Here is a 55951-nt window from a genome sequence, read left to right on the forward strand (position 1 = left end):
CTACAACGCCCGGACGGACGCGGTGCTGACCACTTTGGCGGCGCTGGAGGCGGGGGGCGCGGTCGTGGGGTCGGTGGTCGTGCCGGTCATGCGCGTGCCGCCCCGTAGACCTCGTACGCGCCCGCGACTCCGCCGCCCACCGGCACGGAGGCGCCCGCGCGGCGCAGCACCGCCTCCAGCGCCGCCAAAGTGGTCAGCACCGCGTCCGTCCGGGCGTTGTAGCCCATCGTGCCGATGCGCCAGACCTTCCCGTGCAGCGGCCCGAAGGACGTGCCGATCTCGATGCCGAAGTCGGCGAGCATCTCCCCGCGCACCGCATCACCGTTCACGCCCTGCGGGATGCGCACCGCGACGACGTTCGTCATCTTGTGCCCGACGTCGCCGAACACCTCGAGATCGAGGCCGCGGACTCCGGCGAGCATCGCCGACCCGTGCAGCGCGTGGCGGGCGACCGTCTCGTCCAGGCCCTCCTCGACGACGATGCGGGCGCACTCGCGCGCGCCGTAGAGCATCGTGGTCGCCTCGGTGTGGTGGTTGAGGCGGCGCGGCCCCCAGTAGTCGAAGATCATCCCGAGGTCGAAGTAGTTGGAGCGGACGCGGCGGGCGCTGACAGTGTCGCCCTCGTCGCGGATCCCCGCCTCGATGCTCCTGCGCGACTCGATCACCGCGACGGCCTTCTCCGAGAAGGTGACGGGAGCCGATCCGGACGGGCCGCCCAGGCACTTCTGGAGCCCCGCGGTGACCGCGTCGAGCCCGAGCTCGTCGGTCGCGAAGGCGTTGCCCGCGAGGGAGGCGGTGACGTCGGTGTAGAAGAGGGCGCCGTGCTTCTCGCAGAGGGCGCCGAGCTCCTCCAGCGGCTGCGCCATGGTGGTCGACGTGTCGCCGTGGACCACGGCCAGCATCTTCGGCTTCACCCGGGCCAGAGCCTCGGCGATCGCCGAGACGGCGAAGACCTGCCCCCACTCGGCCTCGATCACGTGCACCTCCGCGCCGCAGCGCTCCGCGATCTCCCGGAGGAGGTGCCCGAACCGCCCGAAGACCGGCACGAGCACGCGGTCGCCCGGCTCCAGCATCGAGACCAGCGCCGCCTCGATGCCCGCACGGCTCGTGCCGTCGACGAGCATCGTCTTCTCGTTGCGGGTGCGGAACACCTGCCGGTACAGCTCCTGCGTCTCCGTCATCGTCGCCGTCATGAACGGGTCGTACTGCCCGACCAGCTGCGCCGACATCGCACGCAGGACGCGCGGATCCGCGTTGATCGGGCCCGGCCCCATCAGCAGGCGCGGCGGCGGATCGACGGGGAGGAACGGTGCGGGCGCGGTCATGGGCCACCTCTTCACGAGCGGGAGAGAAACAGTCGTTTCACCCGGAGAGCCTATGCGACGGACGTTTCGCCGGTGTTTCGCGGTGTGGCGGGGGTCGAGATTCTCGACAGAAGCTCCTCCACAGGCGTCTTCCGGAAGCGGGTCCTCCCGATCGGGCGCACCTGCGGCCCGCGTGTCGGTGGTCGCTGGTTCAATACGGGTATGGCGGATGGGATGCGGCAGGGACTCGAGGAGGTCCGCGCCCTCGGCGACCGCGCGGCGCTGCTCGCCCGCTCGGCGGCTCCGCTCCACCTCGCCTCCGCCGAGGCGCTGCACGAGGCGTACACGGCTGCTCTGCGTCGCCCGAAGGCGTTCGCGCGCGGCGCGTCTCCCGCCGAGTCGCGCGACCTCGTGGAGCGCTCGGTCCGGGCCGAGCTCGCCGTCGCACTCGCCGTGTCCGAGCGTGTGGCCGCGCGCGAGCTCGAGCACGCCCGCCTGCTGGTCGACCACCTGCCCTGCACGCGCGCCGCGCTGGCCGAGGCGCGGTTGCGCTGGGAGGCGGGGCAGATCATCTGCGGAGTCGCGGCCACCCTGCCGCCGGCCACCCTCCCGGAGTTCGACGAGCGCGCCGCGGGACTGGCCGCCTCGATGACGCCGACCCAGCTGCGGCGACGCCTCGCCCGGCTGCGGGACGAACTCCACGAGAGTCCTCTGGCCGACCGGCACGCCCGCGCTCGGGAGGACCGGTCGGTCCGGGTCTCGCCCGAGCAGGACGGCATGGCCACGCTCTGCGCGACCCTCCCCGCTCCGGCAGCGTTCGGTGCGCTCGCGCGGCTCGACCGGATCGCCCGCGCCCTCCGCGACGGGAGCGGTGCAGCGGAGAAGCGCACGCTCGCGCAGCTGCGGGCCGACGCCCTGGTCGACCTGCTCTGCGACGGCGATGTGTCCGGCACGGCGCCAGGCGACGAGCGTCCGCGCACGTCCGCTCGCGGCATCCGGGCCGAGGTGCGTCTGACCCTCGCCGCGAGCACCGCGGCCGGGCAGGACGAGACCCCCGCGGAACTGGACGGCTACGGCCTCATCCCGGCCGGCGTCGCGCGCGAGCTCCTCGGAGCCGACTCGGCCGTCACCCCGGTGCTCACCCATCCGAGCACGGGCGCCGTGGTCTCCGTCGGACGCACGCACCGCCTCCCTCCCCCGCGGATGCGCCTCGCCCTCCAGCTGCGCGACCGGACATGCCGCTTCCCCGGCTGCACCCGGCCCGCGGCGACCGCCGAGGCCGACCACACGCTCGAGTGGCGTCACGGAGGCGCCACCGCCCTCGACAACCTGGCGTCGCTCTGCGTCGCCCACCACCACGTCCGCCACGGCGACCGCTGGACCTACACGCTCCACCCCGACGGATCGGCCGACTGGACCACCCCCACGGGCCGCCGCGTGGTCACCCGTCCACCCGATCCGCCCGCGCCGCCAGCCCCGCCGCGGCGCAGGCCGAGCTTCAGCGATGCGCCGCCCCCGTTCTGACGGCGGAAGGAGCCGCGCTCCTGCGGGCGTGCTCCAGCGCGTGCTCCAGCGGGCGTGCTCGTGCACGCCCGCTCGCGCCGCGCGGGTCCGATCCACCGGCCTGTCTCAGCCGAGGGCCGAGCCGTGGAAGACGGTCGTCCGACGCGCCCGCCGACGAACCGGTCCACCGAGCCCGCACTCGCTGCACCCGGGCTCGTTCCACCCTCCGGGCTCGGCGCCCCTGCTCACCGCTGAGATCGCACTCGAGGACAGCGGTCAGCGCAGCGACTCGGCCACGACGGCGCAGCTTCCGCCTCGGATCCACGACGAGGGACGGAGGGACGGAGCGACGGAGCGACGGAGCGACGGAGCGACGGAGGGACGGAGGGACGGAGCGAGAGAGAAAGAGAGAGGGAGAGGGAGAGGGAGAGGCGGCAAGCGGGAGAGCGGGTCACGGCTTCCGCCTCGATTCACGATGAGGGAGAGAACGAGCTCCGGGCGTGGCCCCTCTCAGAGCGTGCCGGCCAGCTCCAGCAGCGCGAGATCCGACCCCCGCGGTCCCACCAGGCAGAGCCCCACCGGAGCGCCGCCGACACTCAATCGCGGCACCGACAGCGCCGGATACCCGCCTATCCCGGCGACGCAGGTCAGGCCGAGCGTCGCCGTCCGCGCCGCGTCGATCGCCTCGGCCGACGCATCGAGGGCCGGCGCCACCGACGACGTCGACGGCAGGAGGAGCACCCGCCCCTCGAGCGCACGGTCGAGCGCCTCCCGGAACCCCGCGACCCGCGCCCGCGCGGCCGTCTCCTCCTGCTCGTCGACGAGCGAGGCCGCGTCGAAGCGCGCCTGCACGTCCGCCGCCAGCACTCCCGGATGCGCCGCGACCCACGAGCCGCTCGACCGCCACGCCTCCGCCGCCTGCACGAGCCGGAACGCCTCGAGCATCTCCGCCACGGGCGGCAGCTCGACCTCGTCGGCGCTCATCCTCCCGACCGCCGATCGGAACGCCGCCCGGACGGCCGCGTCCACTCCGCCCAGCAGTGCCGGCGCCACCGCGAGACTCCGGACCGGCGGGCCGGACGGCAGGCAGACCTCGGCCACCCGCCTCAGCGTGCCGAGGTCCCGCGTCAGCCACCCGACGGTGTCGAAGCTCGGCGCCAGCGGCAGCAGCCCCTCGACGGGCACTGCACCGTGGGTCGTCCTCAGCCCCCACAGGCCCTGGTAGGAGGCGGGTACCCGGATCGATCCCGCGGTGTCGGTCGCCAGCCCGACGGCGGCCTGCCCGAGCGACACGGCGGTCGCCGGTCCGCTCGACGATCCGCCCGGGATCGCTCCGGGCACGGCTGGATTGGGCGGCGTCCCGTAGCCGGAGTTCCGGCCGGCGATGCTGTACGCGAACTCGTCGGTCTGAGCGATCCCGCGCACCGACGCTCCCGCTGCGAGCAGCTGCGCGACGGCCGGAGCGGTCGCCGCCTCGATCGGCGCGGAGGCGAGGCGGGCCGGCACTCCCGCGCCGATCCGCTGGCCCTCGATCGCGAAGAGGTCCTTGACTGCGACGTCCAGTCCGTCGAGGGTCCCGGAGCCGGCGGCCGGCACGAGCGGCGCGCCGACGGCCCGCCAGACGCGGGGGTCCAGCGCGGGCGAGGGCGCCTGCACCTGCGCGGCGCGCACCCGCCAGGTCCCGCCCTCCCGCGACCACAGCTGCGTGACGAGCCCGCGCCCGCCACGGGCCGGAGCGTTCACGCTGACCACGAGCGCCGTGCCCGCATCGACCGCCCGCACGTGCAGCTCGACCAGCTCCCGCACCGGCGCCCCGCCGCGACGACCCCGGAAGCCGGTGATGACCGCGTGGCCGACGAGCAGTCCGGAGGCGTCGCCCCGGAGCGTCGTCGGCGCGTCCACGAACGCGTCGGCGAGCGCCGCGACGTCGTCAGCCCCGAGCGCCGCCTCGTACGCCAGGACCGCGTCCACCAGCCCGTCCGGCAGGTCACCCTCGAGCGTCGTCACCCGCGGGTCAGTCATCGAAGTCGGCCGTCCGAACGCGGGCGTGCACGCCCTTCACCAGGTCGACCACCTGCGAGATGTCGAAGTCGGTCGCCGCGCTGAGGTAGGCGTAGGCGTGAGCCGGGTCCATCCCGTAGCGGGCCGCCAGCAGCGCGATGGCCGCGCGGACGCACTTCTGCACGGCGACGTCCAGGTCCTCGTCCATCCCGGTGGGCACGAGGAACTCGCCGGTCTCCCCCATCGGCCCGAGCAGCTCCCCGAACGCCGCGAGCGCCTCGGCACGCGGGACGACCTCCAGGCGCACCCGGACGCGCAGGCTCGCCTCCATCGCCGTCAGCGCCACCTCGCCGTCGCCCTGCGCGAAGTGGGGATCGCCGACGTACGCGAGCGCGCCCGGGACCTGCACGGGAAGGTAGAGGCTGGTTCCGGCGGTCAGCAGTGCGATGTCGATGTTGCCCCCGTGCGCACCGGGCGGCACGGAGTGCGGGCGCTCCTCCCCTGCGACGGCGACGCCCATGATCCCGAGGAACGGCCGGAGCGGGAACCGGGCGGCCCGCTCCCCTCCCGGCACCAGCGGGATCACGCCGCGGAGACCGCCCTGCGCGTCCTCATCGACGCGCGCGAAGACGCTGAACGGCCCCTCCTGCAGCGGGTACTCGCCCGGCAGCGCCCCGCGGCCGTGCCGGTTCGAGACGACTCCGTACGGCACGCGCGGCTCGGCCTCGAGGAGGGTCATCCGGAGCAGGTCCCCCGGCAGCGCTCCCCGGACGGCGATCGGCCCCGTGACCACGTGCGGCCCGTCCGTCTCGCCGTCGCGGAACGGCCCGTCCGCGGCGAGCGCGACCGCGTCGCGCAGCACCCCCTCCGGAGCGACTCCGTGGCGGCCGAAGAAGGCGACCGGATCGCGGCCCTGATCCTCCAGCACGCCCTCGTGGCTGAGCGTGTCGATGACGACCTCGGCCCCCGAGTCGACGGTGAGCACGGACGCGTCCGCCGCGCACGGCAGGCGCCCCCACAGCACCGAACCCGGCTCGGCCGGCAGGTAGTCCACCCCCGGCGGCACTCCCTCACCGGGCTGCACCGCCCACTCCGTCCACCGCATGCGCGTCCGCCTCCCGCGCGGCCCGTCCGCGCCGTCCGACCCTAACCGCGCCGTGTTTCGAGCATGTGCACGCGTGTGCCACGATTCTCCAGACCCGCCCCCGACGACAGGACTCCTGTGCTCCGACGCCTGCGCACCCGCTCCGAGGGCGCGACCCTCGGCCTGATGCTCGCCCTCACCTTCTCGACCGGCATCATCGACGCCGTCGGGTACCTCGGGCTCGACCGCGTCTTCGCCGGCAACATGACCGGCAACGTCGTCATCCTCGGCATGGCCCTCTCCGGCGCGGCCGACCTGCCCGTGGTCGGGCCCCTGATCGCGCTGGGCGCCTTCATGATCGGCGCCGTGATCGGCGGCCGGGTGCTCCGCCCGGTGAAGAAGGGCTGGACCTCGCGCTCGACCTGGCTCTTCGCGGTGGTCGGCATCCTGCTCGGCGTCCTGGCGATCGTGCTCGCGGTCGTGCCCGAGCACCCCGAGCCGCTCGCCTTCACCGTCACCGGCGTGCTGGGCGGGGCGATGGGCCTCCAGGCCGCGACCGCCCGCCACCTCGCCGTCAAGGACGTCACGACGGTCGTCGTCACCTCGACGATCACGGGCCTCGCTGCGGACTCCCGCCTGGCGGGTGGTTCCGGTCAGCCGTGGTTCCGCCGCGCGGCGGCGATCGTCCTGATCGCCGCGGGTGCCGGAGTCGGCGCGCTCGCCCTGCTGGTCGGGCTCTGGCTCGGCCTCGCGATCGCCGCCGTCATCACGCTCGTCGCGACGCTGCTGGGCGAGCTCGTCGTCCACTCCCGGTACGCTCCGGCGCCCGCCGACGCCGCCGCCTGAGGCGGCGCCTCCCGGCGCGTCAGCGCGGCAGCTGCTGGCAGTGCGGGCAGAGGTGCGAGGAGCGGTTCATGAACGGCACCCGCACGATCGCCGCGCCGCACCGGGCGCAGGGCTTCCCCGTCTGCCCGTAGGCGTGCAGGCTGTGCGAGAAGTAGCCGGAGGCACCGTTCACGTTCACGTACTGCGCATCGAAGCTGGTGCCGCCCTCGGCCAGCGCCCGTTCGAGCACCGAGCGCACCTCGGCGAAGAGGCGGCGGATGCGCGCCTCGCCGAGCGACGAGCTCGGCCGCTCCGGGTGCAGCTCCGCCGCCCACAGCGACTCGTCCGCGTAGATGTTCCCGATGCCGCTCACGAGCGTCTGGTCGAGCAGCGCCCGCTTGATCCCGCTGCTCCTCCTCGCCAGCGATGCGACGACCGAGCCCAGGTCGAAGGAGGGGTCGAGCGGATCGCGGGCGATGTGCGCGACCTGCGAGGGCACGGCGCGCAGCCAGCCGCCTCCGCGGACCTCCTCGCCCGCGTAGCCGCCGAGCGCTCCGTCCGGGGTCGGCACCAGAGCGTCGACCGCCATCGAGCCGAAGATCCGCTGGTCGACGAAGTGCAGGGCGAGCTCGCCGTGCTCGGGGTGCTCGATCCCGATCCGGATGCGCGCCAGCCGCGGCAGCGCCGCATCCGCCGTGCGCAGCAGCACCTGACCGCTCATGCCGAGGTGCACCAGCAGCGCCTCGTCGCGGCCGGCGGGCAGCCAGAGGAACTTCCCGCGCCGCACCGCCGCTTCGAGCCGACGCCCGACGAGCAGGCGCTCGAAGGTCCCGTGCGGATGCACGTGCCGCTTCAGCGAGCGCTCGTCGACGATCTCGACGCCGGTCACCAGCGAGCCGGTGACCGCGGGAGCGAGACCCGCCCGCACCACCTCGACCTCGGGCAGCTCGGGCACGGTCAGTCCGAGACCGCGGGAGCGGCGGGTGCGCCGGGGGCCGCCAGACGCGTCCACGCGTCGAGCGCGGCGGCCATCTCGGCCGCCTTCTTGCTCGTCCCCTCGCCGCGGGCCGTGACGAGTCCGCCGACGATCACGGTGGCGACGAACACCTTGTTGTGGTCGGGGCCGGTGGCGGCGATCTCGTAGCGCGGGGCCGGCGCACCGCGCTCGGCGGCCGCCTCCTGGAGGCTCGTCTTCGGATCCATCGAGACGCCGAAGCGGAGCGGATCGGCCCGCAGAGGTGCGATCAGGCGCAGCACCAGGTCGCGGGCCGCGTCGGGACCGGTGCCCAGGTAGACGGCGCCGATGATGGCCTCGACGGTGTCGGCGAGGATCGACGCCTTGTCGCGGCCGCCGGTCAGCTCCTCGCCGCGTCCGAGGCGGAGGAACTCGCCCAGGCCGATGCCGCGAGCGATCTCGGCGAGCGCGACGGTCGAGACGAGGCTCGCCCGTCGCTTGGCCAGGTCGCCCTCGCTCAGGGCGGGGTACTCGGTGTAGAGCATGACGGTCACGGCCTGCCCGAGGATCGAGTCGCCGAGGAACTCGAGGCGCTCGTTGTGCGGGATGCCGCCGTGCTCGAAAGCGAACGACCGGTGCGTCAGGGCGAGCTCGAAGAGCTCACCGTCGAGGCTCACGCCGAGCGTGGCCTCCAGACGCGACCGGTCGTCGCTGGAGGGTCGTGCGGAGGTCTGGTTCACCATGGACCGCGGTCCGTTCGTCGAGGGGCGGTGCGCCCCGCGCCGTGCGGACCAGGAGCGGGATCAGACGTCGGCGACCTTGCGGCCCTTGTACTCGAGGAACAGCGCGGTGCCCGCGGAGTCCTCGACGACCTTGGCGCGGTGGGGAAGGCTGTAGACGACCTTGCCGTTCTCGATGGTCTTGACGAGGGTGGGGACCTCGGCCTTCCACTGCGAACGACGGGCGTGGGTGTTCGCGCGGGACTTCTTCCTCTTGGGAACAGCCATGATTCTCTCTTCTCTACCTCTAGTCGGATTCGGTGCGGGCGGTCGCGCCCTCACCGCTGTCTGCGGAAGCTCTGTCGGTGGAAGCTCCGGGCGCTGCGGCCCCGCCGTCCCCCTCGCTCAACCCTGCGAGCGCGGCCCACCGGGAGTCGCGCGGCGCCTCGGGTTCGGGCGTGGAGGAATCGGCCAGCCGCTCCCCCGTGACGGGGTCGAGGCCCGGACAGTCCGGCCGGCAGACCGGCTGGAACGGCAGCGACAGAACCACCGCATCCCTGACCAGAGGTTCAAGATCCACGTGGTCGTCGTGAACCTCATAGTCGAAAGCTTCGTCAGAAGAGTACGCGAAAAGTTCCTGGAACTCGACATCGACAGGCAGGGAGATGTCGGTCAGGCACCGGCTGCACTCGCCGTCGGCCCTCGCCGACACCTCGACACTGGCCAGGATCCCCTCGTGCACGGACTCGAGCCGGACGTCGAGATCGACGGCCGATCCCTTGCGGACCGCGACGATCCCCTCGCCGAACTGCTCCGGCGCCTCGAGCTCGAGGCGGTGCTCGCGCATCTCGCCCGGTCGCCTCACGAGGTCGCGCACGTTCACGGTGAACGGCGTCTTCTTGAAAGTAGTCACGAGGGTCCAGCCTACCCCTCCCGGGCCCCTCCGGGGCGGGAGGGGCCGGGAGGAGCCGGGAGGGGCGGAGTCCGGGCTCAGGCGCCGCCGGCCTCCAGCGTCACGTCGATCGGCGCGTAGTCGGCACCGCTCGTGTCCACTCCCTCGTCGGCGAGCTCCGCGAGCGCCTCCTCGACGTACTCGTTCGAGTAGGCGGTGGCGGGCGGGTCCGCGCTGATGATCGTCACCCCCGTCTCGTTCTCCGTCTCCTTCGCGATGTCGACCGTCTGCTGCCACGCGGCCTCGTCGATCATCCCGACGCCGCTCGTCGAGGGCCAGATCAGCTTGTTGACCTCGTTGGTCATCCAGAGCTGGTGGCTGGTGCCGAGGGTGGATCCGGCCGCGGTGACGATGTCGGCCGCCGCCTGCGGATCGTCCTTCGCGAAGATCCAGCCCTTGATCGAGGCCTTGATGAAGGCGACCGTCTGCTCGGCGTACGCGTCGTCGTCGGCGAGCCTGCCCGCGTCCGCCCAGATCGCGTCCTGGAGCATCGCGGTGCCCACGTCGTTCCAGCTGATGACGTTCAGATCGTCCGGCCGGTACAGCTCGCCTGTGGCGGGATTCACGGTCTCCAGGACCTGGGCGTACTCGTTGTAGGTCATCGCCTGGGCCGCGTCGATGTCGCCCGCGAGGAAGCCGTTCATGTCGAACTGCTGCTGCACCAGCGAGATGTCGTCGAGGGAGACGCCGTCCTTCTGCATGCCGGCGAACAGTTCCCACTCGTTGCCGTAGCCCCAGCTGCCCACGCTCTTCCCGGCGAGGTCGGCGGGCGAGGTGATCCCCTTGTCCTTGAAGGAGATCTGCGTGGTGGCGCTGCGCTCGAAGATCTGCGCGACGTCGGTGATCCCGGCCCCCTGCTCGATCGAGCCGAGGACCTTGGGCACCCAGGAGATCGCGTAGTCCGCGTCGCCCGAGGCGAGCACGTCCTGAGGGACGATGTCGCCGCCTCCCTCGGCGATCGTCACGTCGAGGCCTTCGTCCTCGTAGTAGCCCTGGTCGAGCGCGGCGTAGTACCCGGCGAACTGCGCCTGGGCCACCCACTGCAGCTGAAGGGTGACCGGCGTGAGGCCGCCGGAACCGGAGTCCGACCCCGGGTCGGAGCCGCCGGAGGCGCTGCAGCCGGTGAGCGCGAGGCCCACGGCCGCGAAGGCGGCGGTCGTCGTCAGGGTGATGCGGGTGCGTCTGGTCACGGGTCCTCCTGGTGCGGTCTGCGGGGTCGCCGGTGCGGCGCGCCCCGTGGTGCGGCGGTGCAGGTGGTGCTGTGGTGCAGGTGGCGCTGATGATGCGGGCGGTGCGGATGGTGCGTCGGGTGGAGTCGGGAATCGGGAGTCGGGAATCGGGAGGACCGAGGAGGGTGCGGGGACGCGCGGCGCCGCGCTCAGCGCAGCCGGCTGCGGCGCAGCGCGAACGCCTCGAGCGCGGCCGTCACGCAGTAGAACGCGAGGCCGACGAGCACGGCGCCCAGGACGTAGGCGTAGGCGAGCGCGTAGTCGCTGCCCGAGGCCGCCGTCGTGATCGACTTGCCGAGCCCGCCCACGGGTCCGCCGAAGTACTCGGCGACCAGCGCCGAGATCACCGCGAGCGAGGAGGCGATGCGGAGCCCCGTGAAGACGTAGGGCACCGCTCCCGGCAGCGTGATCGTGCGGGCGGTCTGCCAGGGGGTCGCCGCGTAGGCCTTCAGCAGGTCGCGGTGCACCGGAGCGGCCTGCCGCAGCCCGCGCAGCGTCGTCACGTACACCGGCACGAACACGGCGAGCGCCGCGACGAGCTGCCTCGCGGTCTCGGCGTTCGCTCCGAACATCGTGTAGAGCACCGGAGCGAGGGCGACGATCGGCACGACGGCGGCCGCGGCCACGATCGGCGCGACCAGTCCGTCGAAGACCCGCGCGAGCGCCGAGAGCCCGGCGACCACGACCGCCAGCACCGCGCCGACCAGCAGGCCGACCAGCGCGTTGCGGCCGGTCACCGCGCTGCCCTCGGCGACGGAGCCGAGGTTCGCGGCGAACTCCTGTCCGATCGCCAGCGGCGACGGGAGCACGAACGGCTGGATCGCCAGAGCGGTGACCCCGGCCTGCCAGAGCAGGACCGCGGCGATCCCGAGCACGAGCGGCGCGAGCACGCTGCGCGCCAGCGCCGTCGTGCTCACCGGTTCTCCACTCCGCGCGGCACGGCGGCGGGATCCCCGTGCAGCAGCTCGCGCACGGCGCTCACGTCGCGGAAGAACGCCGTGTCCTCCCTGACCGCCGCGTCGCGCTCGGATGCTCCGGGGAGTCCGACCGGGAGGACGTCGCGGATCCTGCCCGGCCGCGGCGACATCACCACGACGCGGTCCGAGAGGAACACCGCCTCCGGGATCGAATGGGTGACGAAGACGACGGCGGCGCCGGTCTCGCGCCGGATCCGCAGCAGCTCCGTCTGCATCCGCTCGCGGGTCATCTCGTCGAGCGCCCCGAACGGCTCGTCCATGAGGAGCAGACGCGGGCTCTCGGCGAGCGCCCGCGCGATGGCGACGCGCTGCTGCATCCCGCCGGAGAGCTGGTCCGGGTAGGAGTCGGCGAAGTCGCCGAGCCCGACCAGCGCCAGCAGCTCGTCGACGCGCGAGCGCCGGGCGGTCGCGCCGACGCCGTGCAGCTCCAGCGGCAGGGCGATGTTCGCCCGGATCGTGCGCCACGGCAGGAGGCCCGCCTGCTGGAACGCGATCCCGTAGTCCTGGTCGAGCCTCGCCTGCCGGGCCGTCTTGCCGAACACGGCGATCGAGCCGGAGTCCGGCTCGTCGAGGTCGGCGATCAGCCGCAGCAGCGTCGACTTGCCGCAGCCGGACGGGCCGATCAGCGAGACGAACTCCCCCGCGGCCACCTCGAGCGAGACGTTATGGAGCGCCGTGACGCTCGCGGCGCGGGCGGTGGTGAAGGTCCTCGTGACGGAGTCGACGACGACCGCGGATCCTGCAGTGCTCATGCGGGCTGCTCCCCTCGGCGGTACGGACGGAGGAGGGTGCCGAGCAGAGCGACGGCGCCGGCGGCCGCGAGGCCCACCAGCACCGCCCCGAGGATCGGCGCCCAGGGCTTGGCGGGGTCGCCTCCGGCAGCGGAGGCGAACTCGATGATCATGCGGCCGATCCCGCCGCGCAGGCCGATCGAGACCTCGGCGACGATCGTGCCGACGACGGCGCTGACCGCTCCGAGCCGGAGGGCCGGCAGCAGGTAGGGCACGCTCGCCGGGAGCCTCAGGCGCACCAGCGTCTTCCACCAGCCGACGCCGTACACGTGCATCAGCTCGACCTGGTGCGCCGTCGGCGAGCCGAGCCCGCGGAGCGCCCCGATCGACACGGGGAAGAACGCGAGGTAGGAGGCGATCAGGGCCACCGACATCCAGTTCTCCCAGGTCACCGGTCCGAGCTCGAGCTGCGACCCCCAGCGCCGCACCAGTGGCGCGATCGCGATCAGGGGCACCGTCTGGCTCAGCACGATCCAGGGCAGCACCGCCGACTCCGCCGTGCGGAACCGCTGCATCAGGAGAGCCAGGAGCAGCCCCACGACCGTGCCGACGACCCAGCCGACCGCGGCGATCCCGAGCGAGAAGGCGCTCGCCCCCAGGACGGCCGACCAGAGCGCCGGGGCGTTCCGCGCTCCGGTGACCGGCTCGCCGAGCCGGGCCGCGATCTCCCAGAGGTGGGGCATCGCGATGGCGCTCGTGCGCGGGAGCACCGCGACTCCTCCGACGACCACCCCGGCCTCGGGCCCGAGCGCCTTCCAGCCCTCCCACACCAGCGCGAGCAGGAGGAGCCCGCCGGCGCCGAGCACGAGCCCGCGCGCGAGGGCCGGTCTCATGCGCGGGCCACGATGTGCTCGCGCAGCTCCGGGATGACCCGCTCGCCGTACACGCGCAGCGTCTCCTCCTTGTTGTCGTGCTGGAGGTAGCCCGCGAACTGCGTCACGCCGATGTCGGCGAGCGCCCGGAGCTTCTCGATGTGCTCGTCCGCCGTGCCCAGCACGCAGAAGCGCTCCACGATCTCGTCCGGCACGAAGGCGGCGTGGCTGTTGCCCGCGCGGCCGTGCTCGTTGTAGTCGTAGCCCTCGCGCCCGGCGATGTAGTCCGTCAGCGCCTGCGGCACCGCTCCGGAGGCGCCGTAGCGGCCCACGATGTCGGCCACGTGGTTGCCGACCATCCCGCCGAACCAGCGGCACTGATCGCGCATGTGCTCCCGGTCGGTGCCGATGTACATCGGCGCCGCGACGCAGAACTGCAGCGACTCGGGATCCCGGCCGGCGTTCGCCGCCGCCTCCTTGACGGCGCCGATCATCCAGCGCGCGATGTCCACGTCGGCCAGCTGCAGGATGAAGCCGTCGCCGACCTCGCCCGCGAGCTTCAGGGCGAGCGGGCCGTAGGCGGCCACCCACATCTCCAGGGACGAGCCCCGGCTCCACGGGAACTGCAGCGTCTGGCCGTGGTACTCGACCGGACGGCTGTTGGCGAGCTCGCGGATGACGTGGATCGACTCCCGCAGCGTCTTGAGCGTCGTCGGAGCTCCTCCGGTCACCCTCACCGCGGAGTCGCCGCGGCCGATCCCGCACACCGTGCGGTTCCCGTACATCTCGTTGAGCGTCGCGTGCAGCGAGGCGATGACCGTCCAGTCGCGCGTGGCGGGGTTGGTGACCATCGGGCCGACCGTGATCCGGTGCGTCCTCTCGAGGATCTGCGAGTAGATCACGTAGGGCTCCTGCCAGAGCAGGTGCGAGTCGAAGGTCCACGCGTAGTCGAAGCCGTGCGTCTCCGCGAGGACGGCGAGCGCGACGGTGCGCGAGGCGGGCGGGTTGGTCTGGAGGACGACTCCGAAGTCCATGGGGTTCCTTCTGCTCGATCAGGTGCTGGCTCGGATCGGGTGCCGGCTCAGATCAGGTACTGGCTCAGACCGCGCGGGATGTACGCCCCGTCGCCCTTCGTGCCGACGTAGGAGCCGTCGTCGACGACCAACCTGCCGCGGGAGATCACGGTGTCGACGTGGCCGTCGATCTCGAAGCCCTCCCAGGCGGAGTAGTCCATGTTCATGTGGTGGCTGCGGCCCTCGCCGATCCCGATCGAGGTGTGCCCGCTCGGGTCGTAGACGACGACGTCGCCGTCGGCCCCGGGCTGGATGACGCCCTTCCTCCCGTACATCCCGAACATCCGCGCCGGGGTGGTCGAGGTGAGCTCGACCCAGCGCGGCAGGGAGATCTGCCCCGACACCACGCCCTGGTACATCAGGTCGATCCGGTGCTCCACCGAGCCGATGCCGTTGGGGATCTTCGAGAAGTCGCCGATCCCCATGTCCTTCTGGCCCTTCATGCAGAAGGGGCAGTGGTCGGTCGAGACCATCTGGATGTCGTTGGTGCGCAGCGACTGCCACATGTGGTGCTGATGCCCCTCCGCCTTCGAGCGCAGCGGCGTGGAGCACACCCACTTCGCACCCTCGAAGCCCGGAGCGCCGAGCTGCTCCTCGAGCGAGAGGTAGAGGTACTGCGGGCAGGTCTCCCCGAAGACGTTCATGCCGCGGTCGCGGGCCTGGGCGATCTGCTCCACCGCCTGCTTCGCGGAGACGTGCACCACGTACAGCGGCGCGCCGGTGAGGTCGGCGATCATGATCGCCCGGTGCGTCGCCTCCTCCTCCGCCTGCCAGGGGCGAGAGGTGCCGTGGAAGTACGGCGCGGTGTTCCCGGCGGCGAGGGTCTGCTTCACCAGTTCGTCGATGAGGGCGCCGTTCTCGGCGTGCATCATCATCATCGCGCCGTTCTCCGCGCCCTTCTGGAAAGCCCGGAGGATCTGCCCGTCGTCCGAGAGGAACACGCCCTTGTAGGCCATGAACAGCTTGAAGCTGGTCACCCCCTCGCGCATCAGCTCGTCCATCGCGACGAGCGAGGAGTCCTGCACGTCCGAGAGGATCTGGTGGAAGCCGTAGTCGATCGCGCAGTTGCCGGCCGCCTTCTCCTGCCACGCCTGGAACCGGTCGACGACGCTCTCGCCCGGGTACTGCACCACGAAGTCGACGATCGACGTCGTGCCGCCCCAGGCCGCGGCGCGCGTGCCGGTCGCGAAGGTGTCCGAGGCGGAGGTGCCGCCGAACGGCATCTCCATGTGCGTGTGCGCGTCGATCCCGCCCGGGATGACGTACTTGCCGCGCGCGTCGATCACCCGGTCGACGTGGGCCGCCAGGTCGAAGCCCAGCAGCGTGGAGCCGGGGGCGAGGACGGCGGCGATGGTCTCGCCGTCGATCAGGACGTCTGCGGCTCCGGTGCCGGTCGCGTTGACGACCGTCCCGCCGGTGATGAGGGTCTTCATCGGTCTTCCCCGTCTCGGTCTGCGGTCACGGCTTCGGGATGCTGGTGTACGACTCCGGCCGGCGGTCCCGGTAGAACTGCCAGTCGTCGCGCATCTCCTGCACCATGTCCATCTCGAGGTCGCGGATCAGGATCTCCTCGGCCTCGCCCGAGCCCCGCTCGCCGACGAACTCCCCGCGCGGATCGATGATCTGGCTGGTGCCGTAGAAGTCGACCGCGAGGTCGCCGTACTCGTTGTCCTCCCGGCCGACGCGGTTGGGCTGCAGCACGAAGTAGCCGTTCGCCACCGCGGCCGCCGGGCCCTCGACCTCCCAGAGGCGGTTCGACAGGCCGGGCTTGGTGGCGTTGGGGTTGAAGACGAGGTGGGCGCCGTTCAGGCCCAGCTCCCGCCAGCCCTCCGGGAAGTGGCGGTCGTAGCAGATGTGGACGCCGACCTTGCCGACCGCGGTGTCGAAGACCGGGAAGCCGAGGTTCCCGGGCCGGAAGTAGAACTTCTCCCAGAAGCGGTCCAGGTGCGGGATGTGGTGCTTGCGGTACTTGCCGAGGATCGTCCCGTCGGCGTCGACCACGACCGCGGTGTTGTAGTAGACGCCGGTCTGCTCCTCCTCGTAGATCGGGAGGATCATCACCACGCCCAGCTCCTTCGCGAGGGCCGCGAAGCGCTGCACGATCGGCCCGTCGGCGGGCTCGGCGTAGCGGTAGTACTTCTTGTCCTGGGTGATGCCGAAGTACGGGCCGTAGAACAGCTCCTGGAAGCAGACGATCTGCGCGCCGTCGGCTGCGGCGTCCCGGGCCATCCGCTCGTGCTTGTCGAGCATCGACTCCTTGTCGCCGGTCCAGGTCGTCTGGGTGATCGCTGCGCGGACGATGGTCATCGGTACCTCCATGCTCGGGCGTCCCTGTCCGGCTCCGGTGTGCTCCGCCGGGCGGTGCGGAGCCGGGGACGTGGACCCACTGTGGTCCCCGCCGGGCCCGAAGGCAATGACGGACCGTCCGGCTCCGGGGACAGGGCTTCATCGTCGGGGTTCGACGTTTCCCCGGTGTTTCCGGCGCGGATCCGCAGCATTAAGGCTCGCCGGGGGAGGAATCCGTCGGTGCCGCTAGCGTGGTCGGATGCGCATCACGATCCTGGCCGGAGGCGTCGGCGGCGCCCGCTTCACCTCGGCGGTCCGCGAGCACCTCAGCGATCTCGAGGCCGCCGGCGGCGAGGTGAGCGAGATCACCGTCGTCGTCAACACCGGCGACGACATGTGGCTCACCGGCCTCAAGGTCTGCCCCGACCTCGACTCGATCACCTACGCGCTCGGCGGAGTGAACGACACGGAGCGCGGCTGGGGGCGGGCCGGCGAGAGCGAGCGGGTCTCGGCCGAGCTCACCGCCTTCGGCGTCGGCTGGCCGTGGTTCACCCTGGGCGACCTCGACCTCGGCACCCACATCGCCCGCAGCTCGATGCTGCGCGACGGCCTCACCCTCTCGGAGGCGACCGCCCGGATCACCGCCCGCTGGCCACTGGGGGTCCGCCTGCTGCCGATGTCGGACCAGGACGTCGAGACCCACGTCGAGGTCGACCTTCCCGGCGAGGGCGTGCGGCTCCTCCACTTCGAGGAGTGGTGGGTGCGGCTTCGGGCGTCAGCGCCCGCGCGCCGGTTCGTCCAGCAGGGGGTGGAGAGCGCCCGCCCCGCCCCGGGCGTGCTGGAGGCGATCGCCGACACCGACGCGGTGCTCGTCGCCCCCTCCAATCCCGTCGTCTCGATCGGCACGATCCTCGGAGTGCCCGGGATCGCGGACGCCCTCCGCCGGACCTCCGCACCCGTCGTGGGCGTCTCCCCCGTCATCGGAGGCGCGGTGGTGCGCGGCATGGCCGACGCCTGCCTCGCCGCGATCGGCGTCGAGACCTCCGCCGAGGCCGTCGGCCGGCACTACGGAGCCCGGAGCGGGGGCGGCCTCCTCGACGCCTGGCTCGTCGGCGAGGAGGACGCGGACGCGGTCCCGGCGCTCGAGTCGGCGGGGCTCCGCGCCCGCTCCGTGCCGCTCTGGCTGACCGGCCGGGACGCCTCCGTGCGGCTCGCCGCCGACGCTCTCGCAGCCGCGAGGGGCTGAGCGGAGCCTCCTCCCCCGGGTCGCGCACCGCGTGTCGCAGCGCGGATGCGGTCACGCCTCCCACGGGGCGCCCCGTTCCCTTGTACGGTCGGAGGCGGACGAACTCCCCGATTCACCCCCGCATCGGATCCGGAGCCCCTCGGTCGCGCGCCCGACCGCGTCCTCACCACGTCTCCGAGCCCTGCGGAACCGCGTGCCGTCCCGTCAGGAGGACACCATGGAGCCCAGCTCGAGGATCAGCACCGAGCGGATCGAGCCCGACATCGTGGTGATCCGCCCCGTCGGCCGGCTCGACCTGTCCACGGCGTGGGAGCTCGAAGCGGTCCTCCAGCGCGCGCTCGAGGCGGGAGAGGTCCGCGTGGTCGTCGACCTGGCGGCCGTCGAGTTCCTCGACTCGTCCGGGCTCGGCGTCCTCGTCGCCGGACTCAAGGAGGCGCGGAAGGCGGGCGGCGAGCTGCGCGTGGCCGCCGCCGGCGAGCAGCCCGCCATGGTGCTCGGCCTGTCCAACCTCGACCGCCTGCTCGGGAGCGCCGAGACCGTCGAGGAGGCCTACCGTGCCTGAGCGCTCCTTCGTCGTGCGCACGCCGCCCGAGGACGGCGTCACCGCCGTCCACGAGGCGCTCGAGGAGCTGTGGCTCGAGGAGCCGGGCGTCGCGCCGGTCGACCGGATGTCGTTCGAGACCGCGCTGGTCGAGCTGACCTCGAACATCGTCCAGCACGCCCGGTCGTACCGGCACATCATCTGCCTGGTCGAGATCCGCGTCGACGCGACCGAGCTGCGCGCCTCGCTCAACGACTCCGCCGAGGAGGCGCCCGCCGAGGTCGCCGATCCCCGCGACATGCCGGACGAGTGGGACGAGGCAGGCCGCGGGATCCCGTTCATCCACGCCCTCGTCACCGAGTTCTCCTACCGCCGTGTCGACGGGCAGAACCTCTGGGCACTCGCCCGGACCCGCACGTGAGCGAGCCGACCGAGCGCGCCCGCCTCGCCGCGATCGCCGAGCTCGGGATCGGCCTGAGCACCCCCCAGGAGCGCTTCGACAGGATCACCCGCATCGCCCGCCGGCTCCTGCGCGTCCCCCTCGCCGAGATCAACATCCTCGAGGAGTCGACGCAGTTCACGAAGTCGCCCCAGCGCTCGGCGCGGGCGAGCAGGATGCTGCGCGCCGACTCGATGTGCGACGTCACGGTCCAGCAGGGCGACATCCTCGTCGTCGAGGACGCCACCGCCGATCCGCGGTTCGCCGACCGCGGAGTCGTCACCGGATCCCCTCACGTGCGCTTCTACGCGGGCCGCCCGCTCGTCGTGGGGGACGGCCTCCGCGTCGGCACGATCTGCATCATCGACAGCGAGGTGCGCGGCTTCTCGGAGGAGGAGCGCGAGATCCTCGAGGACCTCGGCCGGTGGGCCGAGCGGGAGCTGCGCGAGATCGCCTTCTCCGGACGCGCGAGCGAGACGCAGGAGCGGCTCCGGCCCCAGCGCCTCGACCTCGGCGAGTGGAGCCTCGACTCGCTGACCACGCCGCTGCACGACGTCGCCGGCGACTACACGGCGTGGCGTCGCAGCGGGGACGACCTCTCCCTCGAGCTGGTCGACGTGATGGGCAAGGGGGTGTCGGCGGCGATCGTCGCCTCCGCGATCCGCTCCGCGTTCCAGGCGCGGCCGGAGCTCCCTCCCGCGGCAGCCGTCGAGGCCGTCAACCGCCAGCTCCTGCCCGACCTGACCGCGACCGGGATGTTCGCGACCGCACTGATCGCCCGGGCCGACCTCGCGAGCGGCGCCGTCGCGTTCGTGGACAGCGGCCACGGCCTCACCCTCCTGCTGCGCGCCGACGGCACCTCGGAGCGGCTCGCCTCCACCGGCGTCCCGCTCGGCATCGCCGCCGACGTCTCCTGGGAGGAGGAGCAGCGCGTGCTCGCCCCCGGCGACGCGCTCTTCTCCTGCAGCGACGGCCTGCTCGACGTCTTCGGCGGGCGCCTCGACGCGCTCGACCGTCTCGCCGAGCTGGTGCGGAGCAACGACGACCCCGCTCTCTTCGAGCGTCTGCATGCTCTCGCAGACGACGCGCACGACGATGTGACAGCGTTGGTGCTGCGGCGCTCCGCAGCGCCCGCCCCCTCCTGATCCTGATCGAAAGGACCTCCCCCATGCCTGGTGCACTCGTCCTCGCCGGCGGCGGCCTCGCCGGAATCGCCTGGGAGCTCGGCGTCCTCCGCGGCCTCGCAGACGCCTCCCCCGAGGCGGTCCGCCTCCTGCTCGATCCGTCGACGACCTTCATCGGCACCTCCGCGGGCTCCGCGGTCGCCGCGCAGCTGAGCACCGGCACCGGCCTCGACGAGTCGTACGAGGCCCAGCTCCAGGAGGAGTCCGCCGAGATCGGAGCGGACGTCGACGGTGAGCGCCTCCAGGCCCTCTTCGCCGCGGCCGTCGAGGGCGCGACCTCGCCCCAGGACGCGCGGCGCCGCATCGGCACCCTCGCGCTCGAGGCCGAGACGCTCCCCGAGGACACGCGCCGGGCCGTCATCTCGGCCCGCGTGGGCGACGCCGACTGGCCCGAGCAGCGTCTGCTCATCACCGCGGTCGACACGGCCACCGGTGAGCTGCGCGTCTTCGACCGCGAGAGCGGTGTCGGCCTCGTCGACGCGATCTCCGCCAGCTGCGCCGTCCCCGGGGTCTGGCCTCCCGTCAGCATCGACGGCGTCCGCTACATGGACGGCGGCGTGCGCTCCGGCAGCAACGCCGACCTCGCCGCGGGAGCCGACTGGGTCCTGATCGTCACTCCGCTGCCGGGAGTCGGCACGCCCGGCGCGGGCCTGATCCCGACCGGCGAGCTCGACGCTCTCGCGGACTCGCGGGTCGAGGTGCTCTACGCCGACGAGGAGTCGGTGCGCGCCTTCGGCCCGAACTCGCTCGACCCGGCCGTCCGCGCCGCCTCCGCCCGCTCCGGACGTGCTCAGGGCGCCCGGCTCGCCTCGCGGATCGCCGCGCTGGTCGGCGCCGAGTAGCCGGTCTCAGCGCCGCACGCTGTAGCGCGTGAAGACCGTGCCGTCGGCGAAGCGGTGCTCCTCGCGCAGGTCGAGGCGCGCGTGGAACCCGCACGGGAGGAAGTGGGTCCCGCCGCCCACCGCCACCGGCACCGTGTAGACCTGCACCTCGTCGACGATCCCGGCGAGCAGCGCGTGCCGGGCGAGGGTCGGCCCGCCGATCGAGACGTCGTGGTCGGCGGCGCTGACCTGCGCGGCGACGACGACCGGGTCGAACCCGCCCTCGACGCGGGTGCGGCGGGTCTCGGCCGACTCCAGCGTCGTCGAGTACACGACCTTGTCGGCCGCCCGCCACATCTCCTGGAAGTCGCGGATGAACGCGAACTCCTCCGCCAGTGCCCAGGTCTGCTCCCACGCGCGCATGACCTCGTACATGCGCCGCCCGTACAGGTACGTGCGCACCCGCCCCTCGCGCTCCGTGATGAAGCGGTGCACGGCGGGTCGCGGCTCCGCCCAGGCGAATCCTCCGTCCGCGTCGTTCACGTAGCCGTCGAGCGACGCGATCGAGCTGTAGATGAGCGCGCCCACGTCGGCCTCTCTCCGTGGCCGGCTTCGGGACCGCCCACGGGCGCGACCGTAGGCCTCCCGCCTCCGTCCGGCAATGTCCGCCGGGTCCTCTGGCGCGGATCGACGGACCGATGCCGCTCCCGACGGCGCTCCCGGCGGTCGGCGCCCCCTCCCGGACCGCGTACCGTGGTCGTGCCGCAGGGAGCGGCCGTGAAGGGTTCGGGATGAAGATCAGCCAGCTGCGCCACTTCGTGGCGGTCGCCGAGGAGCTGCACTTCGTGCGCGCCGCCGAGCGCCTCGGCATCTCGCGGCAGAAGCTCGACTCCTCCGTCGCCGCCGTCGAGCTCGACCTCGGCAAGCCGCTCTTCGAGCCCGGTGCCGCCGCCACGACCCTCACCGCGGCCGGGCGGCAGCGCCTCGCCTCGGCCCGCGAGGAGCTCGCCGCGCTCGGCGACGAGCCGGAGGCGGCCCCGAAGTCGGGAGGCAAGGCCAAGGCCTCCAAGGGAACCGGGCGCGCCCCGATCGTCAAGGGCCAGCCGAAGCCCTACAAGCGCCGCCAGTCCCGCTGACGCGCAGTGTCCGATCGTCGGATGTGGTGGGCCCTACCGGGCTCGAACCGATGACATCCACGGTGTAAACGTGGCGCTCTACCAACTGAGCTAAAGGCCCCCGCCGCGGGAGCACCCGCGGACGATCGACTCGATCCTACGGCAGGCGGAGCGGCCCCCTGCGGGCACTAGCCTCGGCACATGACCGCCGACAGCGACTCCCGGGCGAGGCGGCGCGCCGAGAGCCGCTGGCCCGCCTCCGCCGCGATCCTGGTGGCCGTCGCCCTGAACGTGGCCGGCCACAGCGCCGACACCTCGGTGGTCCGCCTCGTCGCCGCCGGCATCACGCTCGCGCTGCTCGTGCCGCTGTTCGTCGTCAACCCGCACCGGCTCGACAGCGAGACGCGCTGGTCGCGCGGGGTCTCCATCGCCCTGGCGGTCGTGCTCGCCGTGGCGAACCAGGTGAACGTGGTCGCCGTGGTGATCGACCTCGTCGACGGTACGGCCGACGGCCCGCCGCTGCTGCTCACCGCACTCCAGGTCTGGGTCACCAACGTCGTCGCGTACGCGCTGCTGTTCTGGGAGCTCGACCGCGGCGGTCCGGTCGCCCGCGGAACGCTTCCCCGCACCGAGCTGCCGGCGGCCGACTTCGCCTTCCCGCAGGACACCTACCGCGACACCGCGCCCGAGGTCGCCGCGACCTCCTCCGAGCGCGCCGACTGGCGGCCCGGCTTCGTGGACTACCTCTCGGTGTCGACGACGAACACCATGGCGTTCAGCCCGACCGACACGATGCCGCTGTCGAGCCGGATGAAGCTCCTGATGATCGCCGAGGCGTTCACCGGATTCGTCCTGCTGGCCCTCGTGATCTCGCGGGCCGTCAACATCCTCAGCTGACGACCGGGGCGGTCCGCCTCCGGAGGGTCAGACGTGCGCGGGGGCGAGCGCGTCGATCGCGGCGCGGTAGGCGTCGATCGAGCGCGGCTCGCCCGGGGCGGTCATGAACGTGTCCCGGATGACGCCGGCCTTGTCGATGAGGAAGGTCGCGCGGGTCGCGTAGCCCTTCGCCTCGGTGAACACGCCGTACTGCTTGGCGACGTCGCCGTGCGGCCAGAAGTCGGAGAGGAGCGTGAAGTCGTAGCCCTGCTTCTCGCCCCAGGCGCGCAGCGTGTGCTTGGAGTCGACCGAGATGCCGATCAGCTCCACGTCGGCGTGCTCGAAGAGGGAGAGGTTCTCGCGCAGCGCGCAGAACTCGCCCGTGCAGGTGCCGGAGAAGGCGAGGGGGAAGAACACCAGGGCGACGTTGCGCCGCCCGTGGAAGTCACCCAGCTGGATGCGCTCGCCGTACTGGTTCGCGAGTTCGAAGTCGGGAGCCAGGGTCAGCTTCTCGAGAGCCATCGGTCCGATGTCCTTCCGTGCGCACGAGAGTCGCGCGAGCACGAGGGGCAATGCTAGACCCGCTCCGCGCAGACTCCAAGGAACGGCCCGTCTCCCCCGACCACAAGCCGGTCGGCGCGTCCCGTCTGGCGCTCTCCTACAGTCGTCGGCGCCCATTCGTCGTGGATCACCACAGTGCGATTCCAGGTTCGGGGCACGGGAATCGCTAGGCTGACGGAGGTGCCCGCGCGCGGCTCGTCATCCGAGCCCCGGATCCGCGGATCCGCACCGCTTCATGAGAGTGATGTCTCGGGCACGATCTGCCCCCAGAGAGAGGTCGAGGGTGACTGTTAACGATCAGGACCCGTATTCCGTCGGTCACGTGGACTCGGACCCCGAGGAAACGTCGGAGTGGAACGAGTCGCTTGATGCGCTCGTCGAGGAGCGGGGCCGGGGTCGCGGGCGCGACGTCATGCTCAGCCTCCTCAAGCGCTCCAAGGAGCTCCACCTCGGCGTGCCGATGGTGCCCACCACGGACTACATCAACACCATCGCGCCCGAGAACGAGCCCGACTTCCCGGGCGACGAGGACGTCGAGCGCCGCTACCGCGCGTGGATCCGCTGGAACGCGGCCATCCTCGTGCACCGCGCGCAGCGTCCCGGCATCGGGGTCGGCGGCCACATCTCGACGTACGCGTCGAGCGCCTCGCTGTACGAGGTCGGCTTCAACCACTTCTTCCGCGGCCAGGACCACCCGGGCGGCGGCGACCAGATCTTCATCCAGGGCCACGCCTCCCCCGGCCCGTACGCGCGCGCCTTCCTCGAGGGACGCCTGAGCGAGCACCAGCTCGACGGATTCCGCCAGGAGAAGTCGCACCGGGGCGGCGGGCTCTCCAGCTACCCGCACCCGCGGCTCATGCCGGAGTTCTGGCAGTTCCCGACCGTGTCGATGGGCCTCGGCCCGATCAACGCCATCTACCAGGCGCAGGCGAACAAGTACCTCACCAACCGCGGCATCAAGGACGCCTCCGACCAGCAGGTCTGGGCGTTCCTCGGCGACGGCGAGATGGACGAGGTCGAGTCGCGCGGTCAGCTCCAGGTCGCCGCGAACGACGGCCTCGACAACCTGAACTTCATCGTCAACTGCAACCTCCAGCGCCTCGACGGACCCGTCCGCGGCAACGGCAAGATCGTGCAGGAGCTCGAGTCGTACTTCCGCGGCGCGGGCTGGAACGTCATCAAGCTCATCTGGGGCCGCGAGTGGGACGACCTGCTCGCCCGCGACACCGAGGGCGCGCTGCTCGATCTGATGAACAAGACGCCCGACGGCGACTTCCAGACCTACAAGACGGAGGACGGCGCCTACGTCCGCGAGAACTTCTTCGGCCGCGACCCGCGCGCCAAGAAGCTCGTCGAGGGCTACTCCGACGAGCAGATCTGGGGCCTGCGCCGCGGCGGCCACGACTACCGCAAGATCTACGCGGCCATGAAGGCCGCGACGGAGCACAAGGGCCAGCCCACCGTCATCCTCGCCCACACCATCAAGGGCTACGGTCTCGGCCGCAGCTTCGAGGGCCGCAACGCGACCCACCAGATGAAGAAGATGACGCTGGACAACCTCAAGTCGTTCCGCGACACCATGCGCATCCCGATCACGGACGCGCAGCTCGAGGAGAACCCCTACCTCCCGCCGTACTACCACCCCGGTCAGAACGACGAGGCGATCGAGTACCTGCAGGAGCGCCGCCGCGCGCTCGGCGGCTACCTCCCCGAGCGCCGCTCGAAGTACACGCAGCTGAACCTCCCCGAGGACTCGGCGTACGCGGTCGGCAAGAAGGGCTCCGGGACGCAGGAGATCGCCACCACCATGGCGTTCGTCCGCATCCTGAAGGACATCCTCCGCTCGAAGGACTTCGGCAACCGCGTCGTCCCGATCATCCCGGACGAGGCGCGCACCTTCGGCATGGACGCGTTCTTCCCGAACGCGAAGATCTACAACCCGCGCGGCCAGCACTACACGTCGGTCGACCGCGAGCTCCTCCTGGCCTACAAGGAGAGCCCGCAGGGCCAGATCCTCCACGTCGGCATCAACGAGGCGGGCGCCCTCGCGGCATTCACCGCGATCGGCACCTCGTACTCGACGCAGGGCGAGCCGCTCATCCCGGTCTACGTCTTCTACTCGATGTTCGGGTTCCAGCGCACGGGCGACGCGATCTGGGCGGCCGGCGACATGATGTCGCGCGGCTTCATGATCGGCGCCACCGCGGGACGCACCACGCTGACCGGCGAGGGCCTCCAGCACGCGGACGGCCACTCCCCGATCCTCGCGGCGACCAACCCCGCCGTCGTGAGCTACGACCCGGCCTACGGGTACGAGATCGCGCACATCGTGCAGTCCGGACTCGAGCGCATGTACGGCGGGAAGCACACCGACCCGAACGTCATGTACTACATCACGGTCTACAACGAGCCGATCGTGCAGCCGAAGGAGCCGGAGGACGTCGACGTCGAGGGCATCGTCCGCGGCATCCACCGCATCTCCTGGGGCCAGTGGGACGGGCCGAAGGCCCAGCTCCTCGCCTCGGGCGTCGCGGTGCCGTGGGCGATCGAGGCGCAGAAGCTCCTCGCCGAGGACTGGGGCGTCTCGGCGGACGTCTGGTCGGTCACCTCGTGGAACGAGCTGCGCCGCGACGGCATCAAGGCCGAGCAGCACAACTTCCTCCACCCCGAGGACGCCGAGCAGGTGCCGTACGTGACGCAGAAGCTGGCCGACGCGAAGGGCCCCTTCGTCGCCGTCTCGGACTTCTCGCACCAGGTCCCCGACCAGCTGCGCCAGTTCATCCCGGGCGACTTCGCGACGCTCGGCGCGGACGACTTCGGCTTCTCGGACACCCGTGCGGCGGCGCGGCGCTACTTCCAGATCGACGGCCCCTCGGTCGTCGTGCGGACGCTGCAGCTGCTCGCCAAGCGCGGCGAGGTCGACCCCTCGCTCGCCGTCCAGGCGATCGAGAAGTACCGCCTCCTCGACGTCAACGCCGGCACCACCGGCAACGCGGGCGGCGAGAGCTGACGGACGAGTCCGTGCTCTCGCAGGAACCCGCACCGTCGAGTGCGCGGGGTCCTGCTCCTGCGGCGGAGCGTCCGGCCACCCGGCCGGGCGCTCCCCGCACGAAGGAGCAGACCCTCGCCTGGCTGCGCACCCTCGCCGGTGAGCTCTCGACGCAGACGATCAAGCGACTCGAGGACACGCTGCCCTGGTACGGCAGCATGCCCCCCGGTCGGCGCTCGGCGGTCGGCCTCGTCGCCCAGGCCGGCATCACCTCGTTCATCTCGTGGTTCGACGACCCGTCGGCCACGCCGTGGATCGCGGCGGACGTGTTCGGAGCCGCTCCCCGCGAGCTGCTGCGCTCCGTCTCGCTGACGCAGACGCTGCAGCTGATCAAGGTGACGGTCGAGGTCGTCGAGGACCGGATCAAGAACGGCGGGGAGGACCTCCGCGAGGCGATCCTCCTCTACTCGCGCGAGATCGCCTTCGCCGCGGCCGACGTCTACGCGCGCGCCGCCGAGGCCCGAGGTCTCTGGGACGCGCGCCTGGAGGCGCTGGTCGTCGACTCGATCCTCACGGGCGAGGCCGACGACGAGCTGCCCAGCCGGATCGCCGCCCTCGGCTGGCACGGCCACGGCGAGGTCGCCGTCCTGGTGGGCACCGCCCCCAAGATGCTCGACGTCGACCAGCTGCGCCGCACGGCCCGGCACATGGACGCCGACGTGCTGATCGGCGTGCAGGGCAGCCGGCTCGTCCTGGTCATCGGCCGCGCCGAGCCGAGCGAGAACGCCACGGAGGAGACCGGCCCGCCGGTCGCGTTCCTCGAGATCGCGGAGGCGCTCGAGCCCGGCTTCGGGACGGGCCACCTCGTCCTCGGCCACGAGGTGCCGACCCTGGTCGAGGCGTCCCGCAGCGCCCGCGCGGCCCTCGCCGGCTTCGCGGTCGCCCGCTCCTGGCGGAACGCGCCGCGACCGGTCAACGCCGACGACCTCCTTCCCGAGCGCGCCCTCGCCGGCGACCCGCTCGCCCGCCAGAGCCTCATCACGCAGATCTACCGGCCCCTGCAGAAGCACTCGACCGAGCTTCTGACCACGCTGTGGGCCTACCTCGACAACGGCCGCTCGCTCGAGGCGACCGCCCGCGAGCTGTTCGTGCACCCGAACACGGTGCGCTACCGCCTCAAGCGGGTCGCCGAGGTGATCGGCTGGGACGCGACGGGCGCCCGCGAGGCGCTCATCCTCCAGTCCGCCCTCATCCTCGGCTCCATGAGCGACCCGGACGGCGCCGTCCGCCGGAAGCCGTCCCGACGCTGAGGCCCTCCGCTCGCCGAACCCCTCCCGCCCCTGAACACTTGTAGACCCGCGACAAGCTCTTTGTGCTTTGTCAGTGGCTCCACGCGCCGCACGTGCGAGCGCAGATCGGAAGACTGGATACCGTGATCGTCGTCGTCGCCCCGGGTCAGGGCTCCCAGACCCCCGGATTCCTCGCCCCCTGGCTCGAGATCCCCTCCGTGGCCGAGCAGGTCGCCGCGCACTCGGAGGCGGTCGGCATCGACCTCGCCGCGCACGGCACCGTCTCGGACGCGGACACCATCCGCGACACCGCGGTCGCTCAGCCCCTGATCGTCTCCGCGGGACTCGTGAGCCTCGCCGCCCTCCTCGAGGGTGGACGGCGCGATCGCATCGCGGGCATCGCCGGCCACTCCGTCGGCGAGATCACCGCGGCCGCCGGAGCCGGAGTCCTCACCGAGGCCGACGCGCTGGTGTTCGTCCGCGAGCGCGCCCGTGCCATGGCCGCTGCGGCCGCCGCCGAGCCGACCGCGATGAGCGCGGTCCTCGGCGGCGACGAGCAGGCCCTGATCGCCCGTCTCGACGAGCTCGGCCTCGAGCCGGCCAACTACAACGGCGGCGGGCAGATCGTCGTCGCCGGCGCGGTCGACGCGCTCGAGGCGCTCAAGGCGGAGCCGCTCCGCGGGACCCGCGTGATCCCCCTGCAGGTGGCCGGCGCCTTCCACACCCGCTACATGGCGCCCGCCCGCGACTCCCTCGCCGGCGTCGCAGCCGGGCTGACCCCCTCCGACCCGACGCTCCGGCTCTGGACGAACCGCGACGGGTCGGTCGTCGACTCCGGTGCCGCGTTCCTCGAGCTGCTCGTCGGCCAGGTCGCCTCCCCCGTCCGCTGGGACCTCTGCATGGCGGCCTTCGCCGACGCGGGCGTCACCGGGATCATCGAGCTGGCACCCGCCGGCGCGCTGGTCGGCCTCGCCAAGCGCGGCCTCAAGGGCGTGCCGAGCATCGCCATCACGACCCCCGACGACGTGGACGCCGCCCGCGCCTTCCTCGACGAGCACGCCGCCTAGCAGGAGAGACCCCATGACGACCCCTTCCCTCACCCAGTCCAGCGGCAGCGCGTACACCCGGATCCTCGGCATCGGCGTGGCACGCGGCGACCTCGTCGTCCCGAACGACGACCTGATCGAGCCGATCAACTCCTCCGACGAGTGGATCCGCCAGCGCACCGGCATCATCGAGCGCCGCCGCGCCTCCGCCGACATCCACGCGGTCGACCTCGCGACCACCGCCTCCCTCGAGGCGATCGAGAAGGCGGGCATCCGCCCGGACCAGATCGGCGTCGTGCTCGTCTCCACGATCAGCAACACCGTGCAGACCCCGTCGCTGGCCGCGCTCCTCGCGGACCGCATCGGCGCGAACCCCGCCCCGGCGTACGACATCTCGGCCGCCTGCGCCGGCTACACCTACGGCATCGCCCAGGCCGACTCCTTCATCCGCTCCGGCCTGGCCGAGTACGTGCTCGTCGTCGGAGCCGAGAAGCTGTCCGAGCTGGTCAAGTCGACCGACCGCAGCATCTCCTTCCTCCTGGGCGACGGCGCGGGCGCCGCGGTCGTCGGCCCCAGCGACACCGCCGGCATCTCGAAGACCGTGTGGGGATCCGACGGCTCCAAGTGGGACACCGTCGGCATGGACAACCCGCTCGCGGCCTACCGCGACGGCACCGCCGAGTGGCCCACCCTCCGCCAGGACGGCCCGTCGGTCTTCCGCTGGGCGGTCTGGGAGATGGCCAAGGTCGCCAAGCAGGCGCTCGCGGAGGCGGGCGTCCAGCCCGAGGACCTCGCCGCGTTCATCCCCCACCAGGCGAACATGCGCATCATCGACGAGCTCGCGAAGCAGCTGAAGCTCCCCGAGACCGTCGCTATCGGCCGCGACATCGAGACCACCGGCAACACCTCCGCCGCGTCGATCCCGCTCGCCACCCACCGCCTGCTCGAGGAGCACCCGGAGCTGCACGGCGGACTCGCGCTGCAGATCGGCTTCGGCGCCGGACTGGTGTTCGGCGCGCAGGTCGTGGTGCTCCCGTGACCGGCGCGACCCCACCCCTAAACTGACCTACGGTCACTGACGAACACCCGAAGAACCCCCAAGGAGAGAACCATGGCACTGTCCAACGAAGAAGTCCTCGCCGGCCTGGCCGAGCTTGTCAACGACGAGACGGGCATCGCCACCGACTCCGTCGAGATGGACAAGTCGTTCACCGACGACCTCGACATCGACTCCATCTCGATGATGACCATCGTCGTCAACGCCGAGGAGAAGTTCGACGTGAAGATCCCCGACGACGAGGTCAAGAACCTCAAGACGGTCGGCGACGCGGTCCGCTTCATCGTCAAGGCGTCCGAGTAGTCGTCGCCCGCGCACCCCGTCCTCGTGGCGGACACCCCGGCCGGCGATCGTCGGCCGGGGTGAGCCCGGCACCCACCCACACGGAACAGAGAAGCTCGTCATGACCAAGAAGATCGTCGTCACCGGAATCGGTGCCAGCACTCCCCTCGGCGGGACCGCCCGGGAGTCCTGGAACGCACTCCTCGCCGGCGAATCAGGCGTCCGCTCCCTCGAGCAGGACTGGGTCGCCCAGTACGACATCCCGGTCACCTTCGCCGCCCAGGCCAAGGTCCGCCCGGAGGAGGTGCTCTCCCGCCCGGAGGCGAAGCGCCTCGACCCCTCCAGCCAGTTCGCGCTCATCTCGGCCCGCGAGGCCTGGGCCGACTCCGGCATCACCGACGTCGACCCGCTCCGCGTGGGCGTCGACTACTCGACCGGCATCGGCGGCCTCTGGACCCTCGTCGACGCGTGGGACACCCTCCGCGAGCGCGGTCCCCGCCGGGTCCTCCCGATGACCATCCCGATGCTCATGCCCAACGCGGCCGCCGCCGCGATCAGCATGGCCATCCCCTCCCGCGCCTACGCCCGCACCGACGTGTCGGCCTGCGCCTCCAGCACCGAGGCCCTCGCGAACGCCTACGAGCACATGCAGCTCGGCCTCGCCGACGTGGTCGTCGCCGGCGGCACGGAGTCGGTCGTCCACCCGCTCCCGATCGCCGCCTTCGCGTCGATGCAGGCCCTCTCGCGCCGCAACGACGACCCGGCGACCGCCTCGCGCCCCTACGACGTCTCCCGCGACGGCTTCGTCCTCGGAGAGGGCGCCGCGACGCTCATCCTCGAGACCGAGGAGCACGCCCTCGCCCGCGGAGCCCGCATCTACGCGGAGCTCGCCGGCGGCGCCGTCACCAGCGACTCGTACCACATCACGGCGCCGGACCCCGAGGGCTCCGCCGCCGCCCGCGCCATGATCGGCGCCCTCGAGCAGGCCGGAGCCGCGCTCACCGACGTCACCCACGTCAACGCTCACGCGACGAGCACCCCGGTCGGCGACATCGCCGAGTACCGCGCCCTGCTGCGCGTCTTCGGCGACCACCTCCCGAACATCGCCGTCTCCGCGACCAAGGCGTCCACCGGCCACCTCCTCGGCGGCACCGGCGCGCTCGAGGCCATCTTCACCGTGCTCGCCCTCCACGAGCGCACCGCACCCCCCACCATCAACCTCTTCGAGCAGGACCCCCAGATCCCCCTCGACGTCGTCACCAGCCCCCGCGCCCTCGGCGACGGACCGCTGGTCGCCATCTCGAACTCGTTCGGGTTCGGGGGGCACAATGCTGTTGCCGCTTTCCGGACGGTGTAGCGGGGCGTAGCCCCGCTCCACCGTGCGGAAAGCGGGCTGCGCCGCTCCTTGCGCGGCGCAGGCGCGTCCGCTGGGGAGGGGGGCGGGGTTTCCGAGGGCCGGTGCGGTGCGGCGACGGTGATCCGCTGGAACGCGGATCCCCGGATACGCCTCGTGCCGCGAGGGATCTGCGCCGCCGTCTGGTGCGGGCTGGTGAGCACGCCGTGCTGGTGGGGAGCGCGGGCTTCGCCGCGGCTCGGGTCGGATGCTCGGATCAACGAAGCTGTCCGGGTGGGAGCGCGGGCTTCGCCGCGACTCGCGTCGGATACTCCGATCGCGGAAGCTGTCCGGGTGGGAGCGCGGGCTTCGCCGCGACTCGGGTCGAAAGCTTCGGTTCAAGCAGCTGTGCTCGAGGGGAGCGCGGGCTTCGCCGCGACTCGGGTCGGATGCTCGGATCAGGGCGGCTGCGCTCGTGGGGAGCGTGCGACTCGCCATTACTCGGGCCGTCGGCGTCGTGCGCGACAGAGGTGCGGGCGGGTCCACGAGTCTTCCGACGCCCTCCGCCGGAACGCGGTGCTCCGCCGACCGTCTGGTCGACGTGCCAGCGAGCGGCAACCGTGAGGCGACGACGCGCCTTCGAGGCGGACCTCTGCCGGAACGGGGGGTCCGCTGGCCGCCTGGTTCAGGGAGGCGGGAGCGAACGATTGCCGCGAGGCGTATCCGCCGATCCGCGTGCCAGCGGATCGGCGTCGCCGGACGCAAGCCGCTCCACGGAACCCGACCACCCGACCGAGCCGACTGCGCGACGCCGCGCGAGGAGCGGCGTCGAATGAACTCAGCCGACCCCGTGCATCCAGACGACGGGGGCGAAGTCGCCGCCGTAGCGGAAGGGCTCGAGCTCGTCCTCCCATGCCTGGCCGAGGGCGAGGCGCAGCTCGCGGTGCAGCTCGATGGGGTCGGCGCCGGCGAGCTCCATGGCGGAGCGGATGCGGTCCTCGGGCACGACGGTGTTGCCCGCGCTGTCGGTCTGGGCGTAGAAGATGCCGAGCTCGGGCGTGTGCATCCAGCGGCCGCCGTCGACGCCGGGCGAGGGCTCCTCGGTGACCTCGTAGCGGACGTCGGCCCAGCCGCGGAGAGCGGAGGCGATGACGGCACCGGTTCCGACCGGGCCCTCCCAGGCGAACTCGGCGCGCAGTGTGCTGCGGAGCACGGGCTGCTCGATCCAGGCGAAGTTCACGGCACGACCAAGGGCGCGACCTGTCCCCCACTCGAGGTGGGGGCAGAGCGCGCGGGGGGCGGAGTGCACGAAGAGCACACCCCGAGTCTGCTGCGCCACCATGGTGTCCTCCGTTCGTCCCGGTGCGTCTTCCCCAACGACCCGGACCACGGAACACTCTGCGGTGCGCCTTCTTCGATTATGACGGTGGACGTGCCACCACGCCCGATCATGCAGGAGCGGCGGACCTCCGTCAAGGCGGCTCGCCGCGCCTGCTCGACCGGCCGTAGGCGGCTCCTGCCTATACTCGGGTCGTCCGCGCCGCCGGACGCCGCACACCGCCAGACGCCCGCCGGGAGGAGCACCGTGTCCGTCCGCGACGGCCTGCTCGCCCTGCTCACGCTCGGCCCCGCCTACGGCCTCCAGCTGCACGCCGAGCTCCTCGACCGTGCCGCGCACCGGCCCCGGGTCAACGTCGGCCAGATCTACTCGACGCTCGAGCGCCTGCGCGAGCGGGGCCTCGTCGTCTCGGCCGGGTCCACCGACGACGGCCTCCCCCTGCACGCGCTCACCGACGAGGGCCGCGCGGAGGCGGCCGCCTGGCTGACGGGTGACGGAGCGTCCCCGGAGGAGGACTGGGACGACGTCCTCGACCGGGTGCTGCTGGCCTCGAGCCTGTCCGGCGCCGACCTCGCCGCCGTCCTCGACGCGTACGAGAGCTCGCTGCCCGCCACCGCCGACGAGCAGGCGGAGGAGGAGGACGCGCACCCGCAGCGCCGCCTCGCCGCGATCGCCGCCGGCGTGCGGGAGGAGGCCCTGCGGCGCCTCCTCGAGGCGGCCCGCGACGAGCTCACGGGCGACGGGCCGGGACGGGGCGTCCGCGGATACGCTCTCGAGCGTCCCCGTCGGGGCCGTCGAGCCTCGAGCTAGGACGAGACAGGCGCGGGTGCCGTCGCCTAGGGTGGTTCGCATGTCCCGCACCCCCCTCGGTCTCCGCGTCCCCTCCCGGGCGCGCCGGCGCCTCGTCGCCGCCGGAGCGGGCACGGTCCTCGTCCTGTGCGCCGCCCTCGCCGCCCCGCTCTCCGCGTCCGCCGCCTACGACCCGTCCGACTACCCCTCGTGGTCCGATGTCGAGGCCGCGAAGTCGAGCGAGAGCGCCACCGCCGCCGAGGTCGACCGCATCACCGCCTTCCTCGCCGACCTGCGCGACCAGGCCGCCGCCCTCACCGACGCCGCCATCAGCCGGGCCGCCGAGGCGGACGCCGCGCAGAGCGCTCTCGACGAGGCGACCCAGCGCGTGAGCGCCCTGGAGGAGCGCGCCTCCGCCGCCCGCTCGGACGCCGACGCAGCGAAGGAGCAGGCCGGCCGTCTCGCCGCGCAGCTCTACCGCAACGGCGGGACCGATGCGACGCTCAACCTCCTCATCGGCGGCGACGAGTCGAGCGAGCTGCTCTACCGCCTCGGCACCATGACGCAGCTCACCCAGCAGACCAGCCGGCTCCAGACCGCGGCGCAGTCGACCGAGAACCAGGCCGTCTCCCTCGCCGCTCAGGCCGAGCAGGCCCGGGGCGAGCGCGTCTCCCTCGCCACCGCCGCGGCCGACGCGCTCTCGGTCGCCCGCTCCGCTCAGGCCGAGGCCGACGCCAAGGTCGCCGACCAGGAGAAGTACAGCCAGGAGCTCTACACGCAGCTCGCCTCGCTCAAGAACACCACCGCCGAGATCGAGCGGGAGTACGCCGACGGCCAGGACGCGAAGTCGGCGTTCGAGGAGCAGCAGCGCCTCTCCCGCCTCGCCGCCGAGGCCGAGGCCGCCCGCCAGCGCGCCGCGTCGGCTCCCGCCGCGGCCGCCGCTCCGGCAGCGCCCTCCAACAGCGGAGGCGGCGGAGGCGGACCGGTCGAACTCGGCGACGACGACCCGACCGGCGCGCGCAACAGCTCCGCCAAGACCATCGCCGCCCTCGGCACCTACGCCGGACGCACGGACGGCCTCTCCCCCGCGCAGGCCCAGGCCTACGCCCGCACCGCTGTCGGCCGCTTCGGCTGGGGCGCCGACCAGGTCGACCGGTGCCTCATCCCGCTGTGGAACGGCGAGTCGGGATGGCGCTGGAACGCGCTGAACCGCTCCTCCGGCGCCTACGGCATCCCGCAGGCCCTCCCGGCGAGCAAGATGGCCAACTCGGGAGCCGACTACCAGACGAACGCGGCGACGCAGGTCGACTGGGGCCTCTCGTACATCAAGAGCGCCTACGGCTCGCCCTGCAACGCGTGGTCGAGCTGGAACAACCGCTCGCCGCACTGGTACTGATCCCGCGTCTCACTTCGCCTGGTCGTAGGAGTCGACGACGGCGACGGTGACCGGGAAGTCGACCTCGCCCACTCCGAAGAGCGAGCGTCCGGCGCGCACCGCCGCCTCGCGGACGATCGCGGCGACCCGCTCGCCGACGTCGGCGGGAGCGTGCACGATCACCTCGTCGTGCAGGAAGTAGACGAGGTGCGCCCGGCCGACCGCGCCGCCCTCGGCGCGCAGTCGCGCCCGCAGCTCGCCCATCCAGCAGAGCGCCCACTCGGCCGCGGTCCCCTGCACCACGAAGTTGCGGGTGAAGCGTCCCCACTCGCGCGCTCGCGCCGCATCGGCCGAGAGCCCCTCGGGGCCGGGAGGCGAGCTGCGCCCGAGCCACGTCGAGACGCTCTCGCCACGCTCCCCCGCCCGAGCCGCCGCCTCGACGTGCGCGACCGAGCGCGGGTAGGCACGGGCGAGCCTCGGGAGCAGCCGTCCGGCCTCCCCGCTCGTCGCCCCGTACATCGCCCCCAGCATCGCGACCTTCGCCCTCGGCCGGTCGGGGACCACGCCGGCGTCGACGATGCCCTGGTAGAGGTCGCGGCTCCGCCCGGCGGCGGCCATGGCCGAGTCGCCCGAGAGCGCGGCGAGGATGCGCGGCTCGAGCTGCGCGGCATCCGCGACCACGAGGCTCCAGCCCGGATCCGCGGTGACCGCGGCGCGGATCTGCCGCGGCAGCTGCAGCGCCCCTCCGCCCGAGGTCGCCCACCGGCCGGTGACGACGCCGCCCACCACGTACTCCGGCCGGAACCGTCCGTCGCGCACCCACGCGTCGAGCCAGGCCCAGCCGTTGGCGGTGAGCAGCCGGGAGAGCTTCTTGTACTCCAGGAGGGGCGGTACCGCGGGGTGCTCGAGGGACTGCAGCTCCCAGGAGCGCGTCGACTCGACCGGCAGCCCCGCGCGCCGCAGCGCCTTGAGGAGCTCGGCCGGCGAGTCGGGGTTGAGCTCGGGCGCGCCGAGCTCGTCGCGCAGGCGGTCGGCCAGCGCCTCCAACCGGGCCGGGCGGCCGCCGAAGAGCGGGCGGGGGCCGAGCATCCCGGTGAGCACCCGGTCGTGCACATCGGCGCGCCACGGCAGCCCCGCGTGGGCGATCTCGCGAGCGATCAGGGCGCCGACGGATTCGGCGGCGAGCAGCAGGCGGAGCCGGCCGGCCTCGGCGGCGCCGGAGAGCGCCTCCTCCTGCAGGGCCAGCTCGAGGACGGGGTCGAGCTCGTCGTAGCCGCCCGCCGCCTCCTCGAACCCGATCAGCGTGTCCTGCGCGGCGGGGGCCGCGGCTCCCGCGTCCCACGGGTCGAGGGGCGAGCGCGCGAGAGCCGATGAGGCGGCGGAGACCGAGCGGCGGAGGATCGCGCGGGCCAGCCGGAGGTCGTGGCACCGGGCGACGACCACCCCGGCCGACAGCAGTGCGGGGTACCAGCGCGCGGTGTCGTCCCAGACCCAGCGCGGGCGCTCCGGCTCCCGCTCCCGGACGAACGCCGCCAGCTCGGCCGGCCCCCGGCCGCTCCCGGCCTCGGCGCCGCCGACGGGGTCGACCGCCCGCCACGCCCCCGTGGGGCCGCCGACGAGTGCGAGGAGCATCGGGCCATTCTCCCCCGTGGCAGACACGGAGGCCGCCGTCGTGGGGACGGCAGGGCCCCCTCTCGCTGAAGGAGTCACGCCGACGGCCGCGAGGGCGGGTAGCCGGGGAAGGGCTTCTCCTGCGCCGTCGGCGGCTGATGGGCCCACAGGGCGGCCGCGATGGTGTCCATCGAGCGGGAGTAGCCCACGAGCGTCCGCCTCTCCGGCTCGGCCGCCCAGGTCACCGCGCGGAACCAGGTCTCGCGGTACGGGCCGGTCTCGATGCGGCGCACCAGGCCGATCCGGCCGGTGCGCAGGGCGTCGACCATCACCCACTCGTCCTGCCCGCTGCTGCGCAGCATCTGGAGCGGACTCCACTCGATCATCGCGCCTCCCACCGGTCGATCCGCGGCCGTGGCGAGCACGAGCGCCGCGGCGTACACTCGCAGACTATCGAACACATGTTCGAACGGCCAACCGGGTCCGGCGAGTGAACGGGAGCACGACGATGGCGGTGATCGACGAGACGGCGCTGGTCTCGACCGACGGCGAGGGAGTGCCGATCGCGCTCGAGTGGCGGGGCGGGAGCTACCGGGTGACCGACCGGCCGACGGTGTGGACCTGCACGAGCGAGTGGTGGGCGCCCCTCGAGGGGTTCCCGCCGACGTTCGGGCGCACACCGGTGAGCATCGGCGGCTGGCGCTTCCAGGCGACGGACCTCGCGACCGGCGGAGCGTTCGTGCTCGACGTGGTCGCGTCGACGGAGCCGCAGTGGAGCGTGGTGCGGATCTACGAGTAGTGCCGGCGCGAGGCCGGCCGGGCGGCTACTTGTCGGCCGACCAGGGCGCCCGCGTCATGGCGATGAGAGCCGCGACTCCGGAGACGAGGCCGACACCGGCGATGGCGGACACGACGAGCCAGAGAACGAGTTCCATGCCGCCAGTCTACCGAGCCCCGGAGCGGATCCTCTCCGCCCCGCTTCCATCCCCCGGCTATGGAATAGCCTGGGCAGAGTGACCGACGCCCCCACCCGCGCGAGTGTCGGACTGCGCTCGGAGCGCGGCCCGATCCTGCTGTCCCTGATGATCTCGACCGCTCTGGTCGCCCTCGACGCCACGATCCTCTCGACGGCCGTGCCGTCCATCGTCGCCGACCTGGGGGGCTTCGAGCAGTTCCCCTGGCTGTTCTCGATCTACCTGCTGGCCCAGGCGGTCTCGGTCCCCCTCTACGGCAAGCTCGCCGACGTGATCGGGCGCAAGCCCATCATGCTGATCGGCATCGCCCTGTTCCTGGTCGGCTCGCTCCTGTGCGGCCTCGCCTGGAGCATGCCCGCGCTGATCGCGTTCCGAGCCCTGCAGGGCCTGGGGGCCGGAGCGATCCAGCCGATGGGCATCACCATCGCCGGCGACATCTACACGGTCGCCGAGCGTGCGAAGACCCAGGGCTACCTCGCGAGCGTCTGGGGCATCTCCTCTGTCGTCGGGCCGACCCTCGGCGGCGTGCTCTCGGACCTGGGCGCCTGGCGCGGCATCTTCCTCGTCAACATCCCCCTGTGCCTCCTGGCGGCGTTCCTCCTGATCCGCAGCTTCCGCGAGACCACGCGGGGCGAGAAGCAGCGGATCGACGTGGCGGGCGCCTCCGTGCTCGCCGTGGGCACCGCGCTGCTCATCCTCGGGCTGCTCGAGGGCGGCAGCGCCTGGCCGTGGCTCTCCCCCGCCGGAGTCGGCGTGTTCGTCGTCTCGGCCCTCGCGTTCGCCGGCTTCGTCGCGATCGAGCGGCGAGCTGCCGCCCCGGTGCTCCCCCTCTGGGTCCTCACGCGGCGCGTGCTGATCTCGACCAGCCTGGTCTCGGTGACCGTCGGCGCGATCACGCTCGGCGTCACCTCGTACTTCCCGACCTTCGCGCAGGGCGTGCTCGGCAGCTCCGCCCTCGGCGCGGGCTTCGCCGTCGCGGCGATGACGCTCGGCTGGCCGGTCGCGGCGAGCCTGTCGGGCCGGCTCTACCTGCGCATCGGCTTCCGCAACACGGGCTTCCTCGGAGCGGGGCTCGTCGTGATCGGCACGGCGCTGACCATCCTGCTCGGCGCCTCCTCGACGCTGTGGGAGATCGCCGGCTTCTGCGTGCTGATCGGCGCCGGCATGGGGCTCGTGGCGACTCCGACGCTGATCCGGGCGCAGTCGAGCGTCGACTGGAACGAGCGCGGAGTGGTCTCCTCGACCAACTTCTTCGCCCGCAACATCGGCAGCGCCGTCGCCGTGGCCGTGTTCGGCGCGATCGTGAACGCGAAGGCGGGCGGCGGCGTCCCCGCACCGGCGGACCTCGCCGAGGGCACCCGCTTCGTCTGCATCGCGCTCACGGTCCTCGCCGTGGGCATGCTCGCCGCGGTCTGGGCGATGCCGAAGGAGGGGCGCCCCGCGCCCGGAGAGGATCGGGCGGCGGAGGCCGAGCCCGACGCGGCCCGGCCGGACGCGGCCCAGCCCTAGCCGTCAGGCGGCGCCGTCGGTTCTCGTCGTCAGCCGGAGCGGCGCGCCGCGGCCGTCGCTCGCAGGCGGTCGCGGTGGGTGCGGCGCACCCGGTGCGTCCAGCGCTGCAGGGACGACCCCATCCCGGGGTGCCGCGCCAGCGTGTGCAGAGCGCGGTCGAACCGGCGGAGCATGTCGGCGAAGGCGCCGAAGGGGCGGGCCGAGATGCCGACCTCGAGGTGGTGGTCGAGCACGATCCGGTGCCGGAGTCCCAGGTGCACGCTGATCTCGACGTCGTCGTGCACGTAGGCGTCGTGCCGGTGCATCTCCTCCGCGATCTCCTCCCACGCCGACCGGCGGACGGCGCAGTTGGAGCCGAAGAGCGGCCAGTTGGCCAGCGCCGACCCCATCAGCACGAAGTAGGCGTCCATGTAGGCGACCCGCGCGATCACCCGGGCGATCGGGCCGAGCTCGTCGAAGCGTCCGGGACCGGTCACCGCTCCGACCTCGGGATCGGCGAAGTGGCCGGCCAGGCGCGCCAGCCAGTCGGGTCCCGGGCGGGAGTCGGCGTCGAGCCGTGCGAGGACGTCGCCGTGCGCCTCGTCGAAGCCGTGCGCCGTGCTCGCCGGGATCCCGGCTCCGTCGTGCCGCACCACCCGCGCGCCCGCCGCTCGCGCGACGGCGGCGCTGTCGTCGGTGCTCCCGTCGTCGACGACGACGATCTCGAACGGAGCGAGCGTCTGCTCGCGGAGGAGCTCGAGCAGCTGCTCGAGGTGGCGGGCGTCGTCCTTCACGGGGACGACGACCGAGATGCGCCGGTGATCCATCCGCCCAGTCAACGCGATCGGGGCGCTCAGCGGGGACACCGCCACGCGTCTCGCGCGAGCCCGGACCTGTCAACCGGCTCCCGAGCGCGTCGGATCCCCTGATGGGATCGACCCGTGTCCGCCGGATCGGCGGCCCGATCGAGACAGGAGACGACATGACCCAGGGACCTCGAGACTTCCGGCCCACCCGTGCACTGGTGACCGCTTCTGACTCCGGCATCGGCCGGGCGACCGCGGTGGCACTGGCCGAGGCGGGCATGGACGTCGGCATCACCTGGCACAGCGACGAGGAGGGCGCGCAGGGCACGGCGGAGGAGGTGCGCTCCCTCGGCCGGCGCGCCGAGATCGCGCGCCTCGACACGACGGATCTGGAGGGCGCGGGCGACGTGATCGACGACCTCGCGGATCGACTGGGCGGGCTCGACGTCGCCGTCAGCAATGCGGGCGGAGGCGGAGGCGAGCCCTTCCTCGAGCAGAGCCTCGACAGCTGGCGCTCGACCGTCGCCCTGAACCTCGACGGAGCGTTCGTCTGCCTCCAGCGCGCCGCGCGGCGCATGGCGGCCCAGGGCACGGGCGGCAGGATCATCGCGGTCACCAGTGTCCACGAGCACCAGCCGCGGGTCGGCTCCGTCGCCTACACCGCTGCCAAGCACGGGCTGGGCGGCCTGCTGAAGGTGGCCGCACTCGAGCTCGGCTCCCTCGGCATCACCGTCAACGCCGTCGCCCCCGGGGAGATCGCGACGCCGATGAACGACGCCGAGGATGTGGACCCCGTCACGATCGACCGCCCCGGCATCCCCCTCGGCCGCCCCGGCGACGCCCGCGAGATCGCGGCGGTGGTCGCCTTCCTGGCCTCTCCCGCCGCCTCCTACATCACCGGATCCTCGTACGTCGTGGACGGCGGGATGCTGCAGATGGGGCCGCAGGCCGGCTCCCACCTCCGGCAGGACGACTGGCGCGAGGCCTGAGCCGCCGACCACGGCGCCCGCCCGCCGGGTACTCTCGAAGAGGTGCTCCGGCGGGCGGGGCGCCTGCTCCGGGATGTAGGTGACGCACGTGTGGTTCCGGCGTCGACGCAGGTTCAAGATGGAGCCGTACGACCCCGATGAGAACCCGTCGCGCGAGCCCGCCTCCGTCGAGGAGGCCGCCGAGGAGGGCCTGATGCTCGCGCAGTACGCGAGCCGGATGGCCGTGAAGAACCGTGTGCTGATGGACGGCCTCGGTGCTGACGTCCCCTTCGACTCGGGCCGCTACTCCGTCGTCGCCGCGGAGGAGCTCGAGAAGCTGGCGCGCGAGTCCGAGGCAGCCGCCGAGCGCCTGCGCGGCATCGCCGCCGACGTGACCTCGGTGGGCGGCCGCTCCGACCACGTGCACGACTACCGCTCGGCCGACGTCGACAACCTCGACCACCGCGAGCGGCTCTCGCTCCTGGTCGCCGACTCCCTCCACAGGCGGGCGCAGGACGAGGAGTACCTCGCGACGCTCGTCGACGACGCCCGTCAGGACGCGTGGCGCGAGCTCGCGCAGTCGATCGAGGAGACCCTCGACCGCACCTCGCGGATCGACCCGGACGACGAGGAGTACCGCCGCGACCGCTCGGTGCGGATGGCGCTCGTGGTCGTCGACGACCTGGTCAAGCTGGCGGAGGAGCGCGGCGTCAGCCTCGAGGACTGACGGGCTCGTCGTGGGACGCCGGGACGGGGCTCAGGCCCAGCCGGCGCGGAACGACTCGGTCGCCTCGGCGGAGCGCTCCCGGACCGACTCCAGCAGCTCCTCCATGGTGGAGCTGCGGAGGAACGCGAGGCGGTCGAGCTCGGTGACCGGTGCGACGCCGGCGAGCTGCCAAGCGTGCGCGGCCGGATCCTCGGCGAGCTCGACGACCGCGCCGTAGCGCTGCTCGACGAACTCGCTCGCGACCGCCAGTGCCGTGCGGACCGCCGACTCCGCCGCAGCCAGCGCGGGGGCGTGCTTCTCGTCCCACTCCAGATCGGGCAGCAGGCGGACCTCGGCGCGCGGGTACGGGTCGTCCTCGTACCAGCGGACGACCTCGAAGCGCTCCTCGCCCACGGAGTCGAGCGTGACGAACGACTCCGCCCCGTCGATGTTCAGGATGCGCGCGCGGGCGCCGACCGCGAACCGCTGGTCGCCGCCGCCCACCTCCTGGCCGCGCTCGATGAGCACGACGCCGAACGCGAGGGTCTCGTCCTCGAGGACGTCGCCGAGCATCCGCAGGTACCGCGGCTCGAACAGCCGGAGCGGGAGCGGCATGTGCGGCAGGAGCACGGAGCCGAGCGGGAACATCGGAAGATCAGGCACAGGATCAGGCAATCACGTCGAGCGGGGAGCGGCCAGTACGGGCGCGGCGCGTCGGGACGTGCTAGCGCATCGCGCCACCGTGTCGTCCGCTCGCGGATGCTCGCCACGCCCCGGACGATCTCCGACGGCCCGGACCCACCCGCGAGGCGCCCACTCAGACTGGGAGCATGGATCTCGCTGACCTCCGCGCCGTCGTCCGCGCGGACCTGGCCGCCAAGGGCCACGCCTCCGACCGGCTCACCGTCCTCGTCCTCCGACTCGGGCAGTACTCGAGCTCTCGGAGGACCCGGCTCCCCCTCCACCTCGTCTACCGCCTGGTCGATCTCGTCTGGACCCGCATGATCGTCGGAGCCGAGCTGCCGCCGGCCGCTCAGGTCGGGCCCGGCCTGCGGCTCCCCCACTGGGGCCGCGGCGTGATCCTGCACCCGCGCACGGTCATCGGGAGGAACGCGTTCATCTACCACGGCGTCACCATCGGCGAGTCGAAGGGTCGGACGCCCGTCATCGGCGACGACGTCTACATCGGCGCCCGCGCGACGATCGTCGGGGACGTGACCGTCGGCGACCGTGTGCGGGTCGGAGCCGGCGCCGTCGTTGTCCGCGACGTCGCATCCGACTCGTCCGCGGTCGGCGTGCCGGCGAGGACCGCGTCGGCGCCGTCCTGAGGCACGGCCCGTCGGCCTGACGGGGCCGGACCGTCCGCTCCGACGAGAACGACATCAGGTGGAGGCCCGACCCGGCGCTGGAGAGGAGGAACCACCGCGGGTGGAGCGGAGTAGGGCGTACGGGACTTGAACCCGTGACCGACGGATTATGAGTCCGCTGCTCTGACCGGCTGAGCTAACGCCCCGCGGCGGCCGTCCGAGCGGCCGTCAGGTGGCGGCGGGTGCGGACGCTGCGTCGGAGGCCGGATCGGCCACCGGCTCCCCACGATACAGGCTCTCGAAGGTGCTGATCGTGCGGTTGATGTCGTGCGCGGCGACGATTTGGAGGGAGGCGCGCTTCATCGCCTCGAGGTCCTCCTGGTCGGCCGTGAGCACGGCGGTGAGGCGGTCGGCGAGGGCCTCGGCGCTGCCCGGCGCGAAGAGGTAGCCGTTCTCGCCGTCGTGGACGAGGTGCGGGAGGGCCATCGCGTCGGCGGCGACGACGGGGAGGGCCGAGGCCATCGCCTCCATCGTCGCGATGCTCTGCAGCTCGGCGATGGACGGCATGGCGAACACGGTGGCGCGCGTGTACGCCTCCTTGAGCTCGGCGTCCGAGACGTAGCCGGTGAAGCGCACGCGGTCGGCGATGCCGAGGGTCGCGGCGAGCTGCTGGAGGTTGCGCATCTGGTCGCCGCCGCCGACGATCTCGAGCTTCGCGTCGAGCGCCGGATCGAGCAGGGCGACGGCGCGGAGCAGGACGTCGATGTGCTTCTCGCCGGTCACGCGGCCGACGAAGAGGATCGAGTCGCCGGCGCGCGCCGTGAAGTCGGGCGTGTAGTTGTCGGCGTCGATGCCGCAGGAGATGGCGTGGACGCCCCGGAGGCCCGTGTACTTCTCGAGGAACTGCGCGGCCTTGCGGGTCGGCGTGGTGACCGCCTCCGCCCGGCCGAAGGTGCGGCGCGCGGCCCGCCACGCCATCGCCACGGCCTTGGCCTGCACGGCCTTCGGCAGGAGGGTGAACTCGAGCATGTTCTCGGGCATGAAGTGGTTCGTGCCGACGATGCGGATGCCGCGCTTGGCCGCCTCGATCCCGAGGCCGCGGCCGACGATGATGTGCGACTGGAAGTGCACGACGTCGGGCTTCACCTCGTCGAGGATGCGCGCGCTGTTCTGCCGGATGCGCCACGGCATCGCGAAGCGCAGCCAGTCGTGCGGGTACCAGCGCCAGCTGTAGAGCCGGTGCACGATGATCCGCTGACCCTCGTGCGTCTCGACCCGGGTGCCGCTCCAGCCGTCGGCAGAGGGGGCGACGACGTGGACCTCGTGGCCGCGCTGCGCGAGACCGGCGGCGAGGCGCTCGGCGAACTTCGCGGCTCCGTTCACGTCGGGAGCGAAGGTGTCGCAGCCGATCACGACCGTCAGCGGTCGGGAGTCGGGCGATCCCGGTCGGGACGCGTCGCGGGGATCTGACACGGGAGGTCCTATCGGTGTCGTGCCGCTCGGGGAGAGAAGGGAGCGATCGGCGGAGGTCGGTCGGTTTCGTGGCTCTCGGCGCGGACCCATTGTAGGCAGAGGAGTCCTCACCACTCGGGATCCCGCGCCGTCAGCGCGCCTGCGGGTGGTGCTTGGCGAGGAGGAAGACGCCGTAGATGGCGACGGCACCGGCCGCGATGAAGAGCGGGATCGCCCACGGGGCCGCGTACTGCGCCTCTCCGAGCACGACGATGCCGATCGCGACGGCGACCAGCGGGTCGATGACGGTGAGGCCCGCCACGACGAGGTCCGGCGGGCCGGAGGAGTAGGCGTTCTGAACGAAGTACCCGCCGAGCGCGGTCGCGGCCAGGAGCGCCACGATGCAGACCACCGTCAGCGGGTCGAACTCGCCGTACTTGATGCGGTTGAGCACGACCTTCGCGAGAGTCGCGACGAAGCCGTAGACCACTCCGGCGCCCACGATGTAGAAGATCGCCTTCGCTCCGCGGCGGAAGACGCGGAAGGCGACGACGAAGACCGTGAGCACCACGGCGAGGATCACGAGGATCGTGATGAGCTCGGGCGTCTGGATGGACTTGTCGACCGCGTTGAACGCCGCTACGAGGACGAACGTGCCGACGCCTCCGACGCAGAGCACGATCGCCCGGATCGACGCCGCGTTCAGGCGCACCCGGCTGACCCGCGCGTTGACGACCGCGGTGATCACGAGCGCCACCGCTCCGAGCGGCTGCACCACGATGAGCGGGGAGAAGCCGAGGCTCGTCAGCTGGAAGACGATCGCGAGACCCAGGAGCAGGGTGCCGATCACCCACGAGGGGCGCGAGAGCAGCGCGACCAGCTGGCCGCCGCTGAGCCCGGAGGAGCCGGAGCGCTTCGAGAACCGCTCCACCTTCGCCACTCCCCGGTGCTGGAACTGCGCGCCGAGGGAGAGGAACACCGCGCCCACGAGAGCGATCGGGATGCCGATGAACTTCGCCGGGTCGTTGAGGAGTTCGGCGAGATCGGCGGGCATGGGTCGACCCTACCCAGAACGCCTCCGGGAGTCCTCCGACGCACGGGTGAGGGGCTGAGCCCAGCGGATGATCCTCGCGGACCCGGTCGGCGGCCCCGCGGTACCCTGTCCACCATGGCCGTCCTCCCCATCCGCATCGCCGGCGACCCCGTCCTGCACTCCCCCGCCGCCCCCGTCACCGAGTTCGACGATGCGCTGCGCACCCTCGTCGCCGACATGTTCGAGACGATGGACACCGCCCCCGGAGTCGGCCTCGCCGGCCCGCAGGTCGGCGTCCCGCTGCGCCTGTTCGTCTACGACTACGCCGACGACGACGGCACCCCCCGCCGCGGCGTCGCGATCAACCCCGAGCTGTTCGTCACGCCGACCCCGCTCGGCGAGGCGGACGAGGACACGGAGTCGGAGGGGTGCCTCTCCTTCCCCGGCGAGCGCTTCCCGCTCCGCCGCTCCGAGCGCGCGATCCTCCGCGCGGTCGACCTCGAGCAGGAGCCGTTCGAGATCGTCGCGGACGGCTGGTTCGCCCGCGTGTTCCAGCACGAGTTCGACCACCTCGACGGCGTGCTCTACATCGACCGCCTCGAGCACGACTACCACAAGCCGGTCGCGAAGATCACCCGGAAGCGCGGCTGGGGCGGCCCCGGCGTCTCGTGGCTGCCCGGCGTGGAGCACCTCGAGGACTGACTCAGGCCAGGTCGACCCCGTGCACGCCGTTGTGGTGGCGGATCGCGGGGAACGAGGCGGTGACGCTCCGGCCGACGCCGGGCGTCCGCTTCTCGGTCACGTCACCGCCGAAGAGGGCGGCCCGCTCGCGCAGCTCGGCGAGCGCGGGGCTGTCGATGCGCTCGGTGAGCGAGCGCAGATCCGCCTCGAGAGCGCTGGCGTCCTGCTCCGCAGCGCCGTGCTGCTCGCGGTCGTCGTCGACCTCCACCCGGAGGCCGGTGGTCGTCCATCGGGAGCTGATGCGGACCTCGGTCCCCGCGCCGCCGGTCTCCAGCGCCGAGTCGAAGGCGTACTCGAGCACCCGGAGCACGGCCACCTCGGCGCCGTCCTGCAGCGGGAACGGCTCGCCGAACGACTCCTCGCGGACGCTCAGGCCTCGCTCGCGGGCGCCCTCGATCAGGGGGACGGAGCCGCCGGTGCGCGGCAGCTCCCCCGGATCGACGGAGGCGACGGTCGCGATGCGGCGCAGCTGCGCCAGCGAGGCCTCGGCCGCCCGCACGGCACGCTGCGCCGACCGCGCGGCTGCGGCGGGGTCGCGGTCGATCGTGAGACGGACGCTCTCGGCCTCCTCGACGACGTGCGCGGCGCTGCGGACCGCGAGCTGCTCGAGCTCGCCGACGATGCGGAGCCTCGCCTCCTGCTCGCCGACCGCCAGCTCGAGGCGGACGACGCGCGCCGCCTCCTCCGCACGGCTCTCGGCGGCACGGCGCTCGGCGCCGACGGCGCGGCGCCACAGCACGACGACCGCGACCAGGGCGATCAGGGCGAGGACGAGGACGACTTCGAGCACGACGGCCTCCGGGGGGACGGGACGGGTTCGGCACAGGAGCGCCGGAGAGAGATCGTACCCGCGCCGCGGACAGCGGACCTGAGGCCGCGGAGGGGGTTGCGGAGCCGTACTCAGCCGTCGGAGCGCACGGAGCGGGTGACGGTGAAGCGGCGGTCGCGCGCCACCACCGTGGTCGGCCCGACCGCGCGGCGCAGCTCGGCCGGATGCGCGAGGTGGGAGTTGAAGACCGTCCACAGCACGCCTCCGGGGCGCAGCACGCGGCCGGCCGCGCGCAGCATGCGCCGGGCGACGAGGTCGGTGACGGCTCCGTCGGAGTGGAACGGCGGATTGCAGAGCACGACGTCGACGGAGGACGCCTCCAGAGTCGAGGCGTTGTCGTCGCGGAGGACGCGGACGGCCAGCCCATTGGCCGCCGCAGTCGCCCGGGCGGACTCGACCGCGGCACGCGAGGTGTCCGTCGCGGTCACGGCGAGGTCGGGGCGGGCCCGGGCCACCACGGCGGCGAGCACGCCGGTTCCGCAGCCGAGGTCGAGTGCGGTGCCCGCGGGGAGGGAGTCGAGATCGAGGGCGGCGAGGAGGGCGCGGGTGCCGAGGTCCAGTCGTGCACCTGCGAAGGCTCCCGGCAGTGCGACGACCTCGAGGTCGAGCTCGTCCAGACGGCGCCGCTCGGGCCCTGGCGCGGGCGGCTGGTCGGGGAGCGCGCCGCTCGCGAGCAGGGCGCGCGACTTCTGCCGGGCGAGGGAGACGTCGATCCGCTCGTAGCGCACGGCGAGCACGTCGTTCATCGTGCGGGTCATGTGCTTGATGCGGCCGGCGCCGATCAGGGTCGCCGCCGGGTTCGCGAGTGCGGTCCCGGCCGCGACGGCGGCCAGCGCGTCGAGCGAGCGCGGCAGGCGCAGGAGCACCGCGTCGGCGTCGCGGACGGCCTCCGCGACGGAGTCGACGATCTCGATCGGCGCGAGATCGACGCCCGACCCCCGCACCGTCTCGAGGTTCTGCGCGAGAGCGCGCTCGGCGGTGATCGAGTCCTGCACGACGCGCACGGCACGGCCGTCGGCAGCGAGGCCGAGGCTCAGTGCCCCGTAGGCGTCCCCGATCACGGCGAGGCGGCCGCGATCGGCGGCGAGGTCGAGCAGCAGACGGTCACTGGCGTCGACGGCGACGAGATCCGGCGCCTCGACGTCGGGGCGGCGGCGCAGGAGAGCGAGCACGTCCTCGCGCATCGCCCCTCCGATCGTCGGTCCGAGCGGGTGGGCCCTCGAGGGCGACCGCTCGCGGGCACGAAAAAAGGGCCCGAGAGTGGAGTCCCGGACCCTTCGCTCCCCGACTTGGACTCGAACCAAGAACCTACCGGTTAACAGCCGATTGCTCTGCCAATTGAGCTATCGAGGATCATCCGACCGCCCGGAGGCGATCAGCGCGGTACTACTTTAGCAAACTCTCCGCGAACGCAAAATCGGGCGCGCACTCAGTAGCCGGAGCCCGGGTCGACGCGGCCGACGAACGGCCCGCCGGCGGCACAGGCGGCCACGTTGGCGCGCACGCGCTCGGCCAGGAGCGGCGCGGTGATCTCGGGGGTGTCCGCGCTGTGGGGCGTGATCAGGCACCGGGGCTCGCTCCAGAGCGGATGCCCGTCCGGCAGCGGCTCGGGGTCCGTCACGTCGAGCGCGGCGCCCGCGAGACGGCCTTCGGCGAGGGCCGCGACGAGCGCGTCCGTGTCGACGAGGCTCCCCCGGGCGACGTTGACGAGCACGGCGTGGGCGGGGAGCCGCGCGAGCAGACCCGCGTCGACCATCCGCTCCGTGCCCGCGGTGGCGGCGGCGGCCAGGACCAGCACGTCGGCGTCCGCCGCGGCCTCGGCGAGCCGCGACGCCGGCAGGGTGCGGGCGGCGCCCTCCACCGGCTCGTCTCCGCGGCGGACGATCGTCACCCGGCAGTCGAAGACGGCGAGCAGCCGCAGGAGCTCGCGAGCGATCCCTCCTGCTCCGACGATCACCACGGAGGCGCGGTGCAGCGTGACCGCCTTCTTCGGCCCCCACGACACGGCGCGCGCCCGCTCCGGCAGCGAGCGCAGGAGGGCGAGCACCAGCGCGAGCGCGTGCTCGGCCACCGGCTCCGCGTAGGCGCCCTTGGCGCTGGTCCAGACGACGTCCGCGCGGGACGCGGCGAGCACGGGCGCGAAGACGTCGACGCCGGCCCAGGGCAGCTGCACCCAGCGGATCGACGGGTGCTCCTCCAGCACAGCGGCCAGCTCGTCCGTGCGGCCGTAGGACAGCCAGAGCAGCGCGTCCGGACTCTCGTCGAGTCCGACGACCACTCCACCGCCCGACTCCACCGCCTCGGCGAACACCGGCTTCTGCCGCGGGAGCACCGCGACGCGCGGGACGGTCACTGGTCGGCCGCCTCGACGCGCTGCGCTCGGGAGGCGTCGAAGCGCTCGTACTCGGCGAAGGCCGCTCCGAGCTCGCGCACGTAGGGGTGCCGGGCCTCGATCAGAACCTCCAGCAGCGGCCCGTACGCGACGACCTCGCCGCCGACCAGCACTACGATCCGGTCGGTCGCCCGGCTCAGCACGTCGATGTCGTGGCTGACCACGACGGCCGCGAATCCCTCCCGGCGCCGCAGGTCGGCGAGGAGGTCGACGATCGACTCGCGCACCGTCGCGTCGATGCCCGAGGTCGGCTCGTCGGCGATCAGCACCTTCGGCCCGAGCACGAGCGAGCGGGCCACGGCCACGCGCTGGCGCTGGCCGCTGGAGAGCTCGTAGGGGTAGCGGTCGAGCAGGAACAGCGGCAGGTGCACGGAGTCGAGCAGCGTCGCCACCCGCACCGCCGCGGCCTTCGGGTCGTAGTGGCGGTCGCGGAGGAAGATCGGCTCGGCGATCAGCTCCGAGACGGTCAGCTCGGGGCGGAGGGCCGCTCCGGCGTCCTGCGCGAGATGCGCGACGTCGACGGTGAAGCGCTTGAGCTCGCGGGCGGGGAGCGAGCGGAGGCGGTGCCCCGCGACCGTCGCGTCCCCTCCGATGATCACCGGGCGCGTGCGGCCTCCGTCGTGCCCCAGGCCGTCGCCGCCGAGCACGCGCGCGAGCGTGGACTTGCCCGAGCCGCTGCCGCCGAGGATCCCGAGCACCTCCCCCGGCTCCACGCGGAGGCTCACTCCCCGCAGCGCCGTCCACCGGCGGCTGATGCCGCGCGGCGGGTACTCGACGCTGAGGTCGTCGACGACGATGGGGGCCGGATCCCCGGCGGTCCGGCTCACGCCCGGCGCTCCGCCTCGACGATGCTGCGCAGGAGCTCGCGCCTCGAGGCCTGCTCGACCGGGTCGGGCACGGGCAGGGAGGCGAGCAGGCGCTGCGTGTAGGGGTGCTTCGGCGCGGCGAGCACCTCGGCCCCCGTCCCCTCCTCGACCAGCTCGCCGCGGTAGAGCACCGCGATGCGGTCGGCGAGCAGGTCGACCACGGCGAGGTCGTGGCTGATGAACAGCGAGGCGAAGCCGAACTCGCGCTGCAGCTCGGCGAACAGCTCGAGCACGCGGGCCTGCACCGACACGTCGAGCGCCGAGGTGGGCTCGTCGGCGATCAGCAGCTTCGGCTCGAGGGCGAGGGCCCGGGCGAGGCTGGCGCGCTGGCGCTGGCCGCCGGAGAGCTCATGCGGGTAGCGGTCGCCGTAGGAGCGGGGCAGCTGCACCGCCTCCAGGAGCTCGTCGACGCGCGAGCGCGCCCCGGCGGCGTCGCCGGCCCGTCCGTGCACGATCAGCGGCTCGGCGACGCACTCCGCGATGGTGAGCAGCGGGTTGAAGCTCGACGCCGGGTCCTGGAACACGAAGCCGATGTCGCCGCGAACCGGCCGGAAGGCGCGCTCGCGGATGCCGCGCATCTCCTTGCCGAGGACCTTCAGCGACCCGCCGGTCACCGGCGTCAGGCCCGCGATGGCGCGCCCGATGGTGGTCTTGCCCGAGCCGCTCTCGCCGACGAGGCCGAGCACCTCGCCCGCGCGGATGCGCAGCGAGACGCCGTCGACCGCGACGAAGCCGGGACGGCCGAGCCGGCCGGGGTACTGGATCCGCAGGCCCTCGGCGGCGACGAGCGTCTCGGCCTCGGGGGCCTCGGCGCGCTCGACGGCGCGGACGCGGGCGCGCTCGACGCCCTGGCCCACGTGCGGGACGGCGGCGAGCAGCTTCCTCGTGTACTCGGCCTTCGGCGCCGAGAACAGCTCGGAGACCGTCGCCTCCTCGACCAGCTCGCCCTGGTACATCACGGCGACGCGGTCGGCCAGATCGGCGACGACGCCCATGTTGTGGGTGATCAGCACGATCGAGGTGCCGAACTCGTCGCGGCAGCGGCGGAGCAGGTCGAGGATCTCGGCCTGCACGGTCACGTCGAGCGCGGTGGTCGGCTCGTCCGCGACGATCAGACCGGGATCCAGGACCAGCGCCATCGCGATGACCACGCGCTGCTTCTGGCCGCCCGAGAACTGGTGCGGGTAGTAGTCGACCCGCTTCTCCGGCTCCGGGATGCCGACGGTGCGGAGGACGTCGATCGCGCGCTTGCGCGCCTCCTTCTTCGAGACGGAGCCGTGAGCGCGAAGTCCCTCCGCGATCTGCCAGCCCACCGTGAAGACCGGGTTGAGGGCGGTGCCCGGCTCCTGGAAGACCATGGCGACGTCGGTGCCGCGCAGCTCCCGGAGGCGGGCCTTCGGCACGGAGACGACATCGGTCGCCGCGCTGCCGTCCTTCTTCGAGAGCAGGACCACTCCGGAGGCGGTGGCCGTCTCGGGCAGGAGGCCGAGGATGGTCTTCGCGGTCACGGTCTTGCCGCTGCCGGACTCTCCGACGATCGCCAGGACCTCGCCGCGCTCGACGCGCAGGCTCACCCCGGCGACGGCGCGGACGGCGCCGCGGTCGCTCGCGAAGGCGACCTCGAGGTCGGTGATGTCCACGATCGGACGCGCTGAGGCGTCCCGGACGATGCGCTGGTCGCTCATCGCGTCTCCTCCACTCCGGCGACGGGGTCGTGCCCCGGCGTCTCCAAGCCGTCGGCGGCGAGGACGCCGCCCGGCACGACGGACGTCGCGGCGACGTCGCCGGCACCGGCGGCCACCGCGCGCCGACCGCGCAGGCGCGGGTCGGCGAGGTCGTTCAGGCTCTCGCCCACGAGGGTGATGCCCAGCACCACGAGCACGATCGCCAGGCCTGGGAAGACCGAGGTCCACCAGATGCCGCTCGTGACGTCCGACAGCGCCTTGTTGAGGTCGTAGCCCCACTCCGCGGCCGACGTCGGCTCGATGCCGAACCCGAGGAAGCCCAGGCCCGCGAGGGTCAGGATCGCCTCGGAGGAGTTCAGCGTGAAGATCAGCGGCAGCGTGCGCGTCGCGTTCCGCAGGACGTGGCGGAACATGATCCGCGGCGTCGACGCTCCGATGACCTTCGCCGACTCGACGAAGGCGTCGCCCTTGATACGCACGGTCTCGGCCCGGATCACGCGGAAGTACTGCGGGATGTAGACCACGGTGATCGAGACCGCCGCGGCGAAGATGCCGGCCCAGAGGTTCGACTGCCCGCCGGAGATGACGATCGACATCACGATCGCCAGCAGCAGGGTCGGGAACGCGTAGATCGCGTCGCAGATCACGACGAGCACGCGGTCGAGCCAGCCGCCGAGGTAGCCGGAGACGAGGCCGAGGAAGACGCCGAGGAAGATCGACAGGACCACGGCGACGACGATCACGAGGAACGCGGTCTGCGCTCCCCAGATCACTCGCGAGAGGACGTCGTAGCCGCCGACGGTGGTGCCGAGCAGATGCTCCGCGCTCGGCGGCTCCTGCGCGCCGAACGACTCGCCGCCCGAGCGCAGCTGCGAGTAGCCGTAGGGCGCGATGAGGGGCGCGAACAGGGCCACCAGCAGGAACGCGCCGGTGATGATCAGGCCGGTGACGAGCATCCCCCGCTGGAGGCCGACGCTCTGCCGGAGCTGGTGGACGACCGGCAGGCGGTCGACGAGGCGGCGGCGCGGACGCGCCGGGGGGGTGGTGCTCATGCTCAGTACCTCACTCGCGGGTCGATGAGCGCCGCGATGACGTCGACGATGAAGTTGGTCAGCGCCACGATGACGGCGAGCAGGGCGACGATGCCCTGCACGGCCACGAAGTCGCGGGCCTGGAGGTACTCGGCGAGCTGGAAGCCGAGGCCCTTCCACTCGAAGGTGGTCTCGGTGAGGACGGCGCCGCCGAGCAGCAGGGCGATCTGCAGGCCGATCACGGTGATGATCGGGATGAGCGCCGGCCGGTAGGCGTGGGTGCGGACGAGCCGGAACTCGCTGACGCCGCGCGAGCGCGCCGCGTCCACGTAATCGGTTCCGAGCGTGCCGATCACGTTGGTGCGCACCAGGCGCAGGAAGATGCCCGCGGTGAGCAGGCCCAGCGCGACGGCGGGGAGCACCGCGTGCGAGAGCACGTCCGAGATCGCGGCCGGGTCGCCGGTCTGGATCGCGTCGATCAGATAGATGCCGGTCTTGTTCTCGAGGAACTGGAGCGAGAGCTCGGTGCTCGTCGAGGCGCGCCCGGCGACGGGGAACCACTTCAGCCAGACGGAGAACACCAGCTTCAGCAGCAGGCCCGCGAAGAACACCGGGGTCGCGTAGCAGAGGATCGCGAAGATGCGCAGCACCGCGTCGGGCGTGCGGTCGCGGTGGTAGGCGGCGAGCATCCCGAGCGGGATGCCGACCAGGAACGCCACGATCAGGGCGTAGAAGGCGAGCTCGACCGTCGCAGCGCCGTAGGTGAGGAGCACCTCGGTGACGGGGCGGTTGTCGCTCAGGGTGGTGCCGAAGTCGCCGGTCAGCAGCTTGCCGAGGTACTCGAGGTACTGCACGATCAGCGGCCGGTCGTAGCCGGCGGCGGCTACGCGCTCGGCGAGCTGGTCCGCGGTCAGGCGGCCGCCGAGGGCCGCCGTGATCGGGTCGCCCGTGGAGCGCATGAGGAGGAACACCAGCGTCACGAGGATGAAGACGGTGGGGATGATGAGCAGGAAGCGGACGAGCAGGTAGCGCCCGAGTCCGCCCCCGGAGCCGCGCGGTCGCCGGGTGGGCGCCGTCGCCGCAGCCGTCGTGGCTGTCGTCACGTGATGCCTTTCGTGGAGAACGGCCGGCGCCTCCTGTCGGGGAGGCGCCGGCCGCGAGGGGGGTGGATCAGCCCTTGCTGAGTGCCGCGTAGCGGAACTTGAACGAGGCGTCGAGGGTGTCCTCGGCTCCGCTCACGGTGCTGCCGACGACCGCGACCTGCGAGCCCTGCAGGTAGGGGACGGTCGAGAGCTGCGCCGCGACCTTCTCCTGGATCTGCTCGATCAGCGCGGTGCGCGCGTCGGCGTCGGTGGTCGAGACCTGCTGCGCGATCAGGCTCTGCACCTCGGCGTCGTCGAAGTGGTTGGCGAGGAAGTTCTCCTTGATGAAGAACGGCGAGAGGTAGTTGTCGGCGTCGGAGTAGTCGGGGAACCAGCCGAGCTGGTACGCCGGGTAGACGTCGCTCGAGCGGTCCTTCGAGTACTGCACCCACTCCGTGGTCTGCAGGTTCACGGTGAAGAGGCCGGTCGACTCCAGCTGGTCCTTGATCAGCGCGTACTCGTCGCCCGAGGACGGACCGTAGTGGTCGTTCGAGTACTGCAGGTTCAGGGTGACCGGAGCGGTGACGCCGGCGGCCTCGAGGGTCGCCTTCGCCTTGTCGGCGTCGGGCGCGCCGTTGCCGTCGCCGTAGAGCGACTTGAGCGGCTCGACCGCGCCGGTCAGGCCGGCGGGGACGTAGGAGTAGAGGGGGGTGTAGGTTCCCTTGTAGACCTGGTCGGCGATCTCGTCGCGGTCGATCAGGTCGGCGACGGCCTGGCGCACGGCGAGGGCCTTGGCGCTGTCGGCCTCACCGGTCGTCGCGCCGAAGGGCTGGGTGTCGAAGTTGAAGACGATGTAGCGGATCTCGCCGCCGGGGCCGTCCACGACCTTGACCGTGTCGTTGCCGCGGAGGTCGTCGATGTCCGTCGCCGAGAGGCTGCGGAACGCGACGTCGATGTTCCCCTCCTGGATGTCCAGCTTGAGGTTGGACGAGTCCGCGTAGTACTTGACGTTGACGGTGTCCGTCTTCGCCTCGCCGAGAACGCCCTGGTAGTCCGGGTACGCCTTGTACTGGATGAGGTTGTTCACGTCGTAGTTCGCGATCGTGTACTGGCCGGCGAAGGCGTCGCCCGAGACGATGTCGGCGTCCGCGGTCAGCTCGTCGGCCGAGAAGACCTCCTCGTCCACGATCGGGCCGGCGGGGCTCGAGAGGATCTGGGGGAAGGTCTGGTCGTTCTCGGACTTCAGCGTGAAGACCACGGTCGTGTCGTCCGGAGCCGCGACGCTGTCGAGGTTCGCCAGGAGCGAGGACGGGCCGTTCTCAGCCGCGATGCCGACCTGGCGGTCGAAGGAGAACTTCACGTCGGAGGAGGTGAGGTCGTGGCCGTTGGCCCACTTCAGTCCCTCCTTCAGCTTCACGGTGTACTCCGTGGGAGCGGTGAACTCCGCCGACTCGGCGATGTCGGGCTCGACGTCCGGGCTGCCGTAGGGGGTGTTCATCAGGAACGGGAACACCTGGTTCATCACGGCGAACGAGCCGTTGTCGTAGGAGCCCGCGGGGTCGAGCGTCGTGATCTTGTCGGTGGTGCCGATGGTCAGGGCCCCTCCGGCGCTGCCGCCGGACGAGTCGTTCCCGCCGGCGGCGCAGCCCGTCAGCACGAGCGCGACCGCGGCGAAGCCTGCGGCGGCGGCCAGTGCACGGGTGCCGCGAGTGGATGCGGAATTCATCTCCGTCTGCCTCTTCCTGTCAAGGATGGGATGCGGGCGCTCCGGGCGCGCGGACTCTCGGCGCACAGATCTCCTGTGGGCTGTGGCGTCACGACACTGGACGCCCGCATTGCTGTTCCTCATAGGTAACACAGTTGGAAGCGCTCTCCGAACCGGCACGGGCGTGCGGCCGATTTCTTCACACGACCGCAACACGCTCACTCCGTGCGCAGCGCCCGCTTCTCGCGCTCGAGCTCGACCAGGCGCACCTGCACCGCGCGCGCCATCACCGGATCGGCGGACGCGCGCTGGAGCGCCCCGCGCAGCTCGGCGATCTCGCGGAGCAGGTCGCGCTCGATGAGCGAGATCGCCACGTCGCGGGAGTAGCGGGCGAGCCCCTCCTCGTCGGCAGCCGGGATCGGCGCCACCGCGAGCTGGCGCACCAGCGAGGCGAAGGGGCCGGGGACGTCGTCGGCGACGTG

Annotated in this window: 55 protein-coding genes and 3 tRNA genes (1 of these 58 cut by a window edge); 23 read left to right on the forward strand and 35 right to left on the reverse strand. The window is 72.5% G+C overall.

Annotated elements, in window-relative coordinates:
- Nucleotides 1–86: 86 nt before the first annotated feature.
- Nucleotides 87–1325, reverse strand: a complete 1239-nt coding sequence (locus C5C99_RS10375; protein WP_258063682.1) for an alanine--glyoxylate aminotransferase family protein — start codon at nt 1323–1325, stop codon at nt 87–89.
- A gap of 213 nt (nt 1326–1538) precedes the next feature.
- On the opposite strand from C5C99_RS10375, the gene C5C99_RS10380 reads away from it, so the two are divergent.
- Nucleotides 1539–2828 (forward strand): HNH endonuclease signature motif containing protein, encoded by a 1290-nt coding sequence (locus C5C99_RS10380; protein ID WP_181074584.1) that lies wholly within the window; start codon nt 1539–1541, stop codon nt 2826–2828.
- A gap of 489 nt (nt 2829–3317) precedes the next feature.
- Here the strand turns inward: C5C99_RS10380 and C5C99_RS10385 are convergent, their stop codons facing one another.
- Nucleotides 3318–4829, reverse strand: coding sequence for an AtzH-like domain-containing protein (locus C5C99_RS10385; RefSeq protein ID WP_104340049.1), 1512 nt, complete (start codon nt 4827–4829; stop codon nt 3318–3320).
- On the reverse strand, nt 4822–5913 hold the full coding sequence (locus C5C99_RS10390) for an acetamidase/formamidase family protein (RefSeq protein WP_104263000.1): 1092 nt from the start codon (nt 5911–5913) through the stop codon (nt 4822–4824). The genes C5C99_RS10385 and C5C99_RS10390 overlap by 8 nt, the downstream gene beginning before the upstream one ends.
- Before the next feature lie 117 nt (nt 5914–6030).
- On the opposite strand from C5C99_RS10390, the gene C5C99_RS10395 reads away from it, so the two are divergent.
- A complete protein-coding gene (locus C5C99_RS10395) occupies nt 6031–6738 on the forward strand; it encodes a YoaK family protein (RefSeq protein WP_308470800.1) in 708 nt (235 codons plus the stop codon).
- Nucleotides 6739–6757: 19 nt separating this feature from the next.
- On the opposite strand, the gene mutM is transcribed toward C5C99_RS10395, so the two are convergent.
- The 11 genes from mutM to C5C99_RS10450 form a co-directional block, all read right to left on the reverse strand.
- Entirely contained in the window at nt 6758–7672 is a 915-nt protein-coding gene (gene mutM, locus C5C99_RS10400; RefSeq protein ID WP_104340064.1) for a bifunctional DNA-formamidopyrimidine glycosylase/DNA-(apurinic or apyrimidinic site) lyase, read from the reverse strand.
- Between the two features lie 2 nt (nt 7673–7674).
- Complete coding sequence (gene rnc / locus C5C99_RS10405) at nt 7675–8415, reverse strand: ribonuclease III (protein WP_104250952.1); 741 nt, start codon at nt 8413–8415, stop codon at nt 7675–7677.
- Nucleotides 8416–8475: 60 nt separating this feature from the next.
- A complete protein-coding gene (rpmF, locus tag C5C99_RS10410; protein ID WP_104223482.1) occupies nt 8476–8679 on the reverse strand; it encodes a 50S ribosomal protein L32 in 204 nt (67 codons plus the stop codon).
- A 19-nt stretch (nt 8680–8698) separates the two neighbouring features.
- Complete coding sequence (locus C5C99_RS10415; RefSeq protein WP_104226701.1) at nt 8699–9238, reverse strand: DUF177 domain-containing protein; 540 nt, start codon at nt 9236–9238, stop codon at nt 8699–8701.
- 143 nt (nt 9239–9381) lie between these two features.
- Nucleotides 9382–10533 carry an ABC transporter substrate-binding protein gene (locus tag C5C99_RS10420; protein WP_258063683.1) on the reverse strand — a complete coding sequence of 384 codons (1152 nt, stop codon included), beginning with the start codon at nt 10531–10533 and terminating at the stop codon, nt 9382–9384.
- A gap of 188 nt (nt 10534–10721) precedes the next feature.
- A complete protein-coding gene (locus tag C5C99_RS10425; RefSeq protein WP_104226660.1) occupies nt 10722–11489 on the reverse strand; it encodes an ABC transporter permease in 768 nt (255 codons plus the stop codon).
- Nucleotides 11486–12301 (reverse strand): ABC transporter ATP-binding protein, encoded by an 816-nt coding sequence (locus C5C99_RS10430; protein ID WP_104340050.1) that lies wholly within the window; start codon nt 12299–12301, stop codon nt 11486–11488. Before C5C99_RS10430 ends, C5C99_RS10425 begins: the two co-directional genes overlap by 4 nt.
- Nucleotides 12298–13173, reverse strand: coding sequence for an ABC transporter permease (locus C5C99_RS10435; protein WP_104308361.1), 876 nt, complete (start codon nt 13171–13173; stop codon nt 12298–12300). Before C5C99_RS10435 ends, C5C99_RS10430 begins: the two co-directional genes overlap by 4 nt.
- A complete protein-coding gene (locus tag C5C99_RS10440; protein WP_104308360.1) occupies nt 13170–14186 on the reverse strand; it encodes a TIGR03842 family LLM class F420-dependent oxidoreductase in 1017 nt (338 codons plus the stop codon). Before C5C99_RS10440 ends, C5C99_RS10435 begins: the two co-directional genes overlap by 4 nt.
- Before the next feature lie 47 nt (nt 14187–14233).
- A complete protein-coding gene (gene hydA, locus C5C99_RS10445) occupies nt 14234–15658 on the reverse strand; it encodes a dihydropyrimidinase (protein WP_104308359.1) in 1425 nt (474 codons plus the stop codon).
- Nucleotides 15659–15683: 25 nt separating this feature from the next.
- Nucleotides 15684–16532: a nitrilase-related carbon-nitrogen hydrolase gene (locus C5C99_RS10450; RefSeq protein ID WP_104223476.1), complete on the reverse strand. Its 849-nt coding sequence runs from the start codon at nt 16530–16532 to the stop codon at nt 15684–15686.
- Nucleotides 16533–16770: 238 nt separating this feature from the next.
- Here C5C99_RS10450 and cofD point away from each other — a divergent pair, with 238 nt between their 5' ends.
- From cofD to C5C99_RS10475, 5 genes are all read left to right on the forward strand, one after another.
- A complete protein-coding gene (cofD, locus tag C5C99_RS10455; RefSeq protein ID WP_104288497.1) occupies nt 16771–17757 on the forward strand; it encodes a 2-phospho-L-lactate transferase in 987 nt (328 codons plus the stop codon).
- A 217-nt stretch (nt 17758–17974) separates the two neighbouring features.
- Nucleotides 17975–18319: an STAS domain-containing protein gene (locus tag C5C99_RS10460; protein WP_104223474.1), complete on the forward strand. Its 345-nt coding sequence runs from the start codon at nt 17975–17977 to the stop codon at nt 18317–18319.
- Entirely contained in the window at nt 18312–18719 is a 408-nt protein-coding gene (locus C5C99_RS10465) for an ATP-binding protein (protein WP_104223473.1), read from the forward strand. Before C5C99_RS10460 ends, C5C99_RS10465 begins: the two co-directional genes overlap by 8 nt.
- Nucleotides 18716–19882 (forward strand): PP2C family protein-serine/threonine phosphatase, encoded by a 1167-nt coding sequence (locus tag C5C99_RS10470; protein WP_181074585.1) that lies wholly within the window; start codon nt 18716–18718, stop codon nt 19880–19882. Before C5C99_RS10465 ends, C5C99_RS10470 begins: the two co-directional genes overlap by 4 nt.
- Before the next feature lie 23 nt (nt 19883–19905).
- Entirely contained in the window at nt 19906–20763 is an 858-nt protein-coding gene (locus tag C5C99_RS10475; protein WP_104340052.1) for a patatin-like phospholipase family protein, read from the forward strand.
- 6 nt (nt 20764–20769) lie between these two features.
- On the opposite strand, the gene C5C99_RS10480 is transcribed toward C5C99_RS10475, so the two are convergent.
- Nucleotides 20770–21330, reverse strand: a complete 561-nt coding sequence (locus C5C99_RS10480) for a dihydrofolate reductase family protein (protein ID WP_104226668.1) — start codon at nt 21328–21330, stop codon at nt 20770–20772.
- 203 nt (nt 21331–21533) lie between these two features.
- Here C5C99_RS10480 and C5C99_RS10485 point away from each other — a divergent pair, with 203 nt between their 5' ends.
- Nucleotides 21534–21878 carry a LysR family transcriptional regulator gene (locus C5C99_RS10485; RefSeq protein WP_104223469.1) on the forward strand — a complete coding sequence of 115 codons (345 nt, stop codon included), beginning with the start codon at nt 21534–21536 and terminating at the stop codon, nt 21876–21878.
- A gap of 24 nt (nt 21879–21902) precedes the next feature.
- Here the strand turns inward: C5C99_RS10485 and C5C99_RS10490 are convergent.
- Nucleotides 21903–21978 (reverse strand) — tRNA-Val (locus C5C99_RS10490).
- Between the two features lie 80 nt (nt 21979–22058).
- Between C5C99_RS10490 and C5C99_RS10495 the strand changes: the two genes are divergently transcribed.
- Entirely contained in the window at nt 22059–22754 is a 696-nt protein-coding gene (locus C5C99_RS10495; RefSeq protein WP_104226669.1) for a hypothetical protein, read from the forward strand.
- Nucleotides 22755–22781: 27 nt separating this feature from the next.
- Here the strand turns inward: C5C99_RS10495 and C5C99_RS10500 are convergent, their stop codons facing one another.
- Nucleotides 22782–23255 (reverse strand): peroxiredoxin, encoded by a 474-nt coding sequence (locus C5C99_RS10500; RefSeq protein WP_104238203.1) that lies wholly within the window; start codon nt 23253–23255, stop codon nt 22782–22784.
- Nucleotides 23256–23577: 322 nt separating this feature from the next.
- On the opposite strand from C5C99_RS10500, the gene aceE reads away from it, so the two are divergent.
- The 6 genes from aceE (at nt 23578) to C5C99_RS10530 (ending at nt 31314) form a co-directional block, all read left to right on the forward strand.
- Nucleotides 23578–26304 carry a pyruvate dehydrogenase (acetyl-transferring), homodimeric type gene (gene aceE / locus C5C99_RS10505; RefSeq protein ID WP_104223467.1) on the forward strand — a complete coding sequence of 909 codons (2727 nt, stop codon included), beginning with the start codon at nt 23578–23580 and terminating at the stop codon, nt 26302–26304.
- Nucleotides 26305–26426: 122 nt separating this feature from the next.
- A complete protein-coding gene (locus C5C99_RS10510) occupies nt 26427–27593 on the forward strand; it encodes a CdaR family transcriptional regulator (RefSeq protein ID WP_181027189.1) in 1167 nt (388 codons plus the stop codon).
- Nucleotides 27594–27715: 122 nt separating this feature from the next.
- Nucleotides 27716–28639, forward strand: a complete 924-nt coding sequence (locus C5C99_RS10515) for an ACP S-malonyltransferase (RefSeq protein ID WP_104250961.1) — start codon at nt 27716–27718, stop codon at nt 28637–28639.
- Between the two features lie 13 nt (nt 28640–28652).
- The gene (locus C5C99_RS10520) at nt 28653–29657 is read left to right on the forward strand and encodes a beta-ketoacyl-ACP synthase III (RefSeq protein ID WP_104340053.1); all 1005 of its coding nucleotides are present in this window, start codon (nt 28653–28655) and stop codon (nt 29655–29657) included.
- 72 nt (nt 29658–29729) lie between these two features.
- The gene (locus C5C99_RS10525) at nt 29730–29978 is read left to right on the forward strand and encodes an acyl carrier protein (RefSeq protein ID WP_104223463.1); all 249 of its coding nucleotides are present in this window, start codon (nt 29730–29732) and stop codon (nt 29976–29978) included.
- Nucleotides 29979–30078: 100 nt separating this feature from the next.
- On the forward strand, nt 30079–31314 hold the full coding sequence (locus tag C5C99_RS10530) for a beta-ketoacyl synthase (RefSeq protein ID WP_104226673.1): 1236 nt from the start codon (nt 30079–30081) through the stop codon (nt 31312–31314).
- A gap of 814 nt (nt 31315–32128) precedes the next feature.
- On the opposite strand, the gene C5C99_RS10535 is transcribed toward C5C99_RS10530, so the two are convergent.
- Nucleotides 32129–32632, reverse strand: a complete 504-nt coding sequence (locus tag C5C99_RS10535) for a DUF3145 domain-containing protein (RefSeq protein ID WP_104226674.1) — start codon at nt 32630–32632, stop codon at nt 32129–32131.
- Between the two features lie 243 nt (nt 32633–32875).
- Here C5C99_RS10535 and C5C99_RS10540 point away from each other — a divergent pair, with 243 nt between their 5' ends.
- Together C5C99_RS10540 and C5C99_RS10545 are read left to right on the forward strand one after the other, a co-directional pair.
- The gene (locus C5C99_RS10540) at nt 32876–33439 is read left to right on the forward strand and encodes a PadR family transcriptional regulator (protein WP_181074586.1); all 564 of its coding nucleotides are present in this window, start codon (nt 32876–32878) and stop codon (nt 33437–33439) included.
- A gap of 40 nt (nt 33440–33479) precedes the next feature.
- Nucleotides 33480–34814: a hypothetical protein gene (locus tag C5C99_RS10545; protein ID WP_104269256.1), complete on the forward strand. Its 1335-nt coding sequence runs from the start codon at nt 33480–33482 to the stop codon at nt 34812–34814.
- Nucleotides 34815–34823: 9 nt separating this feature from the next.
- On the opposite strand, the gene C5C99_RS10550 is transcribed toward C5C99_RS10545, so the two are convergent.
- The gene (locus tag C5C99_RS10550) at nt 34824–36425 is read right to left on the reverse strand and encodes a bifunctional 3'-5' exonuclease/DNA polymerase (protein WP_104340055.1); all 1602 of its coding nucleotides are present in this window, start codon (nt 36423–36425) and stop codon (nt 34824–34826) included.
- A gap of 74 nt (nt 36426–36499) precedes the next feature.
- Nucleotides 36500–36790, reverse strand: a complete 291-nt coding sequence (locus C5C99_RS10555; protein WP_146082406.1) for a hypothetical protein — start codon at nt 36788–36790, stop codon at nt 36500–36502.
- A gap of 104 nt (nt 36791–36894) precedes the next feature.
- Here C5C99_RS10555 and C5C99_RS10560 point away from each other — a divergent pair, with 104 nt between their 5' ends.
- Both C5C99_RS10560 and C5C99_RS10565 read left to right on the forward strand, forming a co-directional pair.
- Nucleotides 36895–37203, forward strand: a complete 309-nt coding sequence (locus tag C5C99_RS10560) for a hypothetical protein (RefSeq protein ID WP_104226677.1) — start codon at nt 36895–36897, stop codon at nt 37201–37203.
- A 283-nt stretch (nt 37204–37486) separates the two neighbouring features.
- Nucleotides 37487–38887 (forward strand): MDR family MFS transporter, encoded by a 1401-nt coding sequence (locus tag C5C99_RS10565; RefSeq protein ID WP_104260996.1) that lies wholly within the window; start codon nt 37487–37489, stop codon nt 38885–38887.
- A gap of 29 nt (nt 38888–38916) precedes the next feature.
- Here C5C99_RS10565 and C5C99_RS10570 read toward each other — a convergent pair whose 3' ends face one another.
- Nucleotides 38917–39693 carry a glycosyltransferase family 2 protein gene (locus C5C99_RS10570; protein WP_104340056.1) on the reverse strand — a complete coding sequence of 259 codons (777 nt, stop codon included), beginning with the start codon at nt 39691–39693 and terminating at the stop codon, nt 38917–38919.
- A 155-nt stretch (nt 39694–39848) separates the two neighbouring features.
- Here C5C99_RS10570 and C5C99_RS10575 point away from each other — a divergent pair, with 155 nt between their 5' ends.
- Both C5C99_RS10575 and C5C99_RS10580 read left to right on the forward strand, forming a co-directional pair.
- Nucleotides 39849–40661 carry an SDR family oxidoreductase gene (locus C5C99_RS10575; RefSeq protein ID WP_104226704.1) on the forward strand — a complete coding sequence of 271 codons (813 nt, stop codon included), beginning with the start codon at nt 39849–39851 and terminating at the stop codon, nt 40659–40661.
- A gap of 118 nt (nt 40662–40779) precedes the next feature.
- Nucleotides 40780–41367 carry a hypothetical protein gene (locus C5C99_RS10580; protein ID WP_104223455.1) on the forward strand — a complete coding sequence of 196 codons (588 nt, stop codon included), beginning with the start codon at nt 40780–40782 and terminating at the stop codon, nt 41365–41367.
- Nucleotides 41368–41397: 30 nt separating this feature from the next.
- On the opposite strand, the gene C5C99_RS10585 is transcribed toward C5C99_RS10580, so the two are convergent.
- Entirely contained in the window at nt 41398–42009 is a 612-nt protein-coding gene (locus tag C5C99_RS10585) for an LON peptidase substrate-binding domain-containing protein (protein WP_244229436.1), read from the reverse strand.
- Nucleotides 42010–42176: 167 nt separating this feature from the next.
- On the opposite strand from C5C99_RS10585, the gene C5C99_RS10590 reads away from it, so the two are divergent.
- Nucleotides 42177–42674, forward strand: coding sequence for a DapH/DapD/GlmU-related protein (locus C5C99_RS10590; RefSeq protein WP_104247517.1), 498 nt, complete (start codon nt 42177–42179; stop codon nt 42672–42674).
- A gap of 111 nt (nt 42675–42785) precedes the next feature.
- Here the strand turns inward: C5C99_RS10590 and C5C99_RS10595 are convergent.
- The 3 genes from C5C99_RS10595 to C5C99_RS10605 form a co-directional block, all read right to left on the reverse strand.
- Nucleotides 42786–42859, reverse strand: a tRNA-Ile gene (locus C5C99_RS10595).
- Between the two features lie 22 nt (nt 42860–42881).
- Nucleotides 42882–44126: a glycosyltransferase gene (locus C5C99_RS10600; RefSeq protein WP_258059440.1), complete on the reverse strand. Its 1245-nt coding sequence runs from the start codon at nt 44124–44126 to the stop codon at nt 42882–42884.
- Between the two features lie 130 nt (nt 44127–44256).
- Complete coding sequence (locus tag C5C99_RS10605) at nt 44257–45159, reverse strand: DMT family transporter (protein ID WP_104234188.1); 903 nt, start codon at nt 45157–45159, stop codon at nt 44257–44259.
- A gap of 114 nt (nt 45160–45273) precedes the next feature.
- On the opposite strand from C5C99_RS10605, the gene def reads away from it, so the two are divergent.
- Entirely contained in the window at nt 45274–45840 is a 567-nt protein-coding gene (def, locus tag C5C99_RS10610) for a peptide deformylase (protein WP_104223450.1), read from the forward strand.
- Between the two features lies 1 nt (nt 45841).
- Here def and C5C99_RS10615 read toward each other — a convergent pair whose 3' ends face one another.
- The 10 genes from C5C99_RS10615 to dnaG form a co-directional block, all read right to left on the reverse strand.
- On the reverse strand, nt 45842–46669 hold the full coding sequence (locus C5C99_RS10615) for a hypothetical protein (RefSeq protein ID WP_104223449.1): 828 nt from the start codon (nt 46667–46669) through the stop codon (nt 45842–45844).
- 110 nt (nt 46670–46779) lie between these two features.
- Nucleotides 46780–47892: a class I SAM-dependent methyltransferase gene (locus tag C5C99_RS10620; protein WP_104297521.1), complete on the reverse strand. Its 1113-nt coding sequence runs from the start codon at nt 47890–47892 to the stop codon at nt 46780–46782.
- Nucleotides 47893–47988: 96 nt separating this feature from the next.
- Nucleotides 47989–48061, reverse strand: a tRNA-Asn gene (locus C5C99_RS10625).
- Nucleotides 48062–48137: 76 nt separating this feature from the next.
- Nucleotides 48138–49061 carry an NAD(P)-dependent oxidoreductase gene (locus C5C99_RS10630; protein ID WP_258063684.1) on the reverse strand — a complete coding sequence of 308 codons (924 nt, stop codon included), beginning with the start codon at nt 49059–49061 and terminating at the stop codon, nt 48138–48140.
- Complete coding sequence (locus C5C99_RS10635; protein WP_104297520.1) at nt 49058–49927, reverse strand: ATP-binding cassette domain-containing protein; 870 nt, start codon at nt 49925–49927, stop codon at nt 49058–49060. Before C5C99_RS10635 ends, C5C99_RS10630 begins: the two co-directional genes overlap by 4 nt.
- Complete coding sequence (locus tag C5C99_RS10640; RefSeq protein ID WP_104226684.1) at nt 49924–51651, reverse strand: ABC transporter ATP-binding protein; 1728 nt, start codon at nt 51649–51651, stop codon at nt 49924–49926. The genes C5C99_RS10635 and C5C99_RS10640 overlap by 4 nt, the downstream gene beginning before the upstream one ends.
- Entirely contained in the window at nt 51648–52703 is a 1056-nt protein-coding gene (locus tag C5C99_RS10645; protein ID WP_104340057.1) for an ABC transporter permease, read from the reverse strand. Before C5C99_RS10645 ends, C5C99_RS10640 begins: the two co-directional genes overlap by 4 nt.
- A 2-nt stretch (nt 52704–52705) precedes the next feature.
- Nucleotides 52706–53785 carry an ABC transporter permease gene (locus C5C99_RS10650; RefSeq protein WP_104223444.1) on the reverse strand — a complete coding sequence of 360 codons (1080 nt, stop codon included), beginning with the start codon at nt 53783–53785 and terminating at the stop codon, nt 52706–52708.
- Between the two features lie 67 nt (nt 53786–53852).
- Complete coding sequence (locus C5C99_RS10655) at nt 53853–55490, reverse strand: ABC transporter substrate-binding protein (protein WP_104223443.1); 1638 nt, start codon at nt 55488–55490, stop codon at nt 53853–53855.
- 197 nt (nt 55491–55687) lie between these two features.
- Nucleotides 55688–55951, reverse strand: partial view of a DNA primase gene (gene dnaG / locus C5C99_RS10660; RefSeq protein WP_104340058.1) — the end only. Its footprint extends 1608 nt past the window's final position; 264 of the gene's 1872 nt are visible here — the last part of the coding sequence; its start codon lies off the right edge, out of view; its stop codon occupies nt 55688–55690.

The sequence above is a fragment of the Rathayibacter sp. AY1C4 genome, from assembly GCF_002932195.1.
GTDB lineage: Bacteria > Actinomycetota > Actinomycetes > Actinomycetales > Microbacteriaceae > Rathayibacter.

Coding starts and splice junctions, on each gene's coding strand:
- C5C99_RS10375 (WP_258063682.1), bottom strand. CDS start 1,325: ATGACCGCGCCCGCACCGTTCCTCCCCGTCGATCCGCCGCCGCGCCTG.
- C5C99_RS10380 (WP_181074584.1), top strand. CDS start 1,539: ATGCGGCAGGGACTCGAGGAGGTCCGCGCCCTCGGCGACCGCGCGGCG.
- C5C99_RS10385 (WP_104340049.1), bottom strand. CDS start 4,829: ATGACTGACCCGCGGGTGACGACGCTCGAGGGTGACCTGCCGGACGGG.
- C5C99_RS10390 (WP_104263000.1), bottom strand. CDS start 5,913: ATGCGGTGGACGGAGTGGGCGGTGCAGCCCGGTGAGGGAGTGCCGCCG.
- rnc (WP_104250952.1), bottom strand. CDS start 8,415: ATGGTGAACCAGACCTCCGCACGACCCTCCAGCGACGACCGGTCGCGT.
- rpmF (WP_104223482.1), bottom strand. CDS start 8,679: ATGGCTGTTCCCAAGAGGAAGAAGTCCCGCGCGAACACCCACGCCCGT.
- C5C99_RS10415 (WP_104226701.1), bottom strand. CDS start 9,238: ATGCGCGAGCACCGCCTCGAGCTCGAGGCGCCGGAGCAGTTCGGCGAG.
- C5C99_RS10430 (WP_104340050.1), bottom strand. CDS start 12,301: ATGAGCACTGCAGGATCCGCGGTCGTCGTCGACTCCGTCACGAGGACC.
- C5C99_RS10435 (WP_104308361.1), bottom strand. CDS start 13,173: ATGAGACCGGCCCTCGCGCGCGGGCTCGTGCTCGGCGCCGGCGGGCTC.
- C5C99_RS10440 (WP_104308360.1), bottom strand. CDS start 14,186: ATGGACTTCGGAGTCGTCCTCCAGACCAACCCGCCCGCCTCGCGCACC.
- hydA (WP_104308359.1), bottom strand. CDS start 15,658: ATGAAGACCCTCATCACCGGCGGGACGGTCGTCAACGCGACCGGCACC.
- C5C99_RS10450 (WP_104223476.1), bottom strand. CDS start 16,532: ATGACCATCGTCCGCGCAGCGATCACCCAGACGACCTGGACCGGCGAC.
- cofD (WP_104288497.1), top strand. CDS start 16,771: ATGCGCATCACGATCCTGGCCGGAGGCGTCGGCGGCGCCCGCTTCACC.
- C5C99_RS10460 (WP_104223474.1), top strand. CDS start 17,975: ATGGAGCCCAGCTCGAGGATCAGCACCGAGCGGATCGAGCCCGACATC.
- C5C99_RS10475 (WP_104340052.1), top strand. CDS start 19,906: ATGCCTGGTGCACTCGTCCTCGCCGGCGGCGGCCTCGCCGGAATCGCC.
- C5C99_RS10485 (WP_104223469.1), top strand. CDS start 21,534: ATGAAGATCAGCCAGCTGCGCCACTTCGTGGCGGTCGCCGAGGAGCTG.
- C5C99_RS10495 (WP_104226669.1), top strand. CDS start 22,059: ATGACCGCCGACAGCGACTCCCGGGCGAGGCGGCGCGCCGAGAGCCGC.
- C5C99_RS10500 (WP_104238203.1), bottom strand. CDS start 23,255: ATGGCTCTCGAGAAGCTGACCCTGGCTCCCGACTTCGAACTCGCGAAC.
- C5C99_RS10520 (WP_104340053.1), top strand. CDS start 28,653: ATGACGACCCCTTCCCTCACCCAGTCCAGCGGCAGCGCGTACACCCGG.
- C5C99_RS10525 (WP_104223463.1), top strand. CDS start 29,730: ATGGCACTGTCCAACGAAGAAGTCCTCGCCGGCCTGGCCGAGCTTGTC.
- C5C99_RS10530 (WP_104226673.1), top strand. CDS start 30,079: ATGACCAAGAAGATCGTCGTCACCGGAATCGGTGCCAGCACTCCCCTC.
- C5C99_RS10535 (WP_104226674.1), bottom strand. CDS start 32,632: ATGGTGGCGCAGCAGACTCGGGGTGTGCTCTTCGTGCACTCCGCCCCC.
- C5C99_RS10545 (WP_104269256.1), top strand. CDS start 33,480: ATGTCCCGCACCCCCCTCGGTCTCCGCGTCCCCTCCCGGGCGCGCCGG.
- C5C99_RS10550 (WP_104340055.1), bottom strand. CDS start 36,425: ATGCTCCTCGCACTCGTCGGCGGCCCCACGGGGGCGTGGCGGGCGGTC.
- C5C99_RS10555 (WP_146082406.1), bottom strand. CDS start 36,790: ATGATCGAGTGGAGTCCGCTCCAGATGCTGCGCAGCAGCGGGCAGGAC.
- C5C99_RS10565 (WP_104260996.1), top strand. CDS start 37,487: ATGATCTCGACCGCTCTGGTCGCCCTCGACGCCACGATCCTCTCGACG.
- C5C99_RS10570 (WP_104340056.1), bottom strand. CDS start 39,693: ATGGATCACCGGCGCATCTCGGTCGTCGTCCCCGTGAAGGACGACGCC.
- C5C99_RS10575 (WP_104226704.1), top strand. CDS start 39,849: ATGACCCAGGGACCTCGAGACTTCCGGCCCACCCGTGCACTGGTGACC.
- C5C99_RS10580 (WP_104223455.1), top strand. CDS start 40,780: ATGGAGCCGTACGACCCCGATGAGAACCCGTCGCGCGAGCCCGCCTCC.
- C5C99_RS10590 (WP_104247517.1), top strand. CDS start 42,177: ATGGATCTCGCTGACCTCCGCGCCGTCGTCCGCGCGGACCTGGCCGCC.
- C5C99_RS10605 (WP_104234188.1), bottom strand. CDS start 45,159: ATGCCCGCCGATCTCGCCGAACTCCTCAACGACCCGGCGAAGTTCATC.
- def (WP_104223450.1), top strand. CDS start 45,274: ATGGCCGTCCTCCCCATCCGCATCGCCGGCGACCCCGTCCTGCACTCC.
- C5C99_RS10620 (WP_104297521.1), bottom strand. CDS start 47,892: ATGCGCGAGGACGTGCTCGCTCTCCTGCGCCGCCGCCCCGACGTCGAG.
- C5C99_RS10640 (WP_104226684.1), bottom strand. CDS start 51,651: ATGAGCGACCAGCGCATCGTCCGGGACGCCTCAGCGCGTCCGATCGTG.
- C5C99_RS10645 (WP_104340057.1), bottom strand. CDS start 52,703: ATGAGCACCACCCCCCCGGCGCGTCCGCGCCGCCGCCTCGTCGACCGC.
- C5C99_RS10655 (WP_104223443.1), bottom strand. CDS start 55,490: ATGAATTCCGCATCCACTCGCGGCACCCGTGCACTGGCCGCCGCCGCA.